The sequence below is a fragment of the Spirillospora sp. NPDC048824 genome (assembly GCF_043198455.1).
Classification (GTDB): domain Bacteria; phylum Actinomycetota; class Actinomycetes; order Streptosporangiales; family Streptosporangiaceae; genus Spirillospora.
In genome coordinates, this window is the sequence record NZ_JBICUS010000003.1 from 507,912 (window position 1) to 555,818 (window position 47,907).

At 72.4% G+C, this 47,907-nt stretch carries 47 protein-coding genes, 1 tRNA gene and 1 pseudogene (1 of these 49 cut by a window edge); 28 read left to right on the forward strand and 21 right to left on the reverse strand.

The window, feature by feature from the left end:
- Positions 1 to 498 carry the 3' portion of a 3-methyl-2-oxobutanoate hydroxymethyltransferase gene (panB, locus tag ACGFIS_RS08755; RefSeq protein WP_392902440.1) on the forward strand. Its footprint begins 354 nt before the window's first position, so the window shows 498 of its 852 coding nt (coding positions 355-852); the start codon falls outside the window, past its left edge; it ends in the stop codon at positions 496 to 498.
- 84 nt (positions 499 to 582) lie between these two features.
- On the opposite strand, the gene ACGFIS_RS08760 is transcribed toward panB, so the two are convergent.
- Together ACGFIS_RS08760 and npdG are read right to left on the reverse strand one after the other, a co-directional pair.
- On the reverse strand, positions 583 to 1,674 hold the full coding sequence (locus ACGFIS_RS08760; RefSeq protein ID WP_392970059.1) for a potassium channel family protein: 1,092 nt from the start codon (positions 1,672 to 1,674) through the stop codon (positions 583 to 585).
- 23 nt (positions 1,675 to 1,697) lie between these two features.
- The gene (gene npdG / locus ACGFIS_RS08765) at positions 1,698 to 2,402 is read right to left on the reverse strand and encodes an NADPH-dependent F420 reductase (protein ID WP_392970062.1); all 705 of its coding nucleotides are present in this window, start codon (positions 2,400 to 2,402) and stop codon (positions 1,698 to 1,700) included.
- Positions 2,403 to 2,523: 121 nt separating this feature from the next.
- On the opposite strand from npdG, the gene ACGFIS_RS08770 reads away from it, so the two are divergent.
- Positions 2,524 to 3,090, forward strand: coding sequence for a hypothetical protein (locus ACGFIS_RS08770; RefSeq protein ID WP_392902886.1), 567 nt, complete (start codon positions 2,524 to 2,526; stop codon positions 3,088 to 3,090).
- A gap of 14 nt (positions 3,091 to 3,104) precedes the next feature.
- On the opposite strand, the gene ACGFIS_RS08775 is transcribed toward ACGFIS_RS08770, so the two are convergent.
- The gene (locus tag ACGFIS_RS08775; RefSeq protein WP_392902433.1) at positions 3,105 to 3,284 is read right to left on the reverse strand and encodes a hypothetical protein; all 180 of its coding nucleotides are present in this window, start codon (positions 3,282 to 3,284) and stop codon (positions 3,105 to 3,107) included.
- Positions 3,285 to 3,355: 71 nt separating this feature from the next.
- Between ACGFIS_RS08775 and map the strand changes: the two genes are divergently transcribed.
- The 3 genes from map to ACGFIS_RS08790 are packed head-to-tail and all read left to right on the forward strand — an operon-like array spanning position 3,356 to position 5,986.
- Positions 3,356 to 4,207 carry a type I methionyl aminopeptidase gene (gene map, locus ACGFIS_RS08780; protein ID WP_392970065.1) on the forward strand — a complete coding sequence of 284 codons (852 nt, stop codon included), beginning with the start codon at positions 3,356 to 3,358 and terminating at the stop codon, positions 4,205 to 4,207.
- A gap of 59 nt (positions 4,208 to 4,266) precedes the next feature.
- A complete protein-coding gene (locus tag ACGFIS_RS08785) occupies positions 4,267 to 4,956 on the forward strand; it encodes a ComEA family DNA-binding protein (RefSeq protein WP_392902429.1) in 690 nt (229 codons plus the stop codon).
- A gap of 19 nt (positions 4,957 to 4,975) precedes the next feature.
- A complete protein-coding gene (locus ACGFIS_RS08790) occupies positions 4,976 to 5,986 on the forward strand; it encodes a DNA polymerase ligase N-terminal domain-containing protein (RefSeq protein ID WP_392970068.1) in 1,011 nt (336 codons plus the stop codon).
- Here the strand turns inward: ACGFIS_RS08790 and ACGFIS_RS08795 are convergent.
- Entirely contained in the window at positions 5,983 to 6,606 is a 624-nt protein-coding gene (locus ACGFIS_RS08795) for an NAD(P)-dependent oxidoreductase (RefSeq protein WP_392970071.1), read from the reverse strand. The two genes, ACGFIS_RS08790 and ACGFIS_RS08795, sit on opposite strands and share 4 nt — an antisense overlap.
- 85 nt (positions 6,607 to 6,691) lie before the next feature.
- On the opposite strand from ACGFIS_RS08795, the gene ACGFIS_RS08800 reads away from it, so the two are divergent.
- Positions 6,692 to 7,084, forward strand: a complete 393-nt coding sequence (locus tag ACGFIS_RS08800; protein WP_392902423.1) for a winged helix-turn-helix transcriptional regulator — start codon at positions 6,692 to 6,694, stop codon at positions 7,082 to 7,084.
- 100 nt (positions 7,085 to 7,184) lie between these two features.
- The gene (locus ACGFIS_RS08805) at positions 7,185 to 7,901 is read left to right on the forward strand and encodes a metal-dependent hydrolase (protein WP_392902421.1); all 717 of its coding nucleotides are present in this window, start codon (positions 7,185 to 7,187) and stop codon (positions 7,899 to 7,901) included.
- Positions 7,902 to 7,910: 9 nt separating this feature from the next.
- Here the strand turns inward: ACGFIS_RS08805 and ACGFIS_RS08810 are convergent, their stop codons facing one another.
- The 7 genes and pseudogenes from ACGFIS_RS08810 to ACGFIS_RS08840 form a co-directional block, all read right to left on the reverse strand.
- Entirely contained in the window at positions 7,911 to 9,008 is a 1,098-nt protein-coding gene (locus ACGFIS_RS08810) for a hypothetical protein (protein ID WP_392902419.1), read from the reverse strand.
- A gap of 80 nt (positions 9,009 to 9,088) precedes the next feature.
- A complete protein-coding gene (locus tag ACGFIS_RS08815; RefSeq protein ID WP_392902417.1) occupies positions 9,089 to 9,745 on the reverse strand; it encodes a response regulator in 657 nt (218 codons plus the stop codon).
- A complete protein-coding gene (locus tag ACGFIS_RS08820) occupies positions 9,742 to 10,974 on the reverse strand; it encodes a sensor histidine kinase (protein ID WP_392902415.1) in 1,233 nt (410 codons plus the stop codon). The genes ACGFIS_RS08815 and ACGFIS_RS08820 overlap by 4 nt, the downstream gene beginning before the upstream one ends.
- A gap of 57 nt (positions 10,975 to 11,031) precedes the next feature.
- The gene (locus ACGFIS_RS08825; protein WP_392902412.1) at positions 11,032 to 13,119 is read right to left on the reverse strand and encodes a cytochrome c oxidase assembly protein; all 2,088 of its coding nucleotides are present in this window, start codon (positions 13,117 to 13,119) and stop codon (positions 11,032 to 11,034) included.
- On the reverse strand, positions 13,112 to 13,702 hold the full coding sequence (locus ACGFIS_RS08830) for a copper resistance protein CopC (RefSeq protein ID WP_392970074.1): 591 nt from the start codon (positions 13,700 to 13,702) through the stop codon (positions 13,112 to 13,114). Before ACGFIS_RS08830 ends, ACGFIS_RS08825 begins: the two co-directional genes overlap by 8 nt.
- A 99-nt stretch (positions 13,703 to 13,801) precedes the next feature.
- A complete protein-coding gene (locus ACGFIS_RS08835; RefSeq protein ID WP_392902408.1) occupies positions 13,802 to 15,097 on the reverse strand; it encodes a helix-turn-helix domain-containing protein in 1,296 nt (431 codons plus the stop codon).
- A 30-nt stretch (positions 15,098 to 15,127) separates the two neighbouring features.
- A pseudogene (locus tag ACGFIS_RS08840) lies at positions 15,128 to 15,439 on the reverse strand (PucR family transcriptional regulator); the annotation flags it as partial.
- Positions 15,440 to 15,660: 221 nt separating this feature from the next.
- Between ACGFIS_RS08840 and ACGFIS_RS08845 the strand changes: the two are divergent.
- From ACGFIS_RS08845 to ACGFIS_RS08865, 5 genes are all read left to right on the forward strand, one after another.
- The gene (locus ACGFIS_RS08845) at positions 15,661 to 17,106 is read left to right on the forward strand and encodes an NCS2 family permease (protein WP_392902405.1); all 1,446 of its coding nucleotides are present in this window, start codon (positions 15,661 to 15,663) and stop codon (positions 17,104 to 17,106) included.
- A gap of 135 nt (positions 17,107 to 17,241) precedes the next feature.
- Entirely contained in the window at positions 17,242 to 18,405 is a 1,164-nt protein-coding gene (locus ACGFIS_RS08850; RefSeq protein WP_392970077.1) for a glycerate kinase, read from the forward strand.
- A gap of 116 nt (positions 18,406 to 18,521) precedes the next feature.
- Positions 18,522 to 19,331: an SAM-dependent methyltransferase gene (locus ACGFIS_RS08855; RefSeq protein WP_392970080.1), complete on the forward strand. Its 810-nt coding sequence runs from the start codon at positions 18,522 to 18,524 to the stop codon at positions 19,329 to 19,331.
- 200 nt (positions 19,332 to 19,531) lie between these two features.
- Positions 19,532 to 20,647 (forward strand): alanine dehydrogenase, encoded by a 1,116-nt coding sequence (gene ald / locus ACGFIS_RS08860; RefSeq protein ID WP_392902399.1) that lies wholly within the window; start codon positions 19,532 to 19,534, stop codon positions 20,645 to 20,647.
- 86 nt (positions 20,648 to 20,733) lie between these two features.
- Complete coding sequence (locus tag ACGFIS_RS08865) at positions 20,734 to 21,033, forward strand: metal-sensitive transcriptional regulator (RefSeq protein ID WP_089312530.1); 300 nt, start codon at positions 20,734 to 20,736, stop codon at positions 21,031 to 21,033.
- A gap of 4 nt (positions 21,034 to 21,037) precedes the next feature.
- Here the strand turns inward: ACGFIS_RS08865 and ACGFIS_RS08870 are convergent, their stop codons facing one another.
- Positions 21,038 to 21,619 (reverse strand): MarR family winged helix-turn-helix transcriptional regulator, encoded by a 582-nt coding sequence (locus ACGFIS_RS08870; protein WP_392902396.1) that lies wholly within the window; start codon positions 21,617 to 21,619, stop codon positions 21,038 to 21,040.
- 116 nt (positions 21,620 to 21,735) lie between these two features.
- Here ACGFIS_RS08870 and ACGFIS_RS08875 point away from each other — a divergent pair, with 116 nt between their 5' ends.
- The gene (locus ACGFIS_RS08875) at positions 21,736 to 23,268 is read left to right on the forward strand and encodes a DHA2 family efflux MFS transporter permease subunit (RefSeq protein ID WP_392902393.1); all 1,533 of its coding nucleotides are present in this window, start codon (positions 21,736 to 21,738) and stop codon (positions 23,266 to 23,268) included.
- Between the two features lie 19 nt (positions 23,269 to 23,287).
- Here ACGFIS_RS08875 and ACGFIS_RS08880 read toward each other — a convergent pair whose 3' ends face one another.
- The 3 genes from ACGFIS_RS08880 to ggt form a co-directional block, all read right to left on the reverse strand.
- Positions 23,288 to 24,172, reverse strand: coding sequence for an oxygenase MpaB family protein (locus ACGFIS_RS08880; RefSeq protein ID WP_392902391.1), 885 nt, complete (start codon positions 24,170 to 24,172; stop codon positions 23,288 to 23,290).
- Positions 24,173 to 24,316: 144 nt separating this feature from the next.
- On the reverse strand, positions 24,317 to 24,679 hold the full coding sequence (cutA, locus tag ACGFIS_RS08885) for a divalent-cation tolerance protein CutA (protein WP_392902389.1): 363 nt from the start codon (positions 24,677 to 24,679) through the stop codon (positions 24,317 to 24,319).
- A gap of 30 nt (positions 24,680 to 24,709) precedes the next feature.
- Positions 24,710 to 26,596 (reverse strand): gamma-glutamyltransferase, encoded by a 1,887-nt coding sequence (gene ggt, locus ACGFIS_RS08890; RefSeq protein ID WP_392902386.1) that lies wholly within the window; start codon positions 26,594 to 26,596, stop codon positions 24,710 to 24,712.
- 359 nt (positions 26,597 to 26,955) lie between these two features.
- On the opposite strand from ggt, the gene ACGFIS_RS08895 reads away from it, so the two are divergent.
- The 6 genes from ACGFIS_RS08895 to ACGFIS_RS08920 all read left to right on the forward strand — a co-directional run bounded on the left by ACGFIS_RS08895 (position 26,956) and on the right by ACGFIS_RS08920 (position 35,348).
- Positions 26,956 to 28,950 carry an amino acid permease gene (locus ACGFIS_RS08895; RefSeq protein ID WP_392902384.1) on the forward strand — a complete coding sequence of 665 codons (1,995 nt, stop codon included), beginning with the start codon at positions 26,956 to 26,958 and terminating at the stop codon, positions 28,948 to 28,950.
- Between the two features lie 209 nt (positions 28,951 to 29,159).
- Positions 29,160 to 29,993, forward strand: a complete 834-nt coding sequence (locus tag ACGFIS_RS08900; RefSeq protein ID WP_392902381.1) for an NUDIX domain-containing protein — start codon at positions 29,160 to 29,162, stop codon at positions 29,991 to 29,993.
- Positions 29,990 to 31,027: a molecular chaperone DnaJ gene (locus ACGFIS_RS08905; protein ID WP_392902379.1), complete on the forward strand. Its 1,038-nt coding sequence runs from the start codon at positions 29,990 to 29,992 to the stop codon at positions 31,025 to 31,027. Before ACGFIS_RS08900 ends, ACGFIS_RS08905 begins: the two co-directional genes overlap by 4 nt.
- A gap of 39 nt (positions 31,028 to 31,066) precedes the next feature.
- Positions 31,067 to 32,038, forward strand: a complete 972-nt coding sequence (locus ACGFIS_RS08910; RefSeq protein WP_392902376.1) for a hypothetical protein — start codon at positions 31,067 to 31,069, stop codon at positions 32,036 to 32,038.
- A gap of 4 nt (positions 32,039 to 32,042) precedes the next feature.
- Positions 32,043 to 33,326 carry an adenylosuccinate synthetase gene (locus tag ACGFIS_RS08915; protein WP_392902373.1) on the forward strand — a complete coding sequence of 428 codons (1,284 nt, stop codon included), beginning with the start codon at positions 32,043 to 32,045 and terminating at the stop codon, positions 33,324 to 33,326.
- A 54-nt stretch (positions 33,327 to 33,380) separates the two neighbouring features.
- The gene (locus ACGFIS_RS08920; protein ID WP_392970083.1) at positions 33,381 to 35,348 is read left to right on the forward strand and encodes a hypothetical protein; all 1,968 of its coding nucleotides are present in this window, start codon (positions 33,381 to 33,383) and stop codon (positions 35,346 to 35,348) included.
- 4 nt (positions 35,349 to 35,352) lie between these two features.
- Here ACGFIS_RS08920 and ACGFIS_RS08925 read toward each other — a convergent pair whose 3' ends face one another.
- The 3 genes from ACGFIS_RS08925 to ACGFIS_RS08935 are packed head-to-tail and all read right to left on the reverse strand — an operon-like array spanning position 35,353 to position 38,303.
- A complete protein-coding gene (locus ACGFIS_RS08925; protein WP_392970086.1) occupies positions 35,353 to 35,967 on the reverse strand; it encodes a hypothetical protein in 615 nt (204 codons plus the stop codon).
- Between the two features lie 42 nt (positions 35,968 to 36,009).
- Positions 36,010 to 37,602, reverse strand: a complete 1,593-nt coding sequence (locus tag ACGFIS_RS08930; protein WP_392902365.1) for an MFS transporter — start codon at positions 37,600 to 37,602, stop codon at positions 36,010 to 36,012.
- A 14-nt stretch (positions 37,603 to 37,616) separates the two neighbouring features.
- Positions 37,617 to 38,303, reverse strand: a complete 687-nt coding sequence (locus ACGFIS_RS08935) for an LppX_LprAFG lipoprotein (RefSeq protein WP_392902363.1) — start codon at positions 38,301 to 38,303, stop codon at positions 37,617 to 37,619.
- Between the two features lie 179 nt (positions 38,304 to 38,482).
- On the opposite strand from ACGFIS_RS08935, the gene ACGFIS_RS08940 reads away from it, so the two are divergent.
- A tRNA-Ile gene (locus tag ACGFIS_RS08940) sits at positions 38,483 to 38,556 on the forward strand.
- 277 nt (positions 38,557 to 38,833) lie between these two features.
- Here ACGFIS_RS08940 and ACGFIS_RS08945 read toward each other — a convergent pair.
- Positions 38,834 to 39,607 carry an enoyl-CoA hydratase-related protein gene (locus tag ACGFIS_RS08945; RefSeq protein WP_392902361.1) on the reverse strand — a complete coding sequence of 258 codons (774 nt, stop codon included), beginning with the start codon at positions 39,605 to 39,607 and terminating at the stop codon, positions 38,834 to 38,836.
- Positions 39,608 to 39,671: 64 nt separating this feature from the next.
- On the opposite strand from ACGFIS_RS08945, the gene ACGFIS_RS08950 reads away from it, so the two are divergent.
- The 8 genes from ACGFIS_RS08950 (at position 39,672) to ACGFIS_RS08985 (ending at position 46,726) form a co-directional block, all read left to right on the forward strand.
- Positions 39,672 to 40,064, forward strand: a complete 393-nt coding sequence (locus ACGFIS_RS08950; RefSeq protein WP_392902359.1) for a hypothetical protein — start codon at positions 39,672 to 39,674, stop codon at positions 40,062 to 40,064.
- Positions 40,065 to 40,080: 16 nt separating this feature from the next.
- Positions 40,081 to 40,386, forward strand: a complete 306-nt coding sequence (locus ACGFIS_RS08955; RefSeq protein ID WP_392970088.1) for an MTH1187 family thiamine-binding protein — start codon at positions 40,081 to 40,083, stop codon at positions 40,384 to 40,386.
- Positions 40,387 to 40,729: 343 nt separating this feature from the next.
- The gene (locus tag ACGFIS_RS08960) at positions 40,730 to 41,545 is read left to right on the forward strand and encodes an ABC transporter ATP-binding protein (RefSeq protein ID WP_392902354.1); all 816 of its coding nucleotides are present in this window, start codon (positions 40,730 to 40,732) and stop codon (positions 41,543 to 41,545) included.
- Positions 41,542 to 42,402, forward strand: coding sequence for an ABC transporter ATP-binding protein (locus ACGFIS_RS08965; RefSeq protein ID WP_392902352.1), 861 nt, complete (start codon positions 41,542 to 41,544; stop codon positions 42,400 to 42,402). The genes ACGFIS_RS08960 and ACGFIS_RS08965 overlap by 4 nt, the downstream gene beginning before the upstream one ends.
- Positions 42,399 to 43,289: a branched-chain amino acid ABC transporter permease gene (locus ACGFIS_RS08970; RefSeq protein WP_392902349.1), complete on the forward strand. Its 891-nt coding sequence runs from the start codon at positions 42,399 to 42,401 to the stop codon at positions 43,287 to 43,289. The genes ACGFIS_RS08965 and ACGFIS_RS08970 overlap by 4 nt, the downstream gene beginning before the upstream one ends.
- The gene (locus ACGFIS_RS08975; RefSeq protein WP_392902347.1) at positions 43,282 to 44,400 is read left to right on the forward strand and encodes a branched-chain amino acid ABC transporter permease; all 1,119 of its coding nucleotides are present in this window, start codon (positions 43,282 to 43,284) and stop codon (positions 44,398 to 44,400) included. Before ACGFIS_RS08970 ends, ACGFIS_RS08975 begins: the two co-directional genes overlap by 8 nt.
- Entirely contained in the window at positions 44,397 to 45,665 is a 1,269-nt protein-coding gene (locus tag ACGFIS_RS08980; protein ID WP_392902345.1) for an ABC transporter substrate-binding protein, read from the forward strand. The genes ACGFIS_RS08975 and ACGFIS_RS08980 overlap by 4 nt, the downstream gene beginning before the upstream one ends.
- A gap of 218 nt (positions 45,666 to 45,883) precedes the next feature.
- Positions 45,884 to 46,726 carry a siderophore-interacting protein gene (locus ACGFIS_RS08985; protein WP_392970091.1) on the forward strand — a complete coding sequence of 281 codons (843 nt, stop codon included), beginning with the start codon at positions 45,884 to 45,886 and terminating at the stop codon, positions 46,724 to 46,726.
- Between the two features lie 31 nt (positions 46,727 to 46,757).
- Here ACGFIS_RS08985 and ACGFIS_RS08990 read toward each other — a convergent pair whose 3' ends face one another.
- Positions 46,758 to 46,967, reverse strand: coding sequence for a DUF397 domain-containing protein (locus tag ACGFIS_RS08990; RefSeq protein WP_392902341.1), 210 nt, complete (start codon positions 46,965 to 46,967; stop codon positions 46,758 to 46,760).
- On the reverse strand, positions 46,964 to 47,907 hold a 944-nt coding region (locus ACGFIS_RS08995; protein WP_392970094.1), incomplete at its 5' end, for a Scr1 family TA system antitoxin-like transcriptional regulator. The genes ACGFIS_RS08995 and ACGFIS_RS08990, both read right to left, overlap by 4 nt.

Here is a 47,907-nt window from a genome sequence, read left to right on the forward strand (position 1 = left end):
GCCGCCACCCGGTTCCTCAAGGAGACCGGCGCGCACGCGGTCAAGCTGGAAGGCGGCCGCCGGGTCATCCCGCAGGCCGAGGCGATGGTCTCCGCGGGCATCCCGGTGATGGGCCACCTCGGCCTGACCCCGCAGTCGGTGAACGTCTTCGGCGGCTACCGGGTGCAGGGCCGCGGCCAGGACGGCGACGAGCTGATGGCGGACGCGAAGGCCCTCGAAGCGGCCGGCGCGTTCTCCGTCGTGCTCGAATGCGTCCCCGAGGACCTCGCGGCCCGCGTCACCGCGTCCCTGTCCATCCCGACGATCGGCATCGGCGGCGGCAACCAGACCGACGCGCAGGTCCTCGTCTGGCAGGACATGGCCGGGCTCACCCCGCACACCGCGAAGTTCGTCAAGAAGTTCGCCGACATGAACGGCCTGCTCAGCGATGCCGCGCGCAGCTACGCCGAAGAGGTCGTGAGCGGCGTTTACCCGGCACCCGAGCACACCTACCACTAGATTCCCGGCCGCATCCCGGTCCCGCCGCCGCCGTGGCGGCGGCGTGGCCGGTCCGGCCGGCGGACCACTCCCCCGCGGGAACGGTCAGGCGCCGTTCTCGTGGCGGCCGTTGTCGCGGGCCTCGGCCTCGCCGGATTCGGGCGACGCCCGCCGCTCCCGCTGGGAGCGCACCACGATCAGCCGGTCGCCGGTGTGGAGGTCCGCGCATGCGGGGTGGTCGAACGGCAGAAGCCGGCCGTCCCGCACCACCGCGAGCACCGGCTCGCCCACCGCCCCGGCCGGCCCGCCGGCCTCGTCCGGGCGCACCTCGCGCTCCGTCAGGTCCATGCCGCTGCCCTGGTCGAGCAGATCCTCGATGACCTGGCCGACGTTCGGCTGGCTGGTGGACACTCCGAGCAGCCGCCCGGCCGCCTCCGAGGACGTCACCACGTGGTCGGCGCCGGACTGCCGCAGCAGCGGGACGTTCTCGGACTCGCGCACCGACGCCTGGATGCCGGCGTGCGGGTTGAGCTGCCGCGCCGTCAGGGTGACCAGCACGGCCGTGTCGTCGCGGGCGCTGGCGACGACGATCTCCCGGGCCCGCGCGACCGCCGCCTGCCTGAGCACCGAGCTGCGGGTGGCGTCCCCGACGATGCCGACGAACCCGGCCTCCGCCGCCTCGGCCACCACGCGCGGGTCCGGGTCCACGACGACGATCGACTCGCGGCTCACGCCGGTGCTGAGCAGGGTCTTGATGGCACTGCGGCCCTTCGTGCCGTAGCCGGCCACCACGATGTGGTCGCGCACGCGTGTCCTCCAGCGGGCCTTGCGCCAGTCTTGGCGGGTGCGTTCCGCCAGCACCTCAAGGGTCGTGCCCACGAGGACGATGAGGAACAGCACCCGCGCGGGCGTGATGAAGAGAATGTTGACCAGCCGGGCGGATTCGCTGACCGGCGTGATGTCGCCGTAGCCCGTGGTCGAGATGGTCACCGTGGCGTAATAGAAGGCGTCCAGCAGCGACAGCGTTCCGTTCGCGCCGTCGCGGTACCCGTCGCGGTCGGCGTACACGGCGGCGACCGTCGCGAAGAGCAGCAGCAGAGCGACCCCGACCCGCTTGGCGACGGCGCGCAGCGGCCCCGTCCGGGCCGAGGGCAGCAGGACGAGCGGCCCTTTCGCCGCCTCCGGATCGTTCACCATCGGCACCGTACCGGGTCGGACGATCAGACGTCGGTGATGCGCAGCCCCGCGTGTGCCTTGTAGCGGCGGTTCATCGAGATGAGGTTGGCGGTGAACGCCTCGATCTGGCCGGCGTTGTGCAGCCTGCCGCCGTAGACGCCGCGCATGCCGGGGATCCGGCCGGCCAGGGACTGGACGAGGTCGGTCGCCTCCCGGTCGTTGCCGAGGACGAGCACGTCCAGTTCCATCTCGTCCACCCCGGGGTCGAGCAGCAGCTTCGCGGAGACGTGGTGGAACGCGGCGACGACACGGCTGCCGGTCAGGACGGCGGCGGCCTGCTCGGCGGCGCTGCCCTCCTCGACGGGCAGCGCGAACGCGCCCTTGCCCTTTTCGAAGCCGAGCGGGTTCACGCAGTCAACGACGATCTTGCCGGCCAGCTCGTCGCGCAGGGACTCCAGCGTGGCCTTGTGGCCCTCCCACGGCACCGCGACGATCACGACGTCGGACCCCTGGGCGACGACCGGGTTCTCGGCGCCGGACACGGGAAGGTCCGCGCGCTCACCGGCGAGGTCGTCGGCGGCCTGCTGGGCGCGCTCGGCCTTGCGCGACCCGATCGTCACCCGGTGGCCGGCGAGCGCGAACCGGCGCGCGAGGCCCTTGCCCTGGTCCCCGGTGCCGCCGAGGATGCCGATCGACAGGCCGCTCGCGTCGGGGAGGTCGTAGGGCGTCTTCTGCTGCTGCTCCGTCATGCGGCCGAGTCTGCCAGGCGGCCTTCCGGGCGCCTCGCCCCGGGCTCCCACATCGCGGAACCGTCCTGCTCAAGGCGTCCGGTTGCGGCACCATGGTCCCGTGGACGCCGAGCAGATCACCATGTTGCGCGAGGTGCTGTCGGCCACGGGCTGGCTGGAGCGGACCCGGGAGTTCGGCCGCGCGCTGCGCGTCACGTCCCGGACGCCGGGCGGGCTGCTGCTGGTCGGGACCCCCGGCGGCGACCCATGGCATCTCGCGGCCCACCTGGACGACGAGAGCCGCCTCGCCGACGTCCCCGGCCTGGCCCCCACGCTGGTGCGCTGGAAACCGCCGGCGGACGCGCCCGCGCATCTGAAGATCGGCCTGGAGCGGCTCGAAGCGGCACGGCGCGGCGAGACGCTGTTCGTCGTCGCCGAGGAGGACGCGCCCGTCCCGCTGCTGGAGCGGGTGGACGACGCGCGCCGCACGGGCGCGACCGTCCTCGCCCTGGAGGGCGGCGACCGCGAGCTTCGCGGCCTCGCCCATGAGGCGCTGACCGTCCCGCCGCGGGAGGCGCTCCTGTCGTTCGACGGCGCGCAGCACCTGGTCAGCGCGGCGGCGGGCGAGGAGCCCGCGAGGAGTCCCCGCGGGCTCCGGCGCCGCCTCGCCAGGCTGCTCGACACGGTGTCGGGCCCGACCGTCGACTGACCCGGCCGGCCGGGTTACTCTTCTCCGTTCTGCCTGCGCCACGTCTCGTTGCGCTCGCGCGCCAGGGCGAGGGCACCCGCCGCGTCGCTCTCGGTCTCGTACGGGCCCATCCGGTCCTTGCCGGGGCAGCCGGGTCCGTGCTCGACCTTCATGTGCTTCAGGCAGAACCACCAGTCACCGTCGTCGCCGGCCATCGGCGCTCCTCTCGAATGTGCGCTCGGCACGGGATTCGTTGCCGCGATCCCGCTGACTACACTCCATCACTATGACGACCCAGCTACTCCGGCCCGGACACGTTTCCCCCATGCGCAAGGTCCCGGCGACCATTCCGCGCCCGGAGTACGTGGGGAAGAAGCGCCCGAAGACCGGTGAGCCCGACGTCAAGACGCCCGAGATCATCGAGCGGATGCGGGTGGCGGGGAAGATCGCCGCACAGGCGCTGCAGGAGGTCGGCAGGCACGTCCGGCCGGGCGTCACGACCGACGAGCTGGACGTCATCGGGCACGAGTTCATGCTCGACCACGGCGCGTACCCGTCCACGCTCGGCTACCGCGGGTTCCCCAAGTCGCTGTGCACCTCGATCAACGAGGTGATCTGCCACGGCATCCCGGACGACACCGTCCTGCGCGACGGCGACATCATCAACGTCGACATCACCGCGTTCATCGACGGCGTCCACGGCGACACCGACGCGACGTTCCTGTGCGGCGACGTGGACGAGGAGTCGCGGCTGCTGGTGGAGCGCACCCGCGAGGCGGCCATGCGGGGCATCCGCGCGGTCAAGCCGGGACGGGCGCTGAACGTGATCGGGCGGGTCATCGAGTCCTACGCCAAGCGGTTCGGGTACGGGGTCGTGCGCGACTTCACCGGCCACGGGATCGGCACGACGTTCCACTCCGGGCTGGTCGTCCCGCACTACGACGACCCGAGCGCCACGACGATCATCGAGCCGGGGATGACGTTCACGGTCGAGCCGATGCTGACGCTCGGTACCCACGACTACGACATGTGGAAGGACGGCTGGACGGTCGTCACCAAGGACCGCAGGCGCACCGCCCAGTTCGAGCACACCCTGCTGGTGACCGAGGACGGCCACGAAATCCTCACCCTGCCGTGACGCACCTCTTGATCTAGAGTCCGATTCGCCCCCTTATCCGGCCGGGAGACTCTCTAGAGATGAACGCCCCAGCGCCGTACGAGCCGCGGGTTCCGTCCGACAGCATGCCGCCGGGGCGCGCGGCGCTGAGCGTGACGTGGGCGGCGCTGCCGTTCCTGACCCTCGGCTACGCCACCCCGTTCACGTTCGCCGCGGCCGCGCTGTGGCGGCGCAGCGTGCATCTGCTGCTGTCCACGGCCGCCTACCTCGGCGTGTTCGCGGTGATGCTGTACCTGCTGCCCGGCATGGGCGAGGACGACGGCACCGAACGGACGGTCGGCGTGCTGCTGTTCGTCCTCGCGGTGGTGGGCTGCGCGCACGCGTTCATCATCCGCCGCCGCGTGTTCGACCCGCACGGGCTGTCCGCGGTCGACAACGAGGCCGTCGTGGAGCGGGTCAAGCGGCGGCGGCTGCTGCGGGACAAGGCGCGCGAGCTGGCGGCGGACGATCCGGGTCTCGCCAAGGAGCTGCGGATCGGGCGTCCCGACCTGCCGCGCCAGTACAACGACGGCGGGCTGGTCGACGTCAACCACGCCCCGGCGGAGGCGCTGACGCTGCTGCCCGGCATCACCCCGGACCTCGCCGCGAAGATCGAGCGGGTGCGGGCCGAGACGGGCGGGTTCATGTCCGCGGAGGAGCTGTCCGCGGTGGCGGGCCTGCCGGCGGCCCTCACCGGCGAGGTCGCCGACTACGCCGTCTTCATCCGTTGATCTCGGGTACGGAACGGGCGTGACCCCTGAGAAGCGGAAGAACGGCGACCGGCTGGCGGAGTACCGCGGCAAGCGCGACCGGGAACGGACACCGGAGCCCGTTCCCGAGGAGAGGGCGCTGCCGCACGGTGACGACGACACGTTCGTCGTCCAGGAGCATCACGCGAGCAGCCTGCACTGGGACCTGCGGTTCGAACGCGACGGGGTGCTGGTCTCGTGGGCCGTCCCGAAGGGCCTGCCGTGGAGCCCGGAGACCAACCATCTCGCCGTGCACACCGAGGACCACCCGCTGGAGTACGCCACGTTCGAGGGCGACATCCCGAAGGAGGAGTACGGCGGCGGCAAGGTGATCCTCTGGGATCGCGGGACGTACGAGACGGAGAAGTGGTCCGAGCGCGAGGTGAAGGTCGTCATCCACGGCTCGCGGGTCTCCGGCCGGTACGTGCTGTTCCGGACGCGCGGCAGGAACTGGATGATCCACCGGATGGACCCGCCCGCCGACCCGGACGCCGAGCCGCTGCCGGAGTCGCTGCGTCCCATGCGTCCGGTGGAGAGGGCCCGGCTGCCGCGCGACCAGGACGCGTGGGGTTTCGAGTTCGCGTGGGGCGGCAGGCGGACGGCCGCCTACGTCGAGGGCGGCCGGACCCGGTTCACCGACGGCCGGGGCCGCCCCGTCGACGGCCCGGGCGGTCTCGGGTCCCGCCTCGGCGCCGCGCTCGGCGCCCGGCCCGCGCTGCTGGACGGTGAGCTGGCCGTCCTCGACGGCCGCGAAACCTACATGATCTTCGACGTGCTGCATCTGGACGGGCGGCCGCTGCTGGACGTCCCGTACCGGGAGCGCCGGGAGACGCTGGACGGCCTCGGCCTGTGGGGTCCGCTGTGGCAGACCGCGCCGTGGTTTCCCGGCGACGGCGACGCCGTCCGCGCCGCGGCGGGCGAGCAGGGCCTGCCCGGCGTGGTCGCCAAGCGCCTGGACTCCCCGTACGAGCCGGGCGAGGAGTCCGGCGCCTGGCGTTCGGTTCCGTCCTAGTAGGCGACCGTGATCCTTTGGCGGACGGCGTTGTTCTTCTCGAGCTCGTCGACCAGCGCGATGGCGTAGTCCTCGGCGCTGATGGCGCTGTTGCCGTCGGCGTCGCTGAGGAACCGGTCTCCGCCCAGGCGGAACTCACCGGTGCGCTCCCCCGGCTCGATCACCGCCGCGGGCGAGATGTAGGTCCAGTCGAGGTCGCCGGCCTCCGCCCGGATGACGCCGAGCTGTTCCGCCGCCGCGAGCGCCTCGCTTTTGTACTCGGCGGGGAAGCCGGGCGTGTCCACGAGCCGGACGCCGGGCGCGATCTCCAGGCTTCCCGCGCCGCCCACCACGATCAGCCTGCGGACGTCCGCCCGCCGCAGCCCGTCGAGGACGCCTCGCGTGGTGGCGAGCAGCGGGCCGGTCGTCTCCGAACCGTCGCGGGGCGGCGGGACCGACAGCACGGCGGCGTCGTGGCCCTTGGCAAGCGCGGCGATCGCCTCGGTGTCGCGCGCCTCGGCCCTGGCCGTGCCCTCGTTCCCGCTCCGGGTGACGCCGGTGACCTCGTGGCCGCGCCGGCGCGCCTCGTCCGCGACCCGCCTCCCGATCATCCCGGTCGCGCCGATCAGCAGAATCCTCATGTGACCTCCTAGAACGCTGTCGGTACAGGACGGTATCCATTGGATACTGGTTACTTCAACGTTCCATTGGTACCCTCTGGAAACCATGAGAGGCGACGCGTTCGACCCCGACTGCCCGACCCGGCTCGTCCTGGACCGCATCGGCGACAAATGGTCCGTGCTGGTGGTGCTCGGCCTGTGCGACGGGCCGCGCCGCTTCACGCAGATCCGCGACATGATCGGCGGCGTCACCCCCAAGGTCCTCACCCAGACGCTCCGCGCGATGGAACGCGACGGCCTCCTCACCCGGACGGTCTTCGCCGAGGTCCCGCCCCGGGTCGAATACGCGCTGACGCCCTTGGGCCGCTCCCTGCGAACCCCCATCGAGGCCATCACGCGATGGGCCGAGGAGAACGTCGAAGCCGTCGTCGCGGCCCGCGACCGCCACGCCGCCCTGAGCGGAACCGGGGCGGGGTTTCCCGCATCCAAACGGACGTAACGCCCGGTTCGGCGCGTCGCCGCTGAAAACGATCAGTAGCGGGCTAGAGTCCCGCTCTGAAACCGGGCGGTGGACGCGCTGGAAGGCGGGGGAACGGCAGATGATGGGCAAGACGCACGCCCTCAGCGGCGCGCTGGTGTGGCTGGCGGCCGTGCCGGTGCTCGCGCAGGAGCGACTGCTCGGCGACTACGCGGTGTCGCTGTCGGTGGAGCAGGTCGCCGCGGGCGCCGTGGTGTGCGCGGGAGCGGCACTCCTGCCCGACATCGACCACCACAACGGCCGCATCGCCAACACGTTCGGGCCCATCACCGGCCACATGTGCAAATGGATCGGGAAGATCTCGGGCGGGCACCGGCAGGCGACCCACTCGATCCTGTTCGCCGTGGGCATCGGCTGGACGATGGACATCCTCGCCACCCACTACGTCTACGCCTGGTGGGCCTGCCTGTTCATGATCGTCGGCCTGGGGCTGCGCGGCGTCGGCCTGGACTTCGAGGGCAAAGAGCCCCAGTCCGCGCTGGCCGACTGCGCGCTCGCCCTCATCGCCGTCTGGCTGATGCACAAGATCGACATGAGCTTCGCGGGGTACGCGGTCACGCTCGGCTGCCTGGCGCACGTCGCCGGCGACTGCCTGACACCGCGGGGATGCCCGGTGTTCTGGCCGCTGCGGTGGCGCCTCGACGTCCCCGTCGTCCCGAGGACGGACGGCAAGGTGGAGCGCTTCGTGGTGATGCCCGTCCTCACCCTCGGCATCGCCGTCCTCGCCGTCCGCTCGGTCCTCGGCGACGTCACCGCCCAGTGGCTCACCCGCGGCTGACCCGGAGGCTCAGTAGCGGGTCACCAGGGCGATGCGGCCGTGGTCGACCAGGAAGCCGTCCGAGACGAACGTGACCTCGCCGCCGTACTCCAGCGTCGACTCGATGACGTCGTCCACGGCGTCGTCGACCACGTCCGCGCCCTTCAGGACGCCGGGCATGCCGTCCACCGGGACGAGTTCGCCGCGGGACTTCACAGCGGGCGCGTAGTAGCCGCGCTCGACGACCAGATGCTCGCCGCGGCCCTCCTCGACCAGCCGCGTGACCTCGCAGAGACCGCCCGCGTACCGCTGGATGCTGCGCGCGGCCTCCAGTTCGGACAGCACGCCCACCTCGCGGAGGTCCTCGTAGGCGGCGAGCGCCGGACGGGCCGCCTCGGCGAGCGTGCTGGGCGCGGCACCCTCGTAGCTGCCGTCGACGCGTCCCGCGACGACCGTGTGAGGGCCCGCCACCTCGTCGAACAGCGCCTGGTGCCGGGTGACGCCGGCGACGATCAGGGGACGGCGGTCGTGCGCGAGGATCCGGTCGACGGCGTGCGCCACGTCCCGGACGGCCTGCCGGTGCCGTGCCGCGTCGCCGCCCTGCGCGGCGCGCCGCGACTGCTTCCCGGAGCCCGCCTCGTCGATCGGCTCCGGCACGGCGGGAAAACCGCCGCCGACGTGCTCGGTCAGGTCGCCGTCGTGGCCGTTCCACAGCCGCGTCCGCTGGTCCGACAGTGACAGCAGCCAGTAGCGGGGGGTGCGGGTGAAGTCGGCGACGAGGTCGCGGGTGGCGAAGCCGGTGTCGACGACCACCCGCTCGTCAACGGGCTGGCCGATCGTGAACGCGTGGTGCTCCCCGTCGGGCGCGGCGAACAGCACCAGCCCGTCGGAGGCGTGCCGCAGGTCGACCTCGTTCGCGGCGCGCTCCAGTCCGCGGACGACGTTGTCGGCGGCGTCGGACGCCACCCGGGTGTCGTCGTGCAGCCGCCGCCGCACCTCCGCCAGCAGGTTGCGCAGCCGGATCGGGTCCTGCCGGTTCTCCGGGAGGGACCGGTGCGTCGGCATCAGCACCGACACGGCCGGGTAGGTCCTCGGCTTGCGCAGTTCGGACAGGGTCGCGGCGTCCATGATCCCCCGATCGTCGGACTTGTTCGCTTCTGACTCCGTTGTAGCTACTCGCAGGTAAACGACGCGTAAGGACCGGTTCATCAGCCCGGTGTGATGAAGGCCGTCTCGTACGCGAGGATCACCGCCTGGGTGCGATCGCGGGCCTGGAGTTTGGCCAGGATGTTGCCCACGTGCGTCTTCACCGTCTGCGGGCTCACGTACAGCTCCCGGGCGATCTCGGCGTTCGAGCGCCCCTTGGCCATCAGCCGCAGGACGTCCCCCTCCCGCTCGGTGAGCTGCTCATGCCAGCGCGCCCCGTCCGCCGAGCGGCCGGACGTGCCGTGCAGGGCGGCCAGTTCCCGGATCGCCGCGGGGAACAGCAGGCTGTCGCCGTGCGCGACCATCCGGATCGCCTGGAGGATCTCCTCCGGCCGCGTCCGCTTGAGCAGGAAGCCGTTCGCGCCCGCCTTCAGCGCGTCGTAGACGTACTCGTCGTTCTCGAACGTGGTGACGACGATGATCCGGGGCGGCTCCGGCACGGTCTCCAGGATGTGGCGGGTCGCCTGGATGCCGTCGAGCCGGGGCATCCGCACGTCCATCAGGATCACGTCGGGACGCAGCCGTTTCACCTCGCCCGGCACCTCCGACCCGTCGGACGCCTCACCGACCACGGTCAGGTCGTCCTCGGCGCCGATGATGGCCGCGAGGCCCGCCCGGATCAGCCGCTCGTCGTCGACCAGCAGAACCTTGATCGTCATGTTCCGGACCTTAGCGGCAGTGACACGTGGAAACGCCAGAGATCCCCGTCCGGCCCGGCGGTCATCTCGCCGCGCAGCACGGTGACGCGCTCGCGGACGCCGCCGAGGCCGCGCCCGCCGCCGTGGTCGGCGCCGTCGCCGCGCGGCGCGCCGAGCGGATTGCTCATCTCCATCTCCAGCCTCTCCCCCTCGATCCCGAGCCGCAGCCGCACCGGAACCTTCCCGGCGTGCCGCAGCGCGTTCGTCAGCCCCTCCTGGACGATCCGGTACGTCTCGCGCGACACCGCGGCCGGGACCCGCCCCACCTCGGGGCCGACCTCCGCGTCGATCTTCACCCCGGCGATCCTCGTCTGCTCCAGCAGCCGCCCGAGATCGCTCAGGGTGGCCTGCGGCGCGGGACGGGACGCGGCGTCCTCACGCAGCAGCCCCAGCACATGGTCGAGGTCCTCCAGCGCGGCGCGGGCCGACTCCTCGATGGCGCCGAGCGCCTCCCGGGCGAACGCCGGGTCGCTGTCGAGCACCCGTCCCGCCGCCCCGGCCTGCAGCGTCACCACGCTCAGGGCGTGCCCCACCGAGTCGTGCAACTCCCTGGCCAGCCGGTTGCGTTCGGCCAGCTTGACGGCCTTGGCCTCCATGTCGGCGAGCCGCTCGGCGGCGGACGGCCCGAGGAGCCACGGCGCCAGCCGGGACAGCAGTGTGCCCGCACCCACGATCAGCGCGAGGAGCACCGCCATCGACGCCAGCCCGATCGGCGGCGCGGCCCACTGGTGCCAGGTCTCGCGCAGCCCCAGCGACTCCAGGAACCGGGTATCCCAGTTCACCACCGGCGCGACGATCATCACGAGCGCGAACGGCGGCACCGCCAGGCTCAGCCCGCTGACCACCACGCCCACCGCCAGGTGCAGGCTGAACCACGCCCCGGCCCGGAGCCGGCTCTCCCACGACCGCGCCGGCCCCGGCACGACGGCCGTTGCCGGGCCCCTGAGAAGCTCCTTGGCGAGGGCCCCCTCCAGCAGCCGCACCGTCGGCACCAGCCCGGTGACGAACGTCGCCGCCGCCGGCATGACGAGCAGCGACAGCACCAGCATGACCACGACGTTCCCGACCAGGGCCGGGACGATGGTGACCCCGAGGAACCAGTACGGCATCAGCAGCGCGCCGCCCACCACCAGATGGGACCAGCGCTGCCAGGTCGTCCGGTCGACCAACGGCCGCAGCACACGTCTCACACCCCCGATCCTGGCAGACCGGGCCGCCCGCCCACTCCCCCGCGAGAGGGAGACGGGTCAGGCGCGTTCGCCCTGCTCCTCGGCGGCGCTCTTGTCGCGTGCGGCGAGTTTGGCCAGGCGGGCGTTGTAGGCGGCGAGTTCGTCGTCCTCGGGGCGGCCGCCGGGCAGAGCGGCCCGGTCGGCCTTGCGGTCCATGCGGCGCGCCTGCCGCTGGTCGTCGAAGAACCACTGGAACGCCAGCACGATCAGGACGATGAACGTCGGAATCTCGCCGAAGGCCCACGCGATCGCGCCGCCGGTCTGCTGGTCGTGCAGGATCGTCGTGCCCCACGGCGGGTCGACGGAGGCGTACCAGCCGCGGGCGAGCGCCTGGCTCATGTTCATCAGGGCGATCCCGAAGAACGCGTGGAACGGCATCGTGACGAACAGGAGGAGGAGGCGTCCGGGGTAGGGCAGCTTCTTCGGCGCCGGGTCGACGCCGAGCAGCACCCAGAAGAACAGGAACCCGGCGGCGAGGAAGTGCACCATCATCGCGATGTGGCCGAGATGGTTGCGCATCGCGGCCTCGAACAGCGGTGTGAAGTACAGCGTGAACGTGCTCGCCACGAAGACGACCGTCGCGACCGCGGGATGCGCGATGACCGTGAGGTACCGGCTGTGCATCATCGCCGTCAGCCATTCGCGGGGGCCGCGGTCGCCGCGGATCCGGGCGGGCTTGAGGGCGCGCAGCGCCAGCGTCACCGGCGCGCCGACGACCAGGAAGATCGGCGTCAGCATGTTCAGCACCATGTGCTGCGCCATGTGCACGCTGAACAGGATCGGCGCGTACTTGGCGACGCCGGTCTGGGTGACGGCCACGATGGTCAGCAGGCCGACGAACCATGACACGGTGCGGACCACCGGCCAACCGTCCCCCCGGGCGCGCAACCGGAGGACGGCGGCGAGGTAGAGGCCGCCGAACACGATGACCAGGACGGCGAAGAAGAGGTCGAACTGCCACAGCGTCGCCAGCCGCACGGGGGTGACCTCGGGCGGCATCTCGTAGCCGAGCAGCGACTTGATCGCGCTCTCCGGGGCCGCCGGCGGGGGCGGCGCGGTGCGGGCCAGCGCGACGGCGAGGCCCATGGCGGCGGCCATCACGGCCGCCTCGACGGACGCGAACCGGGTGAACGACCACGGCCTGCGGTCGGCGAGGGCGGGCAGGGTGCGGGTCCGGTGCCACCAGCCGAAACAGCCGAGTGCACAGAACAAGACGATCTTGCCGAGGGCGAGCCTGCCGTAGTCGGTCTCGACGAGCTCCACCGGATCGGGGAGGCGGGCGATCACGTTGACCAGGCCGCTGGCGCCGACGGTGACGAAGCACCACAGCGCCATGCGGCTGAACCGGTCCGCCATGATCGGGAGCCGGTCGCGGCGGAGCAGGGCGTGGACGCCGACGATGGCGAGGCCGCCGACCCACGGGGCGACGGCCGCCACGTGCAGGGCCACGCCCGTCGTCGCGATGGCGTGGTTGGCGGCGGAGGCCGAGTGCCCGGTCAGCGGCGCCGGCAGCAGCGCGATCCCGGCCATCGCGAGCAGCCCGAACGCCGCGGCGGGCGTGGTGGTGGTGCGGGCCAGCAGCGCCACGACGACGGCCAGCAGCACCACGAGCATGAGGGCGGTGCCCTGCGGCAGCGAGCCGACATAGCTGCTCAGCTCGCTGCCGGTGACGACCTCCTGCACCGGCTGGCCGAGGACGTCCGCGACGGTGAACACGAGGGTGGCCGCCGCGGCGGCGGCCCAGGCGGCGGCGAGCCAGGACGCGGCGAGCACGTAGCCGACCGCGTCCTTGGAGAGCCGGGCGGCGCCGTCCTTCGCGGACCGGCCGGCGCGGTCCTTCGCGGACCGGCCGGAGCCGCGCCCGCCCTCGACCGGCAGGAACGCGGCGGCGGCCAGCAGGGCGCCGACGGTCAGCGCGGACAGCAGGTCCATCGCCGTCCGGGAGGCGGGCAGGCCCCAGCGGGTGAGGGCGCCGGCGTCGCCGAGGCCGGGGATGACCCTCTCGGCGACCGAGCCGCCGAGCACCAGTCCGGCCACCAGGACGGCGGCGGCCGCGGCCACCGCGATGACGGCGGCCCGCCAGACGCCGAGGCTCCGCCTATTCACGGCCGGAGTCCGCCTGGTACTTGCGCTGGGCCCGGAACACGATGCCGATTCCGATGCCGATTCCGACCACCAGCCCGGCGACGATCAGCACCCACAGCGCCGCCCCGGAGCCGGGCTCCTCCTTCGCGGCGGCCGGCTGCGCGTCCGCCTCGGGCGGCTGCTCGCCCGGGGCGCGGGCGGCGTCGCCGAGCGCCCCGGCGCCGCCGGCCGCGGTGAACGTCAGGTCGTCGTTCTCGATGGGGTGCCCGTCCTCGCCGACGACCCGGTAGGCGACCGTGTAGAACCCGGCGGGCAGCGCGCCCGACAGCCTCTGCGTGACCGTCGTCCCCGAGCGTTCGGCGGCGCCCGCCTGGAACGTCCTGCCGCCGCCGTCCCTGACGATGACCTCGGCGACCCTGATCTCGTCGCTGAAGACCAGCTTCACCTCGGTGACCGATTCCGCCGTCGCGCCCTTGGCGGGCGTGCTGCCGGCCAGCCGCGGGTGGGCCAGCGCCGGCGGCGCCGCGGCGACGGCGAACAGCACGGCGAGGACGGCGGCGAGTCCGAGACCGCGCAGGGGCCGGCGAAGCGTGCGGAGTTTCATGAATGGCCGGGTTCTCTAGAGGGTCGGAGGAGCTCCCCCCACCCTACTGAGGCCGTGAGAGTGGCACACCCCAGGTTCACCGGGCCCGAGACGGTCCGCCTACACTCCGACGCACGTCAGGGCGCGGCGGTAGGCGGCCATCCGGGGCTCCTCGGTGCCCGTCTCGGCCAGCACCTCGGCGAGGTCGAACCACGCCTGCGCGGCCCCCCGGGAGGACTCCATCTCCTCCAGGCAGGTGGCGGCCCTGGTCAGCACCTCGACGGCGCGGTCGCGGCGGCCGAGCCGCACCGACGCCTCGCCCAGCACGGTCAGCGCACCGGCGGTGGCGCGGCGCGGCGCGTCCCCCAGCAGGTCGAGAGCCTCCTCCGCGAGCCGCACCGCCTCGGCGGGACGGCCGAGGACGGTCTCGGCGCGGGCCAGCTCGGTCAGGCACCAGGCGACGTCGATCTCCCCGGACGAGCTGGCGTTGATCTCGTCGCGGACCCGGGTGAGCAGCTCACGGGACCGGCCGGCCTGGTCGGGCCTGGCGCGCAGCAGCAGCCCCGCGTAGCTGACGCGGAGCCGGTTGAGGTCGCGCGGGTCCTCGCCGTCGCCGGCCAGCATCAGCGCCCGCTCGGCGAGAGCGACGCCGTCCTCGTACTCGCCGCGGATCTCGGCGACGTAGGCCGCCTCCCAGTAGGCCACCATCCGGGCGCGGGAGCTGCCGATCCGCTCCGCCCGCTCCACGAGCTGAGCGGCGAGCTGGCGGGCGCGGACGAGGTCGCCGCGCTCGATGAACGCGGCGAGCAGCGCCGCACCGAGATGCACGGCGGCGTCGGTGGAGTCGGCGCCCGTCGCGATCAGATGCCGCAGCGCGTTCTCGGCCGCCTGCACACCGGCGCTGATGTCGCCGCGCTCGCGCAGGCAGCGGCTCAGCGCGACGTGCACCTTCGCCCAGTGGTCGAGGTCGGTCTCGGCGGACGCCTGCTCGGTCAGCTCCGACAGCCCGGCGATCGCCTCCTCCAGCTCGCCCGCGGCCTCCAGCGCGAGGGCGTGCCCCCACCGCGCCTGGTGCAGCATCTCCGGCAGCGCCACCGCGTCGGCGCTGGCCAGCACTTCGGCGAACCGGGCCCGCGCCTCGGCCGCCGCGCCGTTGCTCAGCGCGATCTCGGCGTAGTCGAGCGTGACGCGCAGCTCGTCCACGACGTCCTCGCTGACGCCGCTGACGAGATAGGTCGCCGAGCAGTTCAGCTTCGCCGCGAGCAGCTCGACCACGCTCGGCGCCGGCACCCGCTTATCGCTCTCGATCAGCGAGATATAGCTGTCGGACAGCTCGGGGAAGGCGAGCTGCGCCTGGCTCACGCCCTGCCGGATCCGCAGGGCGCGGATGCGCTGCCCCAGTGTCTCCCGATCCATCGTGTGACCACCGCCCACAGAGTTTTCCCGCTAAAGGGTGCTCGCCGGCTGCGTCGCGCGCAGGGCGAGGAAGAAATCGACTCGGTCCTCAAGTGTGCCGAGGTCCCGGCCGGTAAGGTCCTCGATTCGCCGGATTCGGTACCGAAGTGTGTTCACATGGACGTGCAGCCGCGTCGCGCTGCGGCTCCAGGACCCCGAGCAGGCGAGGAAGACCTCCAGCGTGTGCAGGAGCTCGGCCTGCCGGCTGCTGTCGTACTCCTCCAGCGGCCCGAGCATCCGGGCGCGGAACGACGAGCGCGTCCGCTCCGGAACCGATGCCAGCAGCCGCGCATAGGAGTCGAGGCCGTCCGTCTCGGCCGAGTCTCGCATTCGCACCAGGGCAGGCTATAGCGGACCCCTTATCGCCGTCACGCTGCGGAAGCCGGGAATCACGTCTCGGTACCGCGCCGCGGCGGTGCCGACATCGCGCCTGCGGCGGTGCCGGTGCAGCACGTCCGGGACCGGGACGGTTAACCTGTGCACGCCATTTCCGAGACCATGCTGCTGAATGCGGAGCACCCGTCATGTCCGAGACCAACGCCGCCACGACCGACGATTCGCCGCCGGCGGGCGGGCGCGGGCCGCTGGAGCGGCTGTTCGACCTCACCGGGCGCGGGACGACCGTGTCCCGCGAACTGCGCGGCGGCGTCACCACGTTCTTCGCGATGGCCTACATCATCCTGCTGAACCCGATCATCCTCGGCGGGGCGAAGGACGTCACCGGGGCGACGCTGTCGATCCCGCAGCTGACCACGATGACGGCGCTGTCCGCGGCGATCGCAACGGTGATCATGGGCCTGGTCGGGAACGCGCCGCTGGCGCTCGCCGCGGGCCTCGGCATCAACGCGGTCGTGGCGTTCCAGGCGGCCCCGGTGATGACCTGGCCGCAGGCGATGGGCCTGGTGGTGATCGAGGGGGCGGTCATCGTGGTGCTGGCGCTCACCGGGATCCGCGAGCGGATCATGAACTCGATCCCGCTGGCGCTCAAGCACGCGATCGCGGTCGGCATCGGGCTGTTCATCGCGCTCGTCGGGCTGTACGACGCGGGCTTCGTCACCTCCAGCGCCACGAGCCCGCCGCTGTCGCTCGGCACCGGCGGCCGGCTGGAGACCTGGCCGGCGCTGGTGTTCGGGCTCACCCTGCTGCTGATGATCATCCTGTACGTGCGGCGGGTGCCCGGCGCGATCCTGATCAGCATCATCGTCGGGACGATCGGCGCCGTGGTCATCCAGGAGCGCGAGGCCGTCAAGGAGGGCGGCTGGGGCGTGGTCACCCCGAACATGCCCGACAGCCTGTTCGCGATGCCCGACTTCGGGCTCTTCGGTGAGTTCGACCTGTTCGGCGGCTTCGCCGAGGCCGGGGTCATCACCGCGCTGGTCGTGCTGTTCACCCTGGTGCTGTCGGGGTTCTTCGACGCGATGGGCACGATCCTCGGGGTCAGCGACGAGGCGGGCCTGCTGAACGAGAAGGGCGAGGTGCCGAAGCTCGGCCGGATCCTGTCGGTGGACGGCGTGTCCGCCGCGTTCGGCGGCATCACCAGCTCGTCCGCCAACACGGTGTTCGTGGAGTCGGCGGCCGGCGTCGGCGAGGGCGCCCGGACGGGCCTGGCCAACATCGCCACCGGCGCGCTGTTCGCCGTGACGCTGTTCCTCACCCCGCTCGCCGCGACGGTGCCCGCGCAGGCCGCCGCGCCCGCGCTGGTCGTCGTCGGTGCGCTGATGATGACGCAGGTCGCCAAGGTGAACTGGGACGACCTGGACATCACCATCCCGGCGTTCCTGACCATCGTGCTGATGCCGTTCACCTTCTCGATCACGATCGGGATCGGCGCCGGCATGGTCAGCTACGCGCTGATCAAGCTGGCCCGCGGCAAGTGGCGCGAGGTGTCGATCTGGCTGTGGCCCGTGGTGGCGCTGTTCCTGGTCTTCTTCCTGATCGACCCCATCGAACAGGCGCTGGGCGTGCGCTGACCCCGTCGCGCACCGCCAAAACGCCCGAATCTCCCGCATTTGAAAGTTTCGGACACGCGTGCGGGTGTTAAAAAGTGCCGTCATGGCGTAAGCAGAAGGTAGTGCCTTACCCCCGGCGTGAAAGGCGTGGCTGTGGTGTCCGCGGACTCTCCCCCCCACCCGTCTCCGCCAGGTCACGTCCTGCTGGCGCCCGACAGGTTCCCGGGAGCACTGACCGCGGCGCAGGCGGCACGGCACCTCGCGGCCGGGCTGCGCCGCGCCCGCCCCGGCGTCCCGCTGGTGGAGCTGCCGGTGGCCGACGGCGGGGAGGGCACCGTCGACGCGGCCCTGGCGGCCGGATGGCGGCCGGTCGAGGCCGAGGTGTGCGGGCCGACGGGCCGTCCCGTCACCGCGCGGCTGGCGGTGGACGGCCGCAGCGCGGTGGTCGAGCTCGCCGAGGCGTCCGGTCTGCGCCGGCTGCCCGGCGGCAAGCCGCGCCCGCTCGTCGCCTCCAGCCTCGGGACGGGGCAGTTGCTCGCGCACGCGGTGCGGCTCGGCGCCCGCCGGATCGTCCTCGGCCTCGGCGGCGGCGCCTGCACCGACGGCGGCGCGGGCCTGGTGCAGGGGCTCGGCGGGCGGCTGCTGGACGCCCTCGGCAAGGACCTGCCGCCCGGCGGGGCGGCGCTGCGCTCCCTGCACGCCCTCGACCTGCGCGGGCTTCCGGACATGTCGGGCATCGAGGTGGTGGTCGCGGGCGACTCCGCGGGGCCGCTGCTCGGCCGGACCGGGGCCGCCGCCGTGGACGGGCCGCGGCGCGGCGCCGGCCGCGACGAGGTGCGGCTGCTGGACGCGGGGCTGCGTCGCTGGGCCGACCTGGCGGAGGCGGCGTCCCGCACGGCGGCCCGCGACCTGCCCGGCGCCGGGACGGCGGGCGGCGTCGGGTTCGCCGCGCTCGCCTTCCTCGGCGCGACGATCGAGCCCGGCGCCGCGCTGATCCTCGACCTGCTGGGCTTCGCCGAGAAGGCGCGGGGCGCGCACCTGGTCGTCACCGGCGAGGGCTCGCTCGACACCCGCTCGCTGCGCGGCACCGCGCCGATCGGCGTCGCCCGCGCCGCCGCCCGCGCGGGCGCGCCCGTCGTCGCGGTCGCCGGGCGGCGCGGCCTCACCGGCGAGCAGCTCAGGAAGGCGCGCATCCAGGCGGCGTACGCGCTGGCCGACATCGAGCCCGACGCCGAGCGCCGTGTCCGCCGTGCCGGTCCGCTGCTGGAGCAGCTGACGGTCGCGATCGCCGACGAGTGGCTCCCCCCGGCACGCCCCTGATTCGGATCGCTCCAACGAACAATCGCCACTTCCATGACGGCGAACCGGTCAGCCGTTTACGATCTGGGGTGGCGGCGGAACCTGAGAACTCAACAGCGGCGCGAGGCGGACACGGCATGGCCGAAGAGCAGTACGACTGGGCTTCACTGGGAATCGACACCACCAAGCCGAGCATCGCCCGGACGTACGACGTGGTGCTCAGGGGCAAGGACAACTTCGAGGTCGACCGCGCCTTCGTGGCGGAGATCGTCAAGATCATCCCGGAGATCTACGACGTCGCCACCTACAACCGCGAGATCCTCGGCCGCGGAGTGCGGTACCTGGCCGGGGAGGCGGGCCTGCGCCAGTTCCTCGACCTCGGCTCCGGCCTGCCGACCGTGCAGAACACCCACCAGGTCGCGCAGGCCACCGCACCCGGCGCACGGGTGGTGTACATCGACAACGACCCGATCGTCCTCGCGCACGGGCGGGCGCTGCTCGCCGAGAACGCGCTCACGACGGTCGTCACCGCGGACGTCCGGCGGCCGGTGGAGATCCTCGCGCACGAGGACGTGCGCCGGCTGATCGACTTCGACGAGCCCGTCGGGGTGATGCTGGTCGGCATCCTGCACCACCTGCACGACGACGAGGGCCCGCAGCGGATCGTGGAGACGCTGATGGACGCCGTGCCGTCCGGCAGCCACCTGTTCGTCACGGCCTTCTGCGCGTCCAGCCAGGAGGCGGTGGACGCCGAGGCGCAGTACCAGGGGCTGCTCGGCACGGGACGGTTCCGCACGCCCGAGGAGATCATCCGCTACTTCGACGGGCTGGAACTCCTCGAACCCGGTCTCGTCCCGCTGCCGCTCTGGCGGCCCGATGGGGACGTCGCGGACGAGCTGACCGTCGGGCAGCGCCTCATGTACGGGGGCATCGCCCGCAAGCCGTAGCGCGCGGGATCCGGGCTTCCCGGCACCTCTCGCCCTGTGCGCCGTACCCGGGGCCGCCGTACACACAGGGCAGCCGTACTGGGCCCTCTTACACCATGTCATCGAGAAGGCCGATGCCTTGACATTGTGAGCATGGCCGGAGGGGGCCTCGCGCCGCACGCTGGAGGAGTAGACCCGTCGGCGTTGGCGGAGGAGCTCCCGTGAAGATCGGCGTCCCGCGCGAGGTCAAGAACCACGAGTACCGGGTGGCCATCGCCCCGGCGGGAGTGCACGAGTTCACCCGCCACGGCCACGAGGTGTTCGTCGAGCGGGGCGCCGGGCTGGGATCGGCGATCCCCGGCGACGAGTACGCCGCCGCGGGCGCGAAGATCGTGGACGGCCCGGACGAGGTCTGGGCCGAGGGGGAGCTGATCCTCAAGGTCAAGGAGCCGGTCGCGTCCGAGTACCATCGGATGCGCGCCGGCCAGGTCCTGTTCGCCTACCTGCATCTGGCCGCCTCCCGCGAGTGCACCGATGCTCTGCTGGCCGCCGGCGTCACCGCGATCGCGTACGAGACCGTCCAGCTGCCCGACCGCTCCCTGCCACTGCTGGCCCCCATGTCCGAAGTCGCCGGGCGGCTCGCCCCGCAGGTCGGCGCCTACAACCTGATGGCCTCCAACGGCGGCCGCGGTGTCCTGCCGGGCGGTGTCCCCGGCGTCGCCCCGGCCAAGGTCGTCGTCATCGGCGGCGGCGTGTCCGGCCTGAACGCGGCGCAGATCGCCGTCGGCATGGGCGCGGACGTGACGGTCCTGGACGTGGACATCGAGCGTCTGCGCCACATCGACGCCATCTACCAGGGCCGCCTCCGCACCCTCGTGTCCAGCGCCTACACCGTCGAGCAGGAGGCCCGCGCCGCCGACCTGGTCATCGGTGCGGTGCTGATCCCCGGCGCCAGGGCGCCCAAGCTCGTCTCCGGCGATCTGGTCGCGGGCATGAAGCCCGGTTCGGTCCTGGTGGACATCGCGATCGATCAGGGCGGCTGCTTCGAGGACTCCCGCGCCACCACGCACGCCGACCCGACCTACCGGGTGCACGACTCGACGTTCTACTGCGTGGCGAACATGCCCGGTTCCGTCCCCAACACCTCCACGCACGCCCTCACGGGGGTCACGCTGCCCTACGCCGTCCAGATCGCCGACAAGGGCTGGCGCCGCGCCCTGGAGAGCAACGGCGCCCTCGCCCGCGGCCTCAACACCCACGCGGGCGACCTCGTCTACGACCATGTCGCCGCCGCCCACGGCCTCCCGCACACCCCGCTCGCCTCGATCCTGGACTGACCGCGCGAGCGCATAGGGTACCCATGAGGGGAAGTCCCCCCCAGGGGTACCCGGGCGTGCGCCCTCGGGAGATTGTGAGGACGGAGATGGCGACCAGCGAGACCCCCACCCGCGGGTACACCGCCACCAAGGACCAGCTGCAGACCCGGCTGGCCCGGATCGAGGGGCAGGTGCGCGGCATCGACCGGATGGTCGAGGAGGACCGCTACTGCATCGACATCCTCACGCAGATCAGCGCCGTCCAGGCCGCGCTGGACAAGGTGGCGCTCGGCCTGCTGGACGGGCATGTGCGGCACTGCGTGGCCGAGGGCGCCGAGGAGGGCAAGGGCGAGGCGATGTCCACCGAGCTGATGGCGGCCGTGGGCCGGCTGATGCGCCGCGGCTGACGGGTCACGCGCCGGCCGGCGCGTCCCCCCGGCCGTGCGCGTCCCCCGGGTCGTGCGGGTGGTGCCCGCTGAACGGGTCATGCGAGCCGGTGGCCTCGATGCAGTCGACCAGGGTCCGCCAGCCGTGCAGGAAGTGCGCTCGCTCGGCGGGGCCGAGCGCCTCCAGGGTCATCCGCAGGGGGCGCAGCCGGCGCCAGGCGAACCGCTCGATCGCCTCGCGGTGCGCCTCGCCCAGGCTGACGATCATGCGCCGGCGGTCCCGTTCGTCCGGGCGCCGCTCGACGAACCCGCCGCGCTGCAGTTCGCCGACGAGCTGGCTGACCGTGGCGGGGTTGAGGGCCATGTGCCGGGCGAGGACGCCGACGGGTGCCGGGCCGTGCAGGACGAGCGCCATCAGCGCGGTCATGTGCCGGGGGCCCAGTCCGACCGCCTTCACCCGGCCGACGAGTTCCCCGCCCTCTCCTTCCCCGCCCTCTCCGTGCGCGCCCGGTCCCTTCATGCCGCGGAACAACCGCCCCATGAGCTGGAGCATCGTCTCCAGGTCGGCGTCGATCGACGCATCGGCGGGACGCAAATTCTCGGACATACCTTGAAGTTCAACATATTTCGTGGTGCACTGCAAAATACCTTGAACTTCAAGGCGTTTCAGATTTTCACGATCGGGGACACGGGGCAACCGGAACCTCGGGGCAAGGGGGCGACATGACCGAAGGACCGTCCACCAAGGTGGCGCCGTCCGGCGACGCCTCCCGCGGCGACCGCCTCGACCGGCAGGTCATCCTGCTCGGCCTGGTGATCGTGTCGGGCAACGTGATGGCCATCCTGGACACCACGATCGTCAACGTCGCGCTGGAGACGCTCGGGCGCGACTTCTCCACCGGCCTGTCGACGATCCAGTGGGTCATCACCGGCTACATGCTCGCCATGGCCACCGTCATCCCCCTCACCGGCTGGGCCATCGACAGGTTCGGCGGACGGCGCGTGTGGATGACCTCGATCGTGCTGTTCGTCCTCGGCTCCGGCCTGTCCGGCGCCGCCTGGAACATCGAGTCCCTGATCGTCTTCCGGGTGCTGCAGGGCCTCGGCGGCGGCATGCTGATGCCGACCGGCATGGCCATCCTGACGATGGCGGCCGGAGCGCACCGGCTGGGCCGGATCATGAGCATCATCGGCGTCCCGATGCTGCTCGGGCCCGTCCTCGGCCCGGTGCTCGGCGGCTGGCTGATCGAGGACGTCGACTGGCGCTGGATCTTCTTCGTCAACCTGCCGGTCGGCGTGCTCGCCCTCGCGCTGGCCTGGTGGAAGGTGCCGCGCGGCCGCGGCGAGCACACCGCACCGGCGCTCGACTGGCGCGGCCTGATCCTGCTGCCGCCCGGGTTCGTGCTGCTCATCTACGGCCTGTCGACGGCGTCCAGCAGCGGCGGATTCGGGGAACCGGCCACGATCGCCTGGCTGACCGGCGGCGTCGTCATGGTGGGTCTGTTCGCGCTGCACAGCCTGCGGTCGCGGGAACGCTCCCTGATCGACGTGCGGCTGTTCACCGACCGGACGTTCGCGACGGCGGCGGCGGCGGTGTTCTTCGTCGGCATCGCGCTGATGGGCTCGATGCTGCTGATCCCGCTGTACTTCCAGATCGGGCGCGGCGAGGGCGCCCTCGCGGCGGGCCTGCTGCTGGCGCCGCAGGGCCTCGGGGCCGCGATGGCGATGCCGCTCGCCGGCGTGATCACCGACAAGTTCGGCGCCGGGCGGATCGTCCCGGTCGGCATCGCGCTGCTGGTGCTCGGCACCGTCCCGTTCGCCGTCGTGGAAGCGGACACGTCCTACTGGGTGCTCGGCATCGCGCTCTGGGTGCGGGGCCTCGGGTTCGGCTGCACGATGATGCCGACGATGTCGGCCGCGCTGACGACGCTGCGCCGCGCGGTGGTGTCGCGGGCCAGCAGCACCCTGAACATCATCGTCCAGCTCGGCGGATCGGTCGGGACGGCGCTGCTGGCCGTCGTCCTGTCCCGCGAGATCGGCGACCGGATCCCGCAGGCGGCCGGCGGCGGTGCGGGCGCCATCGGCCAGATCCCGGAACGGGCCCGCGAACAGGTCGCGCCGCAACTGGCGGACGCGTTCGGGTACACGTTCTGGGTCGCGCTCGCCCTCACCGCCGTGCTGATCGTCCCGGCGCTGCTGCTCCCCCGGCACGGCGCGCGCGCCGACGAAGCGCCGGACGCGCCGCCGATGGGGTGACCCGCGCGGTCCCGGACGGTCAGGACGCGATCGACCAGGTGGCCAGGTCCGCCTCGTGCCGGCGCGTGAGGCGCCTGGCCCGCTGGGCGTCCGGGGAGTACCGGAAGCGCTCGGGGACGACCTGCGACGTCCGGTACAGGCCCTTGAGCGTCAGTGTGGCGGCCAGGTCGGACGTGGGCAGCCCCGGCAGCCCGTACATGCGGCGGGCCCAGCGCGGCAGGGTCGAGACGACCAGCGTCCCGATGCCCGGGGCGGCGAGCTTCAGCGGCAGCATCTTGCGCGGGACGGCCGGGTTGAACATGCGGCGCATTCCGTCGCGGGCCTCCCGGCACGCCCAGATCCGCCGGCGCATCTCCTCGTAGTACTCCTTCATCTCCGCGACCGTGCCGGGCACGTCCGCGGGGTCGAGCCCGACGACGGCGGCCGCGCGGCGCTGCTCGTCCACGAACGCGTCGGCGTCGGCCGCGGTCAGCGGCACACCGGCGCGGCGCGCCACGTCCAGGTACGAGTCGACCTCGCCCAGGTGGACCCAGAGCAGGTTCTCCGGGTCGTCGACCGCGAACGTCTCACCGGTGCGCATGTCGAGGCCGGTCAGCTTGGAGTGCAGCTTGCGGACGCGGCGGCCCACCCGCTCGACCTCCGCCTCCGTCCCGTAGGTGCGGACGCGGACGAACTCGACCGTCCGGCCGAGCCGCGCCCAGGCCGCGGCCGGGTCCATGAGCTCGGAGTTCTGCGCGGTGCCCCACATCGACCTCGGATGCAGGCCCTGCAGCAGCAGCGCCCGGATCCCGCCGATGATCAGCACGGGTTCGCCCATCACGCGCCAGGTCACCGAGCCGGGCCCGAACAGCCCGTGGTCCGTGCGCTCCTGCGTGAGGGGCGATCGGCCCAACTCGTCGTGCACGTCGTACCGCCTTCCGTCGCCGCGGCCGGTACAGCACCCCGGCCGGGGTAACCGGAAACTTACCCTGATTTGACGCACATCACACGATCGGCCCTGCTCATCGCCGGTCCTTCCCGCCGGTCCTTCCCGCCGGACCTGCCGCCGTCAGTCCTGGTCGTCGTCGGCGATGGCCTCGTCGCGTTCGTCCGGCTCGGTCTGCTCGGTGACCCAGGCGAGGTAGTCCATGCTGCCGGCGACCACCGGCGTCGCGATGATCTCCGGGGTGTCGTAGGAGTGTCCCTCGGTGATGAGGGAGGCCAGCTCGTCGAAGCGGTCGGCGGAGGTCTTGAAGAGCACCATCCACTCCTCCGCCGACTCGATCTCCCCCTCCCACCAGTAGGTGCTGGCGATCGGGCCGACCAGCTGGGCGCACGCCGCGAGCCGCTCGGCGACCGCGGCCTTGGCAAGCTCGGCCGCCTCGGCGCGCGAGTCGGTCGTCGTCGTCACCTGCACGTAAGAGTGGGCCATGGCACGACTCCTTCCCTCTCCTCGCACCGGCTACCGCCGGGCCGGACGGACGACGAGGGCGCTGCCGCCGCCGCGCCGCGTCGGCTCCGCCACCGCCTGGACGAGCCCGGGCCGCAGGATCTCCAGTCCGGTGGCGGCGCCGATCACGCCCGCCGGCGGGCCGGCGAAGACCTCCAGGCGGTGTCCGCGTGCGGCCAGGTCCGCGCCGTAGGCGTCGATGAACGGCTGCTCGGCGAACACCTGCGGGGTGTTGCGCTGCGTCGCGCGCGGGGCGTTGAGCGCGGCCGGCAGGTCCATGCCGAGGTCGATGCGGTTGATCAGGATCTGCAGGACGGTCGTGATGATGGTCGACCCGCCGGGCGTGCCGAGGGCCAGCTTCGGGCGCCCGTCCTTGAGCACGAGCGTCGGGGACATGCTGCTGCGCGGACGCTTGTGGGGGCCGGGCACGTTCGGGTCGGGCGCCTGCCCGGGCGCGGGCGGCCGGAAGGAGAAGTCGGTCAGCTGGTTGTTGAGCAGGAACCCGCGTCCGGGAACGGTGATGCCGCTGCCGCCGAACTGCTCGATGGACAGCGTGTAGGACGCGACGTTGCCCCACTTGTCCGCGACGACGAGGTGGGTGGTCTGCGGGCCCTCGGGCGCCAGCGCCCGGGTCCGGGTGCCCGGCGGGACGCACGGCCGGTAGTCGCCGTCGGGCGAACCGGCGGCGACGGGCGCGGCGGCGGCCCGGCCCGGGTCGATCAGGCAGGCGCGCTCGCCGGCGAATCCGGACGACAGGAGCTCGTCCACGGGCACGTCCACCTTGTCGGCGTCGCCCAGGTAGCGGCCGCGGTCGGCGTAGGCGAGCTTGGTCGCCTCCAGGTAGTGGTGCAGGGCCGCGGCCGGGTCGCGCTCATCGAGCCGGAAGTTGCCCAGGATGTTGAGGGTCTCGCCGATCGTCGTCCCTCCGGACGACGACGGCGGCATGCCGTAGACGTCCATCCCCCGGTAGGAGACGTGCGTGGGCTCGCGCACCAGGGCGCGGTAGGCGGCCAGGTCGCGGGGGCTCATCAGGCCGGGGCGGACGTCGCGGGTCGCGTCCGGGTCGACCGGCGGGCGGGCGACCGTCCGCGCGATCTCCCGGCCGAGCCGTCCCTCGTAGAACCAGCCGGTGCCGCGCCTGGCCAGCTCGCGGTAGGTGTCGGCGAGGTCGGGGTTGCGGAAAACGGACCCGACGGCGGGGACCCGCCCGTCCGGCAGGAACAGCTCGCGGGTCGGGACGATGTCGCGGAAGCGCGCCGCGTTCATCGCGGTCTGGTCGTGGAACTCCCGGTCGACGACGAAGCCCCGGTCGGCGACCTTGATCGCCGGGCGCAGCAGGCGGCCGAGGTCGCGGGTGCCGAAGCGGCGCAGGGCGAGGTCCCACTGCGCGAGCGTGCCGGGCACGCCGACGCCGAGCCCGCTGGTGACGGCCTGGTCGAACGGGAGCGGCTCGCCGGTGGCGGGGTCGATGAAGGCGTCCTCCCGCATCCTCTCCGGCGCGATCTCGCGGCCGTCCAGGGCGTGGACGCGGCGCTCCTCCGCGTCGTAGTAGGTGATGTAGCCTCCGCCGCCGATCGCCGCCACGTACGGCTCGGTGACGCCGAGCGTGGCCCCGGCCGCGACGGCCGCGTCCATCGCGTTGCCGCCGCGCCTGAGCACCTCCAGCGCCGTCCGGCTGGCGTCCGGGTCGACCGTCGACACCGCGCCGCCGTATCCGGTCGCGACGGGCTGCTTGGCCGGGGGCCGCGGGTGTACAGGTGCGGCGGGAGGCGCGATCGGCGCGGCGGCCGCGGCGGCGGGGACGGTCAGGGACGCGGCGGTGGCGATCGCGGCCACCAGGGCCGTGCGGCGCGGGGCTCGGGGCGCGGGCGGCTTCGAGGGCGATGGGGAGCGGGACACCGGACCTCCAGTTGAACGCGGCGTCCCCACGGTGTCATCGATCTTCGTCCGGCGCCACCCGATCAAAGATCGTAAAGCGCTTTCTTTATTGGCCGTCCCGGGTATTTCGGCCGGAACGATCCATTGGAAACGGATTCGGTGTTCGCCCAGCGTGAGGACGGCGCTGCGCCACGTCGCCGCCCGGCGGCTACCAGGCGGTTTAGCATTATCCGCCAACAGATCGTTGGCACCGATCCGCCCGGAAACGTTGCGATTATGGTCATACCTGGTTAATTCTTAGGGACTTCAGCAGACCATCATCTCGCGATCAGCGGCGCGGGTTCAGCGTCCCCGGCCCCCCGGCCTGGGGGGAGAAATCTATGACCTGGGACATGCGCATGCGCAACAACATGTTCCGGCGGCTGCCGGTGGAGCGGGCGACCGGAAGGCTCTACGGCGGCCGGCACCGGCTCCGCGTGGTCTACCGGACCCGCGATCTCGTCGTGCTCGGCCTCGGCGTCATGATCGGCTCCGGCATATTCAAGATCGCCGGTGAGCAGGCCGCCGCGACCGCCGGGCCGGGCGTACTCGTGTCGTTCCTCATCGCGGGGGGCGTCTGCCTGCTGGTCGCGCTCGCGTTCGCCGAGCTTTCCTCGATCATCCCGGTGGCGGGCAGCGCCTACTCCTTCAGCTATGTCGCGTTCGGCGAGGTGTGGGCGTGGATCGTCGGCTGGGCACTGGTGATGGAGCTGCTGCTGGCCGCGTCGGTGCTGGCCCGGGTCTGGTCGCTGTACGCGGCGCAGGCGCTGAACGACTTCGGGGTACAGGTCCCCGGATGGCTCGGCGACCTGATCGGCCAGCAGAAGGGCCCCGACCTCTTCGCCCTCCTCATCCTGCTGCTGGTCGTGCTGATGCTCGCCACCGGCAGCCGGATGAGCCTGAAGACCCTGTGGTTCATGGTGATGGCCAAGGTCATCGTGATCGGGCTCGTCATCGCCACCGGGCTGAAGTTCTTCAGCGGCGGCAACCTCACCCCGGTCCTGCCGCCCGCGCGACCGGCGCCCGAGGCCGACCAGACGGTGCTGGACGCCATGCTCGGCGCGGTCGGCGGCGGGACCCCGGAGGTGTTCGGGATCTGGGGGCTCTTCGCGGCGGCGCCGGCCATCGCGTTCGCCTACATCGGATTCGACCTCATCGCGACCGCGTCCGAGGAGACCGAGGACGCCCCCCGCAAGGTGCCGCGCGGCATCATCACGGCCCTGCTCGCCGCCGTCGTGCTGTACGCCGCCGTGGCGGTCGCACTGGTCGGCATGGTCGGGATGGACGGCTTCGCCAAGCTCGATCCGGACAAGCTGCTGATCGCCGCGGCGTTCGACTCGGTCGGCGCGGGCGCGATGGGCAAGCTCGTCGACGTGGGCGTGGTGCTCTCCCTGACGACCGTCATCCTGGTCGTGCTGGTCAGCCTGACCCGGGTGATCTTCTCGATGTCGCGCGACGGGCTGCTGCCGCGGCCGCTGGCCTCCATGAGCCGCTACAAGGTGCCGTCCCGCGCCACGCTGCTTGCGGGCGGCGCGGCCGTGGTGACCTCGCAGACGATCGACGTGCTCACACTGGAGCAGCTCGTGGTGATGGGGACGCTGTTCGCGTTCCTGTTCGTCCCCGCCGCCGTGATGGCGCTGCGCCACTCCCAGCCCGACCTGCACCGCCCGTTCCGCGTGCCGGTGGCGCCGCTCACCGCCGTGGTGACGATGTTCGCGGTCGGCTGGCTGATGGTGAACCTGAAGGTCCAGACATGGGGCTACTTCGCGATCTGGATGGTCGCCGGACTGCTGCTGTACCTCGTCTACGGGCGCCGGAAGAGCCAGATGAAGCTCCTGCTGGACGAGCCTCCGCCCGAACGTCCCGTGGCCGCCCGGCTGGCCGCGCCGCCGCCGGGAGGCGGCCCGTTCCCGGGCCCGCCTCCCCCCGGTGGCGCCGCGGTCGCCCCCTACCCGCCCGGCGGAGTGCCGGCGGGCGGGTACCCGGGCCAGGGGACGGGATCGTGGCCGGGCGACATGCGTCCCGGGCCGTTGGCCCCGGAGAGCCCCTACCCGACGGGCCGCTACTCGACGGGACGGCAGCCGACCGGCCAGTTCGCCCGGGAGCCGGGCCGGCCCGAGCCGCCCGGCCCGCCAGCCGACCCGTACGGCATCGACCCGGGCGTCTCCGATCCGTACCCATCGGGCCCGTACGGTTCCGATCCCTACGGTTCCGATCCCTACGGGTCTGACCCGTACGGCTCCGATCCGTACGGATACGGCCCGCCCGAGGGCCGGCCGCCCCACGACGGGGAGCACCAGGAACCGCCTCCCGGCGGCGGACGGCACCGCCGCTGACGGGCCGACTACCGAAACTTTCGATTTGTAGAGTTCCGCCGAACGACGAGGGCGCCGCACCCGTTTCCCGGGGGCGGCGCCCTCGTCGCGTCCGGGACGGGCCGGGCGACCGGCTGGACAACGGCCACCGCCTGAGCTAGGTTACTCTCAGCATGAGATTGACTCATATTGAGACTTACTCGGAACGAGATCAGCTGGGAGAGGCGCGGATGTCCCCGGAACCGAGGCGCGACGAAAGCGAGTTCCTCGCGAACTACGACCCTCGCGACTACGACCCGGTCGCCGTGACGGTGGACGTGGTCGCCCTCACCATCCGCGACGGCGCGCTGCACGTCCTGCTGGTGCGGCGCGGAGTCGCCCCGTACGAGGGGATGTGGGCGCTGCCCGGCGGATTCGTCCAGGCGGGCGGGCCGCTCCAGGGCACCGGCGCCGAAGACCTGCCCGACGCCGCCGTCCGGGAACTCGCCGAGGAGACCGGCCTCAGCGCCAAGGGCGGCGTGCTCGGCCGCGTCCACCTGGAGCAGCTCGGCACGTACGGCTCCCCCGGGCGCGACCCGCGCATGCGCGTCATCTCCGTCGCCCACCTCGCGTTCGCGCCGGAGCTGCCGGACCCCGAGGCGGGCGGCGACGCGGCCGACGCGGCGTGGGTCCCGGTGGACGCGCTCGGCCTGTCCGAGTCCGGCGACCAGCGTCCGGGCACCACCCGCCGCCTGGCGTTCGACCACGCGCGGATCCTGTCGGACGGGCTGGAGCGGGCGCGCGGGAAGCTGGAGTACACCCCGCTCGCCACTGCCTTCTGCGGGGGCGAGTTCACCATCCCCGAGCTGCGCTCGGTGTACGAGGCGGTGTGGGGCGAGGAGCTGCACGCCGGCAACTTCCACCGGAAGGTGCTGTCGGTGCCCGGGTTCGTGGAGAGCACGGGCGCGACGTCCGACCGGGGCGGCCGCCGCGGCGGACCCCGGCCCCGGCTCTACCGGCCGGGCGACGCCCGCCTCCTGCACCCCGCGCTGCTGCGGCCGAGCAGGGAGGAGGACATCAGATGAGCGGCCGGGGAACGGACCTGGACGACGCGCTGGCGCGGCTCGACCGGGCGCGCGTCCCCGCGGACCTGTTCGGCGGCGACGCCGCGGAGGCGGCGCGGCGCTACCGGCGGCTGGCGCGGCTCGTCCACCCGGACGCGACCGGCGGGCGGACCCGCGACGCCTTCATCAGGCTGAACGCGCTCTGGCGCGGCTACAACCGGGACGACGCGACCCTGATCACCACGCGCCGCCACGCGTACCGGCTCGCCGGCGCCCAGATCGGCGGCGACCTCGCCGAACTGTACGGGGCGCGCCCGGACGGCGGCGGACGGGCGGTGCTGCTGAAGATGCCGCGCGACCCCCGTGACGGGGACCTGCTCGAACGCGAGGCCGTGGCGCTCCGCCGGCTCCCCAGGGACGGCGATGGGAGGTTCCTGCCGTACGTCCCGCGGCTGGTCGAGTCGTTCCGGCACCGGGACGCGTCCACCGGCGCGGAGCGGCGGGTCAACGTGGTCGCCGCGCTGGACGGGTTCCACACCCTGACCGCGGTCGGGAAGGCGTTCCCCGGCGGCGTCGACCCGCGCGACGCGGCATGGATGTGGCGGCGGCTGCTGGTCGGCCTGGGGTTCGCGCACCGCGCGGGCGTCCTGCACGGCGCGGTCCTCCCCGACCACGTGATGATCCACCCGGAGAGGCACGGCCTGGTCCTGGTCGACTGGTGCTACTCCGTTCCGGGCCGCGACGCGGCCACCGGCCCGGCCGGCCGCGTGCCGGCGATGGTGGACCGCCACGCGGACCTGTACCCGCCGGAGGTTCCGGGACGGCGGCCGGCGAGCCCGGCCACCGACATCTTCATGGCCACCCGGTGCATGACCGGCCTGATGGGCGGCAAGGCGCCCAAGGCGATGCGCGCGTTCGCCCGCGGCTGCCTGCTGCCCGCGCAGAACCGGCGCCCGTCCGACGCCTGGCGGCTGCTGGCCGAGCTGGACGAGCTGCTGGACGGGCTCTACGGCCCGCGGCGCTTCCGCCCGTTCCACCTGCCCCTCGCCCGCTGACACCCCTCGAAGACCCCTCCCACACCGAAGGAGACGATCATGGGAAGCGGAAACTGGTCCACCGACGTCTACGCCGCGCGGGCGAGCTACCGCGCGTCCACCGGCGCCAGCGCGTTCGCCTACTCCGACGGCGGCGCCACCACCGTCCACCCCGACCTCGACCCGCGCGGCGTGACCGCCCGGGAGAGCCGCGACTCGGACGACCACCCGGAGCCGCTCGCGATCGGCGTCCTGTTCGACGTGACCGGTTCGATGGGACACGTCCCGCGGACGCTGCAGACCAAGCTCCCCGACCTGCTCGGGCTGCTGCTGCGCAAGGGATACGCCGAGCACCCGCACATCCTGTTCGGCGCGGTCGGCGACGCGACCTGCGACCGGGCGCCGCTGCAGATCGGCCAGTTCGAGGCCGACAACCGGATGGACGACGACCTCGGCAAGATCCTGCTCGAAGGCGGGGGCGGCGGCCAGATGCGCGAGTCGTACGAACTGGCCATGTACTTCATGGCCCGCCACACCTCGATCGACTGCTTCGACAAGCGCGGCAGGCGCGGCTACCTGTTCATGATCGGTGACGAGCTGGCCTACCCGAAGGTCAAGCGCGGCGAGGTCGCGAAGGTCATCGGGGACGACCTGGACGAGGACGTCCCGGTCGAGGCGATCGTCCGCGAGCTGCAGCGCAGGTACGAGGTGTACTTCATCATCCCGGAGGGCGCCCACCACGCCGGCAGCCGCGAGCTGAGGGACTTCTGGCGCGGGCTGCTCGGCCAGAACGTCCTGCACCTGGACGATCTCGACGCGGTCTGCGAGACGATCGCGCTGACCGTCGGGCTCGCCGAGGACGCCATCGACCTCGACGAGGGCCTGGGGCACCTGGCGGAGGCGGGCTCGGACGCGGGCGCGTCGGTGTCGCGGGCGCTGGCCCGGCTGGACGCGTCCCGCGCGCCGGTCGCGGTGTCGTCCACGCCGCCCGGCCTGGACGCCGCCGGCCCGTCCGCGACGACCCGGCTCTGACCCGATGGGGCACGTGATCGTCGTCGACCTCGGGTTCGGGGACGCGGGCAAGGGCACGGTCGTCGACCACCTCTGCTCCGCGTCCCCCGTCGCGGCGGTCGTCCGGTTCAACGGCGGGGCGCAGGCGGCGCACAACGTCGTCACGGCGGACGGGCGGCACCACACGTTCGCCCAGCTCGGCTCGGGGACGTTCACGCCGGGCGTCCGGACGCACCTGTCGCGGTTCATGCTCGTCGACCCGCTGTCCCTCGCCGCCGAGGCGGACCATCTGCGGGGGCTGGGCGTGCGCGACGCGCTCGACCGGCTGACCGTCGACCGGGACGCCCTGCTGACGACGCCGTACCACCGGGCCGCCAACCGCGCGCGGGAGTCGGCGCGCGGCGCGGCCCGGCACGGGTCGTGCGGGATGGGCATCGGCGAGACTGCGTCCTACGCCCTGGCGCACGACGACGCGCCGCGCGCGGGCGACTGCCTGTCGCCCGCGCGGCTGCGGCGCCGGCTGACCGCCGTGCACGACTGGTATCGCGACACCTTCCCGTCGGGCGAGGACGTCCCGGGCGCCGATGCCTGCGCCGCCGCGTTCACCGCGTTCGGCGAGAGGGTCGCGATCGTGGACGCGGGCCACCTGCACGGCCTGCTCCGCACCGGGAACGTGGTGTTCGAGGGCGCCCAGGGCGTCCTGCTGGACGAGTGGCACGGCTTCCACCCGTACACGACCTGGTCGACGACCACGTTCGCCAACGCCGAGACGCTGCTGGCCGAGGCGGGCGAGTCCGCCGCGCGGCTCGGGGTGCTGCGCGCGTACGCGACCCGCCACGGCCCCGGCCCGTTCGTCACCGAGGACCCGGCGCTCACGGCGGACCTGCCCGACCCGCACAACGGCACCGGCCGCTGGCAGGGCGCGTTCCGCGTCGGCCACCTCGACGCCGTCGCGCTCCGGTACGCGCTGGACGTGGCGGGCGGCGTGGACGGCCTGGCGGTCACGCATCTGGACGTGGCGGGGGCACGTCCAGACCTGCGGGCCTGCCTGGCCTACGACATGGACGGCGAACGGGTCGGGCGGCTGGCGACCGGGCCGCCCGACCTGGACCGCCAGGCCGGTCTCACCCGCCGCCTGTTCGCGGCGCGTCCCGTCTACGCGCCGCTCGGCCGTCCGGTGGAGACGATCGAGGACGCGCTGCGGGCCCCGGTCGTCCTCCGCTCGTACGGCCCGGCCGCGGCGGACAAGCGCGTGACCGTTCCGTTGCCCACCCGGAACCTGGCCGACTCCGGACGCCTCTTGACCTGAGCCTCCGGTGAAATCAAGATCGGCTGAACGTCGCGGATCCTCCGGAGGTGGACGTTGCGTCTCCCCCAGCGCACTCTCTCGGCCGTCGCGGCGCTCGCCGCGTCCCTCGCGCTCCTGACCGTCCCGCCCGCGGTGACGTCCGCCGCGGCCGAGACCGGGCCCGGCTGCGATCCCATCGACCCGGCGGCGTGCCTGCTGCCGTTCCCGAACGACTGGTACACGGTGCCCGACGCCGCGACCCCGACGGGCCGCCGCGTCCACATGCGCACCACGCTGACGAACGCGCTCGGCATCCCGGTGTCGCCGGACGAGTGGAACCGGGCGGACGGCTTCTCCCCCGGGTCGATGCTGCTCAGCCGCGTCCCCGGCCTCGACCTCACCCGCACCGGCGCGGCGCCGGTCACCGACATCGGCGCCTCGCTCCGCGACGACGCCCCCATCGTCATCGTGGACACCGCGACCGGCGAGCGCCAGCCGTACTGGGCGGAACTGGACGCCAACGCGCCGGACGACCGCAGGGCGCTGATCATCCGCCCGGCCCGGAACTTCCGCGAGGGCCACCACTACGCCGTCGCGCTCCGGAACCTGCGCGACGCGTCCGGGAACCCGATCGGGCCGAACGACGCGTTCACCGAGATCCTCGGGCCGGCGCTGCCGTCCTCCGACCCGCTCCACGAGCGGCAGCGGGACACGCGGAAGGTCCTCGCGGCCCTCGAACGCCACGGCGTGGGCCGCGACGGCCTGTACCTCGCATGGGACTTCACCGTCGCGAGCCGGCAGAGCCTCGCCGGACCCGTGCTCCACATGCGCGACGAGGCGCTCGGGAGGCTCGGCGACCGCTCCCCGTCGTTCCTCGTGACGCAGGTGACCGACGACGTCGACGACAAGATCGCCCGCGAGGTCAGGGGGGTCGTCTGGGCGCCGAGCTACCTCGACCAGTACGGCGGCCTGCCCGGGGCGTCGCTGCACCGCGGCCGGGACGGGAAACCGGAGCGGCTGCCCGGCAACTCCCAGGCCGTCCCGTTCCAGTGCGAGATCCCGAGATCGGCGTTCACGGAACCGGCCCGTCCCGCCCTCTACGGGCACGGCCTGCTCGGCGGCGAGGACGAGGTCGACGCCGGCAACGTCACGTCCATGGCCTCCGAGCACGGGTTCGTGTTCTGCGCGACCAGATGGATCGGCATGTCCGAGGAGGACGTCCCGAACGTCGTCTCGGCGCTCGCCGACCTCACCCGCTTCCGGACGGTCGCGGACCGCACCCAGCAGAGCTTCCTGAACTTCATCTTCCTCGGCCGCGCCATGACCCGCGGCTTCGCCGGCCACAAGGCGTTCCAGGACGACGCGGGCACGTCGCTGATCGACGCGGACGCCGAGCTGACCTTCGACGGGAACAGCCAGGGCGGCATCATGGGCGGCGCGCTCACCGCCGTGTCGCCCGACATCCGCCGCGCCGTCCTCGGCGTCCCCGCGATGAACTACAGCACGATGCTCAACCGCAGCTCCGACTTCCCCCAGTACGGGCGGGTCCTCGACCTGTTCTACCCCGACAGGCTCGACCAGCAGATCGGCATCGCGCTGATCCAGATGCTGTGGGACCGCGGCGAGGCCAACGGATACGCCTGGCACATGACCGGCGATCCGCTGCCGGGCACGCCGGGGCACCGCGTCCTCATGCACGTCGCGTTCGGCGACCACCAGGTCGCGCCCGTGGCCGCCGAGGTCCAGGCGCGCACGATCGGCGCCCGGATCCACGCCCCGGCCGTCCGGCCCGGCCGCAAACCCGACAAGGTCCCCTACTGGGGCATCCCGGCGTTCGGCGCGTCCCACGACGGGTCCGCGATGGTCGTCTGGGACAGCGGCTCCCCGCACCCGCCGCTCAGCAACACGCCGCCGGCCGAGGGCCGCGACCCGCACTCCGACCCCCGCAACAACGCCGACGCCCGCAGGCAGAAGGCGATCTTCCTCAAGACCGGCACGGTCAGGGACGTGTGCGGCGGCGGCCCCTGCGTGATCACGCCCTGACCGGTCAGGAGCGGGGATTGTGGCCCGCGTCGGCGTCCATCCGGGCCCAGTCGGCCTCCCACATGCGGTCGCGGTGCCGGTCGCAGCGGCGGCGGACGACGATGTACATCACCAGGACCGGCAGCCCGCAGCCGAGGACGGCCGCCGTCCCCGCGTAGGCGGCGTCGGTCACCGTGCGGCTGTGCGGGCGGGGCCGGACCGCCGGGTTCCCGTCGCGGTCGACCCAGATCCTCCGCTGCGCGCCGACCTTGGCGCCCTTCCAGCTCGGCAGCGTCCCGACGCGGTTCTCGCCGTTCTCCCCCGCCCAGGTGGCATGGACGGTCTCATGGACGTAGCGGTCGCCGGACGCGCCGATGCCGCCGGTCGCGGTCACCGTGGCGACGACCTGGCGGCGGTTCGCCCGCTCGGCGTCCTCGGCGCGGACGCCGGCCTCGTAGGACCAGGTCGCGGCCCAGGCGGCCAGTGGCGGCGCGGTGCCGAGAAGCAGCACGAGCAGGGCGAGGGCGATCACCCGCTGGACGCGGTCCACCCGGCGCCGCAGCTCGCTGCGCTCCAGTCCGAGCCGCCGGCGCAGCCTGGTGAGCGGCGTGCCTCCCCGGCCGATACCGGACCTGCGCATCTGCGTCACCTCCCCGGGGAGTGCCCTCCCGGCAAGAGGCCTTCAGCCTTCTTCGCCCAGGATATTCCCGAGTCCGCTGATCGGCACGTGGCCTGTGGCCGAATCCTTTCCCGCTTCGCGCCCGGTATGCCCGAATGGTGACCGAATTTCGCCATCGCCCGGATCGTCGTCCGAGTCCCGGTGGCCCCCGCCACCCGCGGCCAGCGCGAGAAGAGCACCGAGAACGCACATCCCGGCGGTGATCCAGAAGATCTCCTGGTACTCGGTGCGCAGCGCCTCGTCCAAGGCCGCGTTGTAGATCTTCATCTGCCGCGCGAACTCGCCGTCCGACATCAGGAACGGCAGCGGCGGCTTCAGATCGGCGGTCAGCGCGTGGAAGCGGTAGAACCCCCACGCCGACAGCGCGGAGATCCCGAGCAGCATCCCCATCATCCGCGCCACGACCACCGCCGCCGACGCGACACCATGCCTGCCCGCGGGAACGAACCTCAGCACCGCCGACGACACCGGCGCGATCACCAGGCCGAGGCCGAGGCCCGTGACCACGAGATCGACGTCCATCCGCGGCAGCGGCCCGTACGAGGCGTCCGCCAGATCCGCCGGCCACGCCGCGATCAGCAGATAACCCACCGCGGACACCGCCATGCCCGCCGCCATCGGCCACCGCTCACCGAACCGCCTGGCGATCACGCCCCCGGCCACCGCCGCGACCGGCAGCGCGACCAGGAACCGGGTCAGCAGCAGAGCGCCCTCCGTCGCGTCCTTGTCCAGCACGGTCTGCGCCACCAGGACGACGTCCACGAGCGTCACCATCAGCGCCGCACCCGACAGCAGGCTCACACCCAGCGTCGCCAGCAGCGGCCCGCGCCGCACACCCGACAGGTCCAGCAGCCGCGTCCTCGCCTTGACCTCCCAGAACACGAACACCACGAGGACGGCGGCACCCGCGATCAGCACCGGCGGACCCCACGGCGGCAGCGCCGACTCCTGCGGCTCCGGGTTGTAGACACCGGCGACCAGCAGCCCCAGCCCCAGCGCCAGCAGCAGCCCGCCCACCACGTCAACGCCGGGCCTCGGCCCCTCCCCGCGCCCGCCCGGCACCGCGAACTGAACGGCGACCATCGCCACCAGCACCAGCGGAAGATTGATCCAGAAGATCGCCCGCCACTCCAGGACCGCCGCGACACCCGCCCCGTACAGCGGCCCCAGCACGCTGCCCAGCTCCTGCGCCGCCCCCACCGCGCCCAGGACCACCGGCCGCTGCCGCTCCTCCCACAGGTCACCGGCCAGCGCCATCGTCACCGGCAGCAGCGCGCCGCCCGCGACGCCCTGAACCACCCGTCCCGCCGTCAGCAGCGGCACACCCCCCGCCAGCGCCGTGACGGCCGAACCCACCGCGAAGAACACCAGGCACGCCTGCAGCAGCGGCCGCCGCCCGAACCGGTCCGACAACTGCCCGAGCAGCGGCATCGCCGCCACGTACCCCAGCAGGAACCCCGTCAGGACGGGCGTCACCCGCTCCAGCCGGTTGATCGGGATCTTGAGGTCCTCGACCACCGGCACCAGGATCGTCGTGACGACATAGGCGTCCAGCGCGGCCAGCAGCACCACCGCGCCGCCGGCCCCGATCGCCACCCGGCGACGCCGCCTCACTTCGGGGCGCGGATCTCGTACGGGGCGTCGAACTCGGTGAACGAGATCACCACCGCACCCTTGTTCTCAGGGAACGCACCGCGGACCTTCACCAGGCGATGGTCGGCCTTGCTCACCCAGACCTGACCCTCCAGATCCGCGTTGATCCCCGGGATGAGGCCCGAGATCTGGGCCTTCGGGAGCTTCGCCCCCACCCGGTAGGTCTCCTTCCCGGCCACCTTCTCCTCGGCCTGCGGCTCCGGCGACGCCGCCGACGTCAGCAGCTTCGAGATCCCCCGCTCCGGATCCAGCACCGCCGACGGGTCGTACATGCTCGCCGCCAGCGCCTTCGGCACCTTGCGCCAGCCACCCGTCCCCGCGTCCAGGTAAATGCTCTCCCCGACCGCGACGACCTTCATTTCGACGTTCTGGCCCTGCTGCTCGACCGTCAGCGTCCCCTCCGCGTCACCCGCCCGGAGCAGCTTCATGTCGCCGCCCTTCACGATGACCGGAGTCTCCCCCTCCGACTCCACGGTGAACGCCACGCTCTTCAGATTTCCCATCGCCTGCGCGGCCTGCCGCAGCGTCTGCGCGGCATCGAAATCCGCCTTCCCGGCGGGCTCGTCCGATCCGCCCCCGCTGCACGCACCGGTCGAAACCAGCGCCAGCAACACGGAAACGAGGACGAGGATGCGTCTGGACATACGCGGGACCTTACCGACGGGTACCCGCACCCGTCACTCGGTAGGAGGTATGACATCCTCCCACCCGAAGTACGACCCGCCGGTGACACGGCACCTCACTTTTCCTGTGGCAGCCGCGGTTTCCGCGCCGCTAAGATGACACCCGGGCCACGCCCCCACCGTCTACCGGGGGACGCCTCGGGGCGGTAGCTCAGCTGGTCAGAGCAGGAGACTCATAATCTCCCAGTCGCGGGTTCGAGTCCCGCCCGCCCTACAGAGTCTGGGCGAACCGTGTCCGCTGGGGGGCGCGGACCGGGACTCTTCCGTCATGCCGACCCGGGGGGCGACCCCCGGACCCCCGATGTGGGGGCTCCGCCCCCACGCCCCCTGTCGGCTCAGGTTGTTGCACCGGCACGGTCGGCTCGGGGACCGGTCCTTGGGGCTCCGCCCCTCGCCCCCGTCGGCTTGAGGTCACTGCACACGTGAGCGTCAGCCCGGGGACCGGTCGATGGGGCTCCGCCCCTCGCCCCTCTGCTGGGTGGGCTTCTGGGTCAGGCGGGCCAGGTGGGGTGGCGTTTCTCTAGGAATGCCGTCATGCCCTCCTGGGCCTCGGGGGTCTGGCTGGAGGCGGCCATCACCTCGATCGCGTAGGCGTAGGCGTCCTGCTCGGGGCGGTCGAACTGCGCATACATCGCCTGCTTGCCCAGGGCCTTGCTGCGTGGGCTGCCCTGGGTGGCGCGCAGCAGCAACTCGTGGGTGGCCTTGTCCAGCTCGTCGTCGGGCACCGCGTAGTTGATCAGGCCCCAGTCGGCGGCGGTGGCGGCGTCGAAGACCTCGCCGGTGAGGGCCATCTCGGCCGCGCGTTTGCGTCCGACGTTGTGGGCGATCGCGACCAGGGGCGTGTGGCAGAACCAGCCGCCCTTGCCGCCCGGCGCGGCGAAACCGGCGCTCTCGGCGGCGACGGCGAGGTCGCAGCTCGCCACGAGCTGGCAGCCGGCTGCGGTGGCGAGGCCGTGCACGCGGGCGACCACCACTTGCGGGACGGACTGGATCGTCCGCATCAGCTCGGCGCACACCTGGAGCAGGTCGCGGACGTCGGCGTGGGACGCCCCCGCCATGTCGGCGAAGTCGTGGCCGGCGGAGAAGACCGGGCCGTTCGCGGCAAGGATCAGGCCGCGGGTGTCGGTGCCGCCGGCCTCGCGGAACGCGTCCGTCAACGCGAGCAGGAAGGCGCGGGACAGCGCGTTACGGCGGCGCGGCCGGTTCATCGTGATCGTGGTGAAGGCTCCGTCGCGGTGGAGCAGGACGTCGTTGTCTTCGCTCATGGTCCAGACGTTACGTCAGACCCTCGTCGTACGGTGGGCGGGTCCGCTGACGCGCCGAGGGGGTATGGCCTTGAAGCTGCTCACCGCCACCAACTCCAGCCAGGGATTCCGCGACAACGACTTCGACTGGTGCGTCGAAGGGGAACTGGTCCACATCGGGATGGTGTGCGCCCGCGACCGCGACGACCCGGACGGCGGATGCGGCTGCGGCCGTTCGTTCGCCGGGCTCAACTCGCACCGCGCCACGACGACCGCGATGGTCAGGGAGGTTCCGGGGTTCACGAGCGACGACTATGTGCTGGCGATCAGGTCCAGCCTTGAGCAGCAGGGCTGCGACCCCGCGTTCGCCGAGCACGAGGCGGCGCTGCTGCGGTGCCTGGTGCGCGACTGGCCGGTGGGCGTGATCGTCGAGCGGCGGCTGGATGAGATCGTGGTGCGGCAGGTCCTGCAGCCCTGACCATGGGAGGTGCACGATGCTCGTCGCGTTCTCGGTGACCCCGCTCGGCGTGGGCGAGGAGGTCGGTGAACTCGTCGCGGAAGCGGTCCGGGTGGTGCGCGAGAGCGGCCTGCCCAACCGCACCGACGCGATGTTCACCACGATCGAGGGCGAGTGGGACGAGGTGATGGCCGTGGTGAAGGCCGCCACCGACGCGGTCGCGGCGCGTGCGCCGCGGGTGGGCCTCGTCGTCAAGGCCGACATCCGCCCCGGCGTGACCGGTGCCCTCGACGCCAAGGTCGAGTCGGTCGAACGCCACCTGGGCTCGACCACCGAACCCTAGAAGCCTGCTGGACGACCACCGCCGGTCGCTCGTGCGCCGCTGAGTCCACGACACACTCGCCGGCGGGCTTCAGGGCATGGCGACGCATGCCCATGCTCTGCATGCGCGGTTGCGCAGGGCACGTCGCGGGGGTGGGCGGCAGTGCCGGTGAACAATCGCTCACCGCGCACAACGGGGAGGGCGAAACGGCGCCCGAATCCCCCGGCGGGGCGGCCCCCACTGTGCTCGCCACACAACCCGAACGGCGTTCGATTGGACGCCCGCCACGTCTTGCCCGCGCCCCATGGACGCAGGTCGGCGGCCCGTGTTGGGGTGCCAGCCACACGAGAATGTGGAGGCGTGCATGGCGAACGGGACCCTCGCGGTCCGTGATCTGTCGGTGAGCTACGGCCGGGCCGTGCGGGCCCTGCGCGGGGTGTCGCTGGACGTCCCGGCGGGATCGGTCACGGCGGTGCTCGGCGCGAACGGGGCGGGCAAGTCGACGCTTCTCCGGGCGATCTCGGGGACGCTCCCGTTCCACCGCGGCGCGGTGGACGCGGGCACCGTGCGGCTGGGCGACCGGTCCCTGATCGGTCTGCACCCGGCCACGGTGGTGGCGGCAGGGGTGGTGCAGGTGCCGGAGGGGCGGCGGGTGTTCGGCCGGCTCAGCGTCGAGGAGAACCTGCGCGCCGGCGCGCTCGGCGCGCCCAGCCGGGCCGAGGCCGCGAAGGCGCACGGGCGGGTGCTGGAGCTGTTCCCGGTGCTGGCGGAACGGGCGCGGCAGCGCGCCGGGCTCCTGTCGGGCGGGGAACAGCAGATGCTCGCGATCGGGCGGGCCCTCATGGCGTGCCCGTCGGTGCTGCTGCTGGACGAGCCGACGCTCGGCCTCGCGCCGCTGATGGCCGAGCGGATCGCCGACACCGTCCGGGAGATCAACCTGCAGGGCACGGCGATCCTGCTGATCGAGCAGAACGCCGCCTTGGCGCTGGAGCTGTCGTCGGCGGCGCACGTGCTGGAGGTCGGTGCGGTCGCCCTGCACGGCCCGTCGGCGGAGCTGGCCGGCAGCGACGAGATCAGGCGCCGCTACCTCGGCGTCGGTGAGGAGATCGCCGACGACGCGGACGGCGAGGCCACCGATAAGGACGTTCCGCCGCCCGCGTTGGAGAGGTGGACCGGATGAGCGGAGCGGACCAGGGGACGCAGGAGGTCGTCCCCACACAGGACGCAGGGACGGGCGAGCTGGTCGTCAGCGGGCTCACGGTGCGGTTCGCCGGGCTGACGGCGTTGGACGACGTCGGCTTCACGGTCGCGCCCGGGAGCGTCCACGCGATCATCGGGCCGAACGGTGCGGGCAAGTCGACGTGCTTCAACGTCCTGTCCGGGGTGTACCGGGCGAGTGAGGGCAGCGTCCGGTTCGGCGGGGCGGAGCTGACCTCGCTGGCGCCGCACCGGATCGCGGCCCTGGGCGTCGCCCGCACGTTCCAGAACATCGCGCTGTCGCGGTTCCAGTCCGCCGAGGACAACCTGATGCTCGGGCGGCACCGCCTCACCCGCGCCGGGTTCGCGTCCGCGGGCCTGCGGATGCCGTGGGCGCGCCGCGAGGACGCGCGGCACCGGGCGCGGGTCCGCGACATCGCCCGGTTCGTGGGCGTGGACGAGCATCTCGGCGCCCCCGTCGGGATGCTGCCCTACGGCGTCCAGAAGCGGGTCGAGCTGGCCCGCGCGCTGGCGATGGAGCCCCGGCTGCTGCTCCTGGACGAGCCGGTGGCCGGGATGAACGGCGGTGAGCGGCGGCGGATGACCGAGGTCATCTCCCGCGCCCGCGCCGACCTCGGCGTCTCGATCCTGCTGGTCGAGCACGACATGGGGATGGTCATGCGGCTGGCCGACGAGGTCACCGTCCTCGACTTCGGCAGGCGCATCGCGGGCGGCGACCCGGCGCGGGTGCAGCGCGACCCGGCCGTGATCCGCGCCTATCTCGGTGCCGCCCACGTCCCGGCGGCGCCCTCCCACGCGGACCCGGAAGGAAATCCTTGAGCACGTTCATCGAGCTGGTGGTCAACGGGGTCTCGGCGGGAGCGGTGTACGCGCTCATCGCCCTCGGCTTCGTGATCATCTTCAAGGCCACCGAGGTGGTCAACTTCGCGCACGCGTCGCTGCTGCTGGCCGGCGGCTTCGTGACGGCCGTGCTGCACGACGACATCGGCTTCCTGCCGGCGCTCGCCGCGGGCATCGCCGCGGCGGCGGTCCTGGGCGTGCTGGTGGAGGTGCTGATCCTGCGGCACGCACGGGTGGAGAACCATGCGGTGCTGGCGATCGTGACGATCGGCATCGACATCGTGCTGACGACCGAGCTGACGCGGCGGATCGGCACGCAGGTCCTCTCGCTCGGCGACCCGTGGCAGAACAAGATCGTGTACGTGGGCGGGGTGGGAATCGCCCAGACGCGCATCGCCGCGTTCGTCGTCGCGGCTGTCATCATCGCGGCGTTCCTGCTGGCGTTCCGCTTCACGTCGTGGGGCGTGGCGATGCGGGCGGCGGCCGAGGACGGCGAGACGGCGTCGCTGATGGGCATCAGGCTGACGCGGGTCTCGCTGGCGGCGTGGGCGATCGCGGGCGCGCTGGCGGCCGTCGCGGCGCTGTTCCTGACGGTGTTCCCCACGCCGGGGCTGGACCGCAGCACGTCGTTCGCCGCGATGAAGGCGTTCCCCGCCGCGATCCTCGGCGGGCTCGACTCCACGACCGGGGCGCTGGTCGGCGGGCTCATCGTCGGGCTCACCGAGTCGCTCGTGACCGGCTACCAGGGCGACCTGACGTTCCTGGGCCGCGGCATCGGCGGCGTGGCGCCGTTCCTGGTGATGCTCGCCGTGCTGCTGGTCCGGCCCGCCGGGCTGTTCGGGACGAGGGAGCTGTCGCGTGTCTGAACGTCCGTCCGTCCTCCGCTTCCTCGGGCGGCGGTGGATCATCACCGCGGCCATCCTGGTCATGCTTCTCCCTCCGTTCTACCTGGACGCGTTCTGGCTGCTGACGGGCCTGTTCGCGATGTCCGCGGCGATCGGCGCGATCGGCCTGAACCTGCTGACGGGGTCCACCGGGCAGCTCTCGATGGGGCACGCGTTCTTCCTGGCCGTCGGCGCCTACGGGTACGTGTACCTGGCGTCCGGCTCGGAGGACGGCATGGTGGGCCTCGGGCTGCCGACGCCGCTGGCGTTCGTCGGCGCGGTGGTCCTCGCCGGTGTCGCGGGCGGCCTGTTCAGCCCCATCGCCGGGCGGCTGCGCGGCGTCTACCTCGGCATCGCCTCCCTCGCGCTGATCTTCGTCGGCCAGCATGTGCTGTTCAACGCCGAGAGCGTCACCGGCGGCTTCAACGGCCGCGACGTCCCGCCGCTGGAGATCGCCGGGTTCCGGTTCGACGACTCCCCCGGGGTGGTGCTGTTCAACGTGCCGCTCGGCGCGGTGGAGCGGCTGTGGTTCCTCGGCCTCGCGCTGCTGGTCCCGGCGGTGTGGATCGCGCGCGGCATCCTGCGCGGCCGTCCCGGGCGGGCGATGAACACGATCCGCGACCACGAGGTGGCGGCGGCCGTCATGGGGGTGCCGGTGGCGCGCTACCGGGCCGGCGTGTTCGTGCTGTCGTCGATGTACGCGGGCGCCGCCGGGGGGCTGCTGGCGCTGGCGTTCCAGCGGACCGTCCCCGACTACTTCGGGATGTTCCTGGCCCTGGACTACCTCGCCATGATCGTCATCGGCGGGCTGGGCAGCGTCGCCGGGGCCGTCGCGGGCGCGGTGTTCGTCTCCGTCCTGCCCCAGCTCCTCACGCGCTTCGGCGACGACCTGCCGCTCGTCGCGACCCCGGGCTCGGGCGGGGTCTCCCCCGCCGAGGCGGCCCGGATCCTGTACGGCGCCGCCGTCGTCGCCGTCGTCCTGTTCCTTCCCCGCGGCCTGGCCGGGATATGGCCGTGGCTGCGCGCCACGGCGTCGCGGCGCCGGGCCGCCCGACCCCTCACCCGACTCGAGAAAGAGGAGCAACTGGTATGAAGCGAATGGCGCGCGTCACGGCGGTCGCCGCCCTGGCGCTGGCATTGCCGCTGAGCATGGCGTCCGGCTGCAGCAAAAAGTCGACCGGCGGCCCGGGAGAGGCCGGTGCCGACGGCGTGAAGCAGGGCACCGGCGTCACCGACAAGAAGATCAGCGTCGGGATCGAGACCGACATGACCGGGGTGTACGCGCCGCTCGGCAAGAGCCTCACCCAGGCGCAGCAGCTGTACTTCGAGCAGGTGAACGCGCAGGGCGGCATCTGCGGGCGTACGGTCGAGCTCGTCGTCCGCGACCACGGGTACGACGTGCAGAAGGCCGTGGCCGCCTACAGCGAGCTGAAGACGAGCGTCATCGGCCTCACGCAGTTCGTCGGGTCGCCGATGGTGACGGCGCTCGGCGACCGCATCACGGCCGACAAGATGTTCGTCATCCCGAACGCGTGGGCGACGACGCTGCTCGGCAACCAGTACATCCAGGTCACCGGCACCACCTACGACGTCGACATGATCAACGCCCTGGACTTCCTGACCAAGGAGAAGGGGGTCGAGAAGGGCGACAAGATCGGGCACGTGTACTTCGAGGGCGACTACGGCGAGAGCGCGCTCGCCGGGTCGAAGTACGCGGCCGGCGAGCTCGGCCTGACGATCGTCGAGCAGAAGATCAAGGCGACCGACAACGACATGACCGCGCAGGTCTCGGCGCTGCAGAGCGCCGGGGTGACGGCGATCCTGATGAGCGCGGGCCCCAAGCAGTCGGCGTCGCTCGCGGGCGTCGCCCGGTCCAAGGGCCTGATGGTGCCGATCGTGGCGAGCAACTCCGGGTTCTCCCCGCAGCTGCTGAAGACCCCCGCGGCGCCCGCGCTGCTCAAGGGCTTCTACCTCGCCAGCGCCGGCGCGCCGATCGCGTCCGACCTGGCGCCGATCAAGAAGCTGGCGGACGACTACGCGAAGAAGTACCCGGGGCAGCCGCTGGACAGCGCGGTCGTCAACGGCCACACCAGCGCGGTCATCTTCGCGGACGCGCTGAAGAAGGCGTGCGAGGCCAAGGACCTCACCAGGGACGGGCTGATCAAGGCGCACCGGTCCACCACCACCTACGACGGCGGCTACGGGACGCCGATGGACTTCTCGAAGGTGGACGAGCCGGGCACCCGCAAGACCTACATCCTGCGGACGGACGCCAAGGCGCTCGGCGGCATGGTCGTCGAGCGGGAGGCCACCGCCTCCAAGGAGGCCGAGGCGTACAAGGTCCCGGCCGGCAAGTGACCCGCCCCGCTCATCGCTGATCTGCGGCGTGTCACCCCGAAGGAGCAAATCCTTCAGGGAGTGGCACGCCGCAGGTCAATGCGGGGACCTCGGCGAGGGCGCGGCCGGGCGCCGGCGTCCCGGCTCCGCCCTTTGATCAGAGATTAGGTTAGGTTAACCTAAGTAACGATCAAGCCCGCAACAGGGTTACCGCCGTTGATTCATGGAGTACGCCCGGCATGCCGAAACCGTCCCCCCCCTACGCGTTCTTCGACCTGGACGTCCTGCGGGCCGAGCGCCTCGGCCCGTCCATGGTCCGGGTCACCTTCGGCGGCGAGTCGCTGAACGGATCCGCCGAAACGGCGTTCGTCTCCGCCGGGCGTGACCAGCGCATCAAGGTGTTCCTCCCGCACCCGCACCAGGACGCGCCCGTCATGCCGGACGACAACGACGGCGAAACCTGGTTCGCCGACTGGAAGGCCCTGGACCCGGCCGAACGCGGCATCATGCGCTCCTACACCGTCCGCGACCACCGCCCCGGCGAACTCGACGTCGACTTCGCCCTGCACGTCGAGGGCTCCTCCGGCCCGGCCGCCACCTGGGCCGCGGCGGCCCGCCCCGGCGACCGCGTCACCATCCTCGGCCCGACCGGCTCCGACAACGGCGGCTACGACTTCCGCCCGCCGCCCGGGAGCCCGGTGCTGATCGCGGGCGACCTGACCGCGCTGCCCGCCATCGCGGGGAACCTCGCCTGGCTGCCCTCAGGAACGTCCGCCCAGGTCTGGATCGACGTCCCGCATCCCGGCGACCGGCAGCACCTGCCCACCGCGGCCGACGCGGAGATCACCTGGGTCGCCCCCGGCGGCCTGCTGGACGCGGTCCGCACCGCCGACGTCCCCGCCGACGCCTACGCCTGGATCGCAGGCGAATCCGCCCTGGTCAAGGCGCTCCGCCGACACCTGGTCCGCGAACGCGGCCTGAACCGCCGCACCGTCACCTTCTCCGGCTACTGGCGCCGCGGCGCCACCGAGGAGGACCTCCTCGCCGAGTCCGTCGCCGAGACCACCAACACCGAAGAGTAAGGCCCTCGCTGACGCCACCCGGGGTGCGGAATCAGCGCAGGTCGAGCCCGCCGCTCTTCACACGCTGCGCGAACGCACGCCATTCGGCGGACGCGAAAAAGAGCCTGGGCCCATCCGAATCCTTCGAGTCCCGCACCCCGACCTCCGCCGAAAGGCTCGCCACCTCGACGCAGGCGCCGCCGGTGTCGCCACTGCGGCTACTCTTCCGCCACTCGATCTTCGACGCGCTACCGATGCTCACAGACCCTCCAAGATCGTATGAAGGAGCTTCAGGGACTCATCCGTCGACAATGCCGCACCCCTGATCAAATCGAAACGTAGCGCATACGCCCGAACCACGCGTCCTTGCTCGATCAACTGGCCGCCCACATGACCTTCAACGTACGCGGCATCGGGCCCCTCGTCGAAGCCGAGGATCATGAACGCCCCCATGACCCCCGGGTACGATCCCTTGGCGCTCGGCACGATCTGCAGCGTGACGTTCAGCCGATCGGCCAGATCGATCAGGTGCTGCACCTGACCGCGCATGACCTCTGGGCCTCCGACCGGCCTCCTGATGGCGTACTCGTCGAAGACCACGACGACATGGCAGGGGTCCTCCCCTTCGAGGATCGCCTGGCGGGAGAGCCTCGTCGCCACCAACTCCTCGGCCTCACCGGGAGTCCGGCCGGCCTTCAGTTGCTCGTACGCGTACTCCCGCGTCTGAAAGAGGCCCGTTACAGCCATGGCTTCGAAGGTATGAATCACGCGTGCCATGGCCTCACGCTGGAGGAATTCGGCGAAGCCGGGCGGGAGGAGCTGGAGGTGTCCGAGACGCTGGATCCATTCCCAGATGCGGTGGAATGCACCTTTCGTCTCGAAGAACGTGTCGCAGTCCGTCGCGAAGTTCTCGGACGGGGCGCTCTCGCCTCGCTCCAGCAGGCCGATCCACTGAGGTGAGTAGCCGAGCTTCGCGGCGAGCTGGGGACGTCCGAGTTCAGCCGTTTCGCGGCATGCACGCAGTTCTGTACCGAAGAATTCGACGGGTGTCTTCGGTATTTCGATGGTACGGGCACGGCGGGGCATCATTGCCTCCAGGGGGAAAGCGGCTCTTCTGCTGTTCCCGTGGGTCGTTGACCGGCGGCGAGGTGGCTGCTGTGGCTGTGTGGCCTGGATAAACGAACACGCCGTACCCGGCGTAG

Coding starts and splice junctions, on each gene's coding strand:
- ACGFIS_RS08805 (WP_392902421.1), top strand. CDS start 7,185: ATGATGGGCAAGACGCACGCCCTCAGCGGCGCGCTGGTGTGGCTGGCG.
- ACGFIS_RS08950 (WP_392902359.1), top strand. CDS start 39,672: ATGGCCTTGAAGCTGCTCACCGCCACCAACTCCAGCCAGGGATTCCGC.
- ACGFIS_RS08835 (WP_392902408.1), bottom strand. CDS start 15,097: ATGGATCGGGAGACACTGGGGCAGCGCATCCGCGCCCTGCGGATCCGG.
- ACGFIS_RS08775 (WP_392902433.1), bottom strand. CDS start 3,284: ATGGCCGGCGACGACGGTGACTGGTGGTTCTGCCTGAAGCACATGAAG.
- ACGFIS_RS08965 (WP_392902352.1), top strand. CDS start 41,542: ATGAGCGGAGCGGACCAGGGGACGCAGGAGGTCGTCCCCACACAGGAC.
- ACGFIS_RS08810 (WP_392902419.1), bottom strand. CDS start 9,008: ATGGACGCCGCGACCCTGTCCGAACTGCGCAAGCCGAGGACCTACCCG.
- ACGFIS_RS08910 (WP_392902376.1), top strand. CDS start 31,067: ATGGGAAGCGGAAACTGGTCCACCGACGTCTACGCCGCGCGGGCGAGC.
- ACGFIS_RS08845 (WP_392902405.1), top strand. CDS start 15,661: ATGTCCGAGACCAACGCCGCCACGACCGACGATTCGCCGCCGGCGGGC.
- ACGFIS_RS08855 (WP_392970080.1), top strand. CDS start 18,522: ATGGCCGAAGAGCAGTACGACTGGGCTTCACTGGGAATCGACACCACC.
- ACGFIS_RS08915 (WP_392902373.1), top strand. CDS start 32,043: ATGGGGCACGTGATCGTCGTCGACCTCGGGTTCGGGGACGCGGGCAAG.
- ACGFIS_RS08900 (WP_392902381.1), top strand. CDS start 29,160: ATGTCCCCGGAACCGAGGCGCGACGAAAGCGAGTTCCTCGCGAACTAC.
- ACGFIS_RS08895 (WP_392902384.1), top strand. CDS start 26,956: ATGACCTGGGACATGCGCATGCGCAACAACATGTTCCGGCGGCTGCCG.
- ACGFIS_RS08875 (WP_392902393.1), top strand. CDS start 21,736: ATGACCGAAGGACCGTCCACCAAGGTGGCGCCGTCCGGCGACGCCTCC.
- ACGFIS_RS08960 (WP_392902354.1), top strand. CDS start 40,730: ATGGCGAACGGGACCCTCGCGGTCCGTGATCTGTCGGTGAGCTACGGC.
- ACGFIS_RS08935 (WP_392902363.1), bottom strand. CDS start 38,303: ATGTCCAGACGCATCCTCGTCCTCGTTTCCGTGTTGCTGGCGCTGGTT.
- ACGFIS_RS08830 (WP_392970074.1), bottom strand. CDS start 13,702: ATGAAACTCCGCACGCTTCGCCGGCCCCTGCGCGGTCTCGGACTCGCC.
- ACGFIS_RS08815 (WP_392902417.1), bottom strand. CDS start 9,745: ATGACGATCAAGGTTCTGCTGGTCGACGACGAGCGGCTGATCCGGGCG.
- ACGFIS_RS08800 (WP_392902423.1), top strand. CDS start 6,692: ATGAGAGGCGACGCGTTCGACCCCGACTGCCCGACCCGGCTCGTCCTG.
- map (WP_392970065.1), top strand. CDS start 3,356: ATGACGACCCAGCTACTCCGGCCCGGACACGTTTCCCCCATGCGCAAG.
- ACGFIS_RS08905 (WP_392902379.1), top strand. CDS start 29,990: ATGAGCGGCCGGGGAACGGACCTGGACGACGCGCTGGCGCGGCTCGAC.
- ACGFIS_RS08785 (WP_392902429.1), top strand. CDS start 4,267: ATGAACGCCCCAGCGCCGTACGAGCCGCGGGTTCCGTCCGACAGCATG.
- cutA (WP_392902389.1), bottom strand. CDS start 24,679: ATGGCCCACTCTTACGTGCAGGTGACGACGACGACCGACTCGCGCGCC.
- ACGFIS_RS08865 (WP_089312530.1), top strand. CDS start 20,734: ATGGCGACCAGCGAGACCCCCACCCGCGGGTACACCGCCACCAAGGAC.
- ACGFIS_RS08760 (WP_392970059.1), bottom strand. CDS start 1,674: ATGGTGAACGATCCGGAGGCGGCGAAAGGGCCGCTCGTCCTGCTGCCC.
- ACGFIS_RS08925 (WP_392970086.1), bottom strand. CDS start 35,967: ATGCGCAGGTCCGGTATCGGCCGGGGAGGCACGCCGCTCACCAGGCTG.
- ACGFIS_RS08955 (WP_392970088.1), top strand. CDS start 40,081: ATGCTCGTCGCGTTCTCGGTGACCCCGCTCGGCGTGGGCGAGGAGGTC.
- ACGFIS_RS08795 (WP_392970071.1), bottom strand. CDS start 6,606: ATGAGGATTCTGCTGATCGGCGCGACCGGGATGATCGGGAGGCGGGTC.
- ACGFIS_RS08870 (WP_392902396.1), bottom strand. CDS start 21,619: ATGTCCGAGAATTTGCGTCCCGCCGATGCGTCGATCGACGCCGACCTG.
- npdG (WP_392970062.1), bottom strand. CDS start 2,402: ATGACGGAGCAGCAGCAGAAGACGCCCTACGACCTCCCCGACGCGAGC.
- ACGFIS_RS08770 (WP_392902886.1), top strand. CDS start 2,524: ATGTTGCGCGAGGTGCTGTCGGCCACGGGCTGGCTGGAGCGGACCCGG.
- ACGFIS_RS08980 (WP_392902345.1), top strand. CDS start 44,397: ATGAAGCGAATGGCGCGCGTCACGGCGGTCGCCGCCCTGGCGCTGGCA.
- ACGFIS_RS08945 (WP_392902361.1), bottom strand. CDS start 39,607: ATGAGCGAAGACAACGACGTCCTGCTCCACCGCGACGGAGCCTTCACC.
- ACGFIS_RS08985 (WP_392970091.1), top strand. CDS start 45,884: ATGCCGAAACCGTCCCCCCCCTACGCGTTCTTCGACCTGGACGTCCTG.